58 protein-coding genes and 1 pseudogene (2 of these 59 running past the window's edge) are annotated in these 54744 nt (G+C 72.9%); 28 read left to right on the top strand and 31 right to left on the bottom strand.

What is annotated here, in order from left to right; genetic code table 11:
• Positions 1-586, bottom strand: partial view of an NAD(P)/FAD-dependent oxidoreductase gene (locus tag ACLJOU_RS29905; RefSeq protein ID WP_410571909.1) — the 5' portion only. Its footprint begins 485 nt before the window's first position; 586 of the gene's 1071 nt are visible here — the first part of the coding sequence; the start codon lies at positions 584-586; its stop codon lies beyond the left edge, outside the window.
• An 85-nt stretch (positions 587-671) separates the two neighbouring features.
• Between ACLJOU_RS29905 and ACLJOU_RS29900 the strand changes: the two genes are divergently transcribed.
• A complete protein-coding gene (locus ACLJOU_RS29900; RefSeq protein ID WP_410571907.1) occupies positions 672-1226 on the top strand; it encodes a suppressor of fused domain protein in 555 nt (184 codons plus the stop codon).
• A 173-nt stretch (positions 1227-1399) separates the two neighbouring features.
• Here ACLJOU_RS29900 and ACLJOU_RS29895 read toward each other — a convergent pair whose 3' ends face one another.
• Positions 1400-2254, bottom strand: coding sequence for a LysR family transcriptional regulator (locus ACLJOU_RS29895; protein WP_410571905.1), 855 nt, complete (start codon positions 2252-2254; stop codon positions 1400-1402).
• 82 nt (positions 2255-2336) lie between these two features.
• On the opposite strand from ACLJOU_RS29895, the gene ACLJOU_RS29890 reads away from it, so the two are divergent.
• The gene (locus ACLJOU_RS29890; protein WP_410571904.1) at positions 2337-3221 is read left to right on the top strand and encodes an MBL fold metallo-hydrolase; all 885 of its coding nucleotides are present in this window, start codon (positions 2337-2339) and stop codon (positions 3219-3221) included.
• A gap of 6 nt (positions 3222-3227) precedes the next feature.
• Here the strand turns inward: ACLJOU_RS29890 and ACLJOU_RS29885 are convergent, their stop codons facing one another.
• Positions 3228-4760 (bottom strand): phytoene desaturase family protein, encoded by a 1533-nt coding sequence (locus ACLJOU_RS29885; protein WP_410571902.1) that lies wholly within the window; start codon positions 4758-4760, stop codon positions 3228-3230.
• A 284-nt stretch (positions 4761-5044) separates the two neighbouring features.
• Between ACLJOU_RS29885 and ACLJOU_RS29880 the strand changes: the two genes are divergently transcribed.
• The 3 genes from ACLJOU_RS29880 (at position 5045) to ACLJOU_RS29870 (ending at position 9220) form a co-directional block, all read left to right on the top strand.
• Positions 5045-6001 (top strand): serine protein kinase RIO, encoded by a 957-nt coding sequence (locus tag ACLJOU_RS29880; protein ID WP_410571900.1) that lies wholly within the window; start codon positions 5045-5047, stop codon positions 5999-6001.
• A 342-nt stretch (positions 6002-6343) separates the two neighbouring features.
• A complete protein-coding gene (locus ACLJOU_RS29875) occupies positions 6344-7945 on the top strand; it encodes a DEAD/DEAH box helicase (RefSeq protein WP_410571898.1) in 1602 nt (533 codons plus the stop codon).
• 99 nt (positions 7946-8044) lie between these two features.
• Positions 8045-9220: an 8-amino-7-oxononanoate synthase gene (locus tag ACLJOU_RS29870; RefSeq protein ID WP_410571896.1), complete on the top strand. Its 1176-nt coding sequence runs from the start codon at positions 8045-8047 to the stop codon at positions 9218-9220.
• 269 nt (positions 9221-9489) lie between these two features.
• On the opposite strand, the gene ACLJOU_RS29865 is transcribed toward ACLJOU_RS29870, so the two are convergent.
• From ACLJOU_RS29865 to ACLJOU_RS29855, 3 genes are all read right to left on the bottom strand, one after another.
• On the bottom strand, positions 9490-9921 hold the full coding sequence (locus ACLJOU_RS29865; RefSeq protein ID WP_410571894.1) for a GNAT family N-acetyltransferase: 432 nt from the start codon (positions 9919-9921) through the stop codon (positions 9490-9492).
• Between the two features lie 17 nt (positions 9922-9938).
• The gene (locus tag ACLJOU_RS29860; RefSeq protein WP_410571892.1) at positions 9939-10772 is read right to left on the bottom strand and encodes a S1 family peptidase; all 834 of its coding nucleotides are present in this window, start codon (positions 10770-10772) and stop codon (positions 9939-9941) included.
• A 111-nt stretch (positions 10773-10883) separates the two neighbouring features.
• Positions 10884-11093, bottom strand: coding sequence for a hypothetical protein (locus ACLJOU_RS29855; protein WP_410571890.1), 210 nt, complete (start codon positions 11091-11093; stop codon positions 10884-10886).
• A 157-nt stretch (positions 11094-11250) separates the two neighbouring features.
• On the opposite strand from ACLJOU_RS29855, the gene ACLJOU_RS29850 reads away from it, so the two are divergent.
• Together ACLJOU_RS29850 and ACLJOU_RS29845 are read left to right on the top strand one after the other, a co-directional pair.
• A complete protein-coding gene (locus ACLJOU_RS29850; RefSeq protein ID WP_410571888.1) occupies positions 11251-11790 on the top strand; it encodes a M15 family metallopeptidase in 540 nt (179 codons plus the stop codon).
• 138 nt (positions 11791-11928) lie between these two features.
• A complete protein-coding gene (locus tag ACLJOU_RS29845) occupies positions 11929-13323 on the top strand; it encodes a mycothione reductase (RefSeq protein WP_410571887.1) in 1395 nt (464 codons plus the stop codon).
• Between the two features lie 13 nt (positions 13324-13336).
• On the opposite strand, the gene ACLJOU_RS29840 is transcribed toward ACLJOU_RS29845, so the two are convergent.
• Positions 13337-14554 carry a CynX/NimT family MFS transporter gene (locus ACLJOU_RS29840; RefSeq protein WP_410571885.1) on the bottom strand — a complete coding sequence of 406 codons (1218 nt, stop codon included), beginning with the start codon at positions 14552-14554 and terminating at the stop codon, positions 13337-13339.
• Between the two features lie 48 nt (positions 14555-14602).
• Here ACLJOU_RS29840 and ACLJOU_RS29835 point away from each other — a divergent pair, with 48 nt between their 5' ends.
• The 5 genes from ACLJOU_RS29835 to ACLJOU_RS29815 all read left to right on the top strand — a co-directional run bounded on the left by ACLJOU_RS29835 (position 14603) and on the right by ACLJOU_RS29815 (position 18548).
• On the top strand, positions 14603-15286 hold the full coding sequence (locus ACLJOU_RS29835; RefSeq protein ID WP_410571882.1) for a FadR/GntR family transcriptional regulator: 684 nt from the start codon (positions 14603-14605) through the stop codon (positions 15284-15286).
• 81 nt (positions 15287-15367) lie between these two features.
• Positions 15368-15856: a hypothetical protein gene (locus ACLJOU_RS29830; protein WP_410571881.1), complete on the top strand. Its 489-nt coding sequence runs from the start codon at positions 15368-15370 to the stop codon at positions 15854-15856.
• A 55-nt stretch (positions 15857-15911) separates the two neighbouring features.
• Positions 15912-16754, top strand: coding sequence for a DUF4097 family beta strand repeat-containing protein (locus ACLJOU_RS29825; protein ID WP_410571880.1), 843 nt, complete (start codon positions 15912-15914; stop codon positions 16752-16754).
• A gap of 25 nt (positions 16755-16779) precedes the next feature.
• Entirely contained in the window at positions 16780-17745 is a 966-nt protein-coding gene (locus ACLJOU_RS29820; protein WP_410571879.1) for an ATP-binding cassette domain-containing protein, read from the top strand.
• A complete protein-coding gene (locus tag ACLJOU_RS29815; RefSeq protein ID WP_410571878.1) occupies positions 17745-18548 on the top strand; it encodes an ABC transporter permease in 804 nt (267 codons plus the stop codon). The genes ACLJOU_RS29820 and ACLJOU_RS29815 overlap by 1 nt, the downstream gene beginning before the upstream one ends.
• 1 nt (position 18549) lies before the next feature.
• On the opposite strand, the gene map is transcribed toward ACLJOU_RS29815, so the two are convergent.
• The 3 genes from map to ACLJOU_RS29800 all read right to left on the bottom strand — a co-directional run bounded on the left by map (position 18550) and on the right by ACLJOU_RS29800 (position 22140).
• Positions 18550-19407: a type I methionyl aminopeptidase gene (map, locus tag ACLJOU_RS29810; protein ID WP_410571877.1), complete on the bottom strand. Its 858-nt coding sequence runs from the start codon at positions 19405-19407 to the stop codon at positions 18550-18552.
• Positions 19408-19430: 23 nt separating this feature from the next.
• A complete protein-coding gene (locus tag ACLJOU_RS29805) occupies positions 19431-21224 on the bottom strand; it encodes a penicillin-binding transpeptidase domain-containing protein (protein WP_410571875.1) in 1794 nt (597 codons plus the stop codon).
• Between the two features lie 61 nt (positions 21225-21285).
• Positions 21286-22140, bottom strand: coding sequence for a GNAT family N-acetyltransferase (locus ACLJOU_RS29800; protein ID WP_410571873.1), 855 nt, complete (start codon positions 22138-22140; stop codon positions 21286-21288).
• Between the two features lie 100 nt (positions 22141-22240).
• Between ACLJOU_RS29800 and ACLJOU_RS29795 the strand changes: the two genes are divergently transcribed.
• The gene (locus ACLJOU_RS29795) at positions 22241-22447 is read left to right on the top strand and encodes a DUF4177 domain-containing protein (RefSeq protein ID WP_410571872.1); all 207 of its coding nucleotides are present in this window, start codon (positions 22241-22243) and stop codon (positions 22445-22447) included.
• 272 nt (positions 22448-22719) lie between these two features.
• Here ACLJOU_RS29795 and ACLJOU_RS29790 read toward each other — a convergent pair whose 3' ends face one another.
• The gene (locus ACLJOU_RS29790; RefSeq protein WP_410571870.1) at positions 22720-23112 is read right to left on the bottom strand and encodes a VOC family protein; all 393 of its coding nucleotides are present in this window, start codon (positions 23110-23112) and stop codon (positions 22720-22722) included.
• A gap of 4 nt (positions 23113-23116) precedes the next feature.
• Entirely contained in the window at positions 23117-23914 is a 798-nt protein-coding gene (locus ACLJOU_RS29785) for a helix-turn-helix domain-containing protein (RefSeq protein WP_410571868.1), read from the bottom strand.
• Between the two features lie 132 nt (positions 23915-24046).
• Here ACLJOU_RS29785 and ACLJOU_RS29780 point away from each other — a divergent pair, with 132 nt between their 5' ends.
• On the top strand, positions 24047-24301 hold the full coding sequence (locus tag ACLJOU_RS29780; RefSeq protein WP_410571867.1) for a hypothetical protein: 255 nt from the start codon (positions 24047-24049) through the stop codon (positions 24299-24301).
• Positions 24302-24355: 54 nt separating this feature from the next.
• Here ACLJOU_RS29780 and ispG read toward each other — a convergent pair whose 3' ends face one another.
• The 3 genes from ispG to dxr form a co-directional block, all read right to left on the bottom strand.
• Complete coding sequence (ispG, locus tag ACLJOU_RS29775; RefSeq protein WP_410571866.1) at positions 24356-25507, bottom strand: flavodoxin-dependent (E)-4-hydroxy-3-methylbut-2-enyl-diphosphate synthase; 1152 nt, start codon at positions 25505-25507, stop codon at positions 24356-24358.
• 113 nt (positions 25508-25620) lie between these two features.
• A complete protein-coding gene (locus ACLJOU_RS29770; protein WP_410571865.1) occupies positions 25621-26847 on the bottom strand; it encodes a M50 family metallopeptidase in 1227 nt (408 codons plus the stop codon).
• Positions 26848-26850: 3 nt separating this feature from the next.
• Positions 26851-28053 carry a 1-deoxy-D-xylulose-5-phosphate reductoisomerase gene (gene dxr, locus ACLJOU_RS29765; protein WP_410571863.1) on the bottom strand — a complete coding sequence of 401 codons (1203 nt, stop codon included), beginning with the start codon at positions 28051-28053 and terminating at the stop codon, positions 26851-26853.
• 94 nt (positions 28054-28147) lie between these two features.
• Between dxr and ACLJOU_RS29760 the strand changes: the two genes are divergently transcribed.
• Both ACLJOU_RS29760 and ACLJOU_RS29755 read left to right on the top strand, forming a co-directional pair.
• On the top strand, positions 28148-28405 hold the full coding sequence (locus ACLJOU_RS29760; RefSeq protein WP_410571861.1) for a DUF2631 domain-containing protein: 258 nt from the start codon (positions 28148-28150) through the stop codon (positions 28403-28405).
• Positions 28406-28430: 25 nt separating this feature from the next.
• On the top strand, positions 28431-29090 hold the full coding sequence (locus ACLJOU_RS29755; RefSeq protein WP_410571860.1) for a peptidylprolyl isomerase: 660 nt from the start codon (positions 28431-28433) through the stop codon (positions 29088-29090).
• A 43-nt stretch (positions 29091-29133) separates the two neighbouring features.
• Here ACLJOU_RS29755 and ACLJOU_RS29750 read toward each other — a convergent pair whose 3' ends face one another.
• Together ACLJOU_RS29750 and ACLJOU_RS29745 are read right to left on the bottom strand one after the other, a co-directional pair.
• Complete coding sequence (locus tag ACLJOU_RS29750; protein ID WP_410571858.1) at positions 29134-30903, bottom strand: MFS transporter; 1770 nt, start codon at positions 30901-30903, stop codon at positions 29134-29136.
• A 248-nt stretch (positions 30904-31151) separates the two neighbouring features.
• The gene (locus ACLJOU_RS29745; RefSeq protein ID WP_410571856.1) at positions 31152-32612 is read right to left on the bottom strand and encodes a PLP-dependent aminotransferase family protein; all 1461 of its coding nucleotides are present in this window, start codon (positions 32610-32612) and stop codon (positions 31152-31154) included.
• Between the two features lie 28 nt (positions 32613-32640).
• On the opposite strand from ACLJOU_RS29745, the gene ACLJOU_RS29740 reads away from it, so the two are divergent.
• Entirely contained in the window at positions 32641-33423 is a 783-nt protein-coding gene (locus tag ACLJOU_RS29740; protein ID WP_410571855.1) for an L-histidine N(alpha)-methyltransferase, read from the top strand.
• Positions 33424-33505: 82 nt separating this feature from the next.
• On the opposite strand, the gene ACLJOU_RS29735 is transcribed toward ACLJOU_RS29740, so the two are convergent.
• Both ACLJOU_RS29735 and ACLJOU_RS29730 read right to left on the bottom strand, forming a co-directional pair.
• A complete protein-coding gene (locus ACLJOU_RS29735) occupies positions 33506-36760 on the bottom strand; it encodes a tetratricopeptide repeat protein (protein WP_410571853.1) in 3255 nt (1084 codons plus the stop codon).
• 239 nt (positions 36761-36999) lie between these two features.
• A complete protein-coding gene (locus ACLJOU_RS29730) occupies positions 37000-37728 on the bottom strand; it encodes an alpha/beta fold hydrolase (protein ID WP_410571851.1) in 729 nt (242 codons plus the stop codon).
• Between the two features lie 46 nt (positions 37729-37774).
• Here ACLJOU_RS29730 and ACLJOU_RS29725 point away from each other — a divergent pair, with 46 nt between their 5' ends.
• From ACLJOU_RS29725 to ACLJOU_RS29715, 3 genes are all read left to right on the top strand, one after another.
• Positions 37775-39025 (top strand): cytochrome P450, encoded by a 1251-nt coding sequence (locus ACLJOU_RS29725; protein WP_410571850.1) that lies wholly within the window; start codon positions 37775-37777, stop codon positions 39023-39025.
• Positions 39025-39918: a LysR family transcriptional regulator gene (locus tag ACLJOU_RS29720; protein WP_410571848.1), complete on the top strand. Its 894-nt coding sequence runs from the start codon at positions 39025-39027 to the stop codon at positions 39916-39918. The genes ACLJOU_RS29725 and ACLJOU_RS29720 overlap by 1 nt, the downstream gene beginning before the upstream one ends.
• Positions 39919-40011: 93 nt before the next feature.
• Positions 40012-40758: an SDR family NAD(P)-dependent oxidoreductase gene (locus tag ACLJOU_RS29715; protein WP_410571846.1), complete on the top strand. Its 747-nt coding sequence runs from the start codon at positions 40012-40014 to the stop codon at positions 40756-40758.
• A gap of 16 nt (positions 40759-40774) precedes the next feature.
• On the opposite strand, the gene ACLJOU_RS29710 is transcribed toward ACLJOU_RS29715, so the two are convergent.
• Both ACLJOU_RS29710 and ACLJOU_RS29705 read right to left on the bottom strand, forming a co-directional pair.
• On the bottom strand, positions 40775-40930 hold the full coding sequence (locus ACLJOU_RS29710) for a hypothetical protein (protein ID WP_410571845.1): 156 nt from the start codon (positions 40928-40930) through the stop codon (positions 40775-40777).
• A complete protein-coding gene (locus ACLJOU_RS29705) occupies positions 40900-41694 on the bottom strand; it encodes a DUF1295 domain-containing protein (RefSeq protein WP_410571843.1) in 795 nt (264 codons plus the stop codon). Before ACLJOU_RS29705 ends, ACLJOU_RS29710 begins: the two co-directional genes overlap by 31 nt.
• Positions 41695-41724: 30 nt before the next feature.
• On the opposite strand from ACLJOU_RS29705, the gene ACLJOU_RS29700 reads away from it, so the two are divergent.
• Positions 41725-42936 carry a threonine synthase gene (locus ACLJOU_RS29700; protein ID WP_410571842.1) on the top strand — a complete coding sequence of 404 codons (1212 nt, stop codon included), beginning with the start codon at positions 41725-41727 and terminating at the stop codon, positions 42934-42936.
• Here ACLJOU_RS29700 and ACLJOU_RS29695 read toward each other — a convergent pair.
• Positions 42933-43286, bottom strand: a complete 354-nt coding sequence (locus tag ACLJOU_RS29695) for an arsenate reductase family protein (RefSeq protein WP_410571840.1) — start codon at positions 43284-43286, stop codon at positions 42933-42935. The two genes, ACLJOU_RS29700 and ACLJOU_RS29695, sit on opposite strands and share 4 nt — an antisense overlap.
• A 53-nt stretch (positions 43287-43339) precedes the next feature.
• Between ACLJOU_RS29695 and ACLJOU_RS29690 the strand changes: the two genes are divergently transcribed.
• Together ACLJOU_RS29690 and ACLJOU_RS29685 are read left to right on the top strand one after the other, a co-directional pair.
• Positions 43340-43933, top strand: a complete 594-nt coding sequence (locus ACLJOU_RS29690; protein WP_410571839.1) for a TetR/AcrR family transcriptional regulator — start codon at positions 43340-43342, stop codon at positions 43931-43933.
• Positions 43930-44550 (top strand): enoyl-CoA hydratase/isomerase family protein, encoded by a 621-nt coding sequence (locus ACLJOU_RS29685; protein ID WP_410571837.1) that lies wholly within the window; start codon positions 43930-43932, stop codon positions 44548-44550. Before ACLJOU_RS29690 ends, ACLJOU_RS29685 begins: the two co-directional genes overlap by 4 nt.
• 126 nt (positions 44551-44676) lie before the next feature.
• Here ACLJOU_RS29685 and ACLJOU_RS29680 read toward each other — a convergent pair whose 3' ends face one another.
• The 6 genes and pseudogenes from ACLJOU_RS29680 to ACLJOU_RS29655 all read right to left on the bottom strand — a co-directional run bounded on the left by ACLJOU_RS29680 (position 44677) and on the right by ACLJOU_RS29655 (position 48398).
• Positions 44677-45960, bottom strand: a complete 1284-nt coding sequence (locus tag ACLJOU_RS29680) for an RNA polymerase sigma factor (RefSeq protein ID WP_410571836.1) — start codon at positions 45958-45960, stop codon at positions 44677-44679.
• Positions 45961-45965: 5 nt separating this feature from the next.
• Positions 45966-46316 carry a YciI family protein gene (locus ACLJOU_RS29675; protein ID WP_410571834.1) on the bottom strand — a complete coding sequence of 117 codons (351 nt, stop codon included), beginning with the start codon at positions 46314-46316 and terminating at the stop codon, positions 45966-45968.
• 102 nt (positions 46317-46418) lie between these two features.
• On the bottom strand, positions 46419-47147 hold the full coding sequence (locus tag ACLJOU_RS29670; RefSeq protein WP_410571832.1) for a hypothetical protein: 729 nt from the start codon (positions 47145-47147) through the stop codon (positions 46419-46421).
• A 4-nt stretch (positions 47148-47151) separates the two neighbouring features.
• Positions 47152-47781, bottom strand: a complete 630-nt coding sequence (locus ACLJOU_RS29665; RefSeq protein WP_410571831.1) for an NAD(P)H-binding protein — start codon at positions 47779-47781, stop codon at positions 47152-47154.
• Between the two features lie 28 nt (positions 47782-47809).
• A pseudogene (locus ACLJOU_RS29660) lies at positions 47810-47977 on the bottom strand (NmrA family NAD(P)-binding protein); the annotation flags it as partial.
• Positions 47978-48026: 49 nt separating this feature from the next.
• Positions 48027-48398, bottom strand: a complete 372-nt coding sequence (locus ACLJOU_RS29655; protein ID WP_410571829.1) for a YciI family protein — start codon at positions 48396-48398, stop codon at positions 48027-48029.
• A gap of 163 nt (positions 48399-48561) precedes the next feature.
• Here ACLJOU_RS29655 and ACLJOU_RS29650 point away from each other — a divergent pair, with 163 nt between their 5' ends.
• Positions 48562-49644 (top strand): WD40/YVTN/BNR-like repeat-containing protein, encoded by a 1083-nt coding sequence (locus ACLJOU_RS29650; protein ID WP_410571828.1) that lies wholly within the window; start codon positions 48562-48564, stop codon positions 49642-49644.
• A gap of 4 nt (positions 49645-49648) precedes the next feature.
• Positions 49649-49933: a ubiquitin-like small modifier protein 1 gene (locus ACLJOU_RS29645; protein ID WP_410571826.1), complete on the top strand. Its 285-nt coding sequence runs from the start codon at positions 49649-49651 to the stop codon at positions 49931-49933.
• Here ACLJOU_RS29645 and ACLJOU_RS29640 read toward each other — a convergent pair.
• Positions 49908-51296, bottom strand: coding sequence for an MFS transporter (locus ACLJOU_RS29640; RefSeq protein ID WP_410571824.1), 1389 nt, complete (start codon positions 51294-51296; stop codon positions 49908-49910). The genes ACLJOU_RS29645 and ACLJOU_RS29640 overlap by 26 nt on opposite strands.
• 24 nt (positions 51297-51320) lie before the next feature.
• On the opposite strand from ACLJOU_RS29640, the gene ACLJOU_RS29635 reads away from it, so the two are divergent.
• A complete protein-coding gene (locus ACLJOU_RS29635) occupies positions 51321-51752 on the top strand; it encodes a MerR family transcriptional regulator (RefSeq protein ID WP_410571823.1) in 432 nt (143 codons plus the stop codon).
• A gap of 3 nt (positions 51753-51755) precedes the next feature.
• Here ACLJOU_RS29635 and ACLJOU_RS29630 read toward each other — a convergent pair whose 3' ends face one another.
• Positions 51756-52841, bottom strand: a complete 1086-nt coding sequence (locus ACLJOU_RS29630) for a serine hydrolase domain-containing protein (RefSeq protein WP_410571821.1) — start codon at positions 52839-52841, stop codon at positions 51756-51758.
• A 146-nt stretch (positions 52842-52987) separates the two neighbouring features.
• On the opposite strand from ACLJOU_RS29630, the gene ACLJOU_RS29625 reads away from it, so the two are divergent.
• Together ACLJOU_RS29625 and ACLJOU_RS29620 are read left to right on the top strand one after the other, a co-directional pair.
• The gene (locus ACLJOU_RS29625) at positions 52988-53503 is read left to right on the top strand and encodes a hypothetical protein (RefSeq protein ID WP_410571819.1); all 516 of its coding nucleotides are present in this window, start codon (positions 52988-52990) and stop codon (positions 53501-53503) included.
• Positions 53500-54579: an MAB_1171c family putative transporter gene (locus ACLJOU_RS29620; RefSeq protein WP_410571818.1), complete on the top strand. Its 1080-nt coding sequence runs from the start codon at positions 53500-53502 to the stop codon at positions 54577-54579. Before ACLJOU_RS29625 ends, ACLJOU_RS29620 begins: the two co-directional genes overlap by 4 nt.
• 4 nt (positions 54580-54583) lie before the next feature.
• Here ACLJOU_RS29620 and ACLJOU_RS29615 read toward each other — a convergent pair whose 3' ends face one another.
• Positions 54584-54744, bottom strand: partial view of a hypothetical protein gene (locus ACLJOU_RS29615; RefSeq protein ID WP_410571816.1) — the 3' portion only. 160 nt of this gene lie beyond the right edge of the window; 161 of the gene's 321 nt are visible here — the last part of the coding sequence; its start codon lies beyond the right edge, outside the window — the gene reads right to left on this strand; its stop codon occupies positions 54584-54586.

Genomic DNA, 54744 nt, shown 5'->3' with positions numbered 1-54744 from the left:
ACGCCCCGGCCGCGACCACCACGCTGTCCGCTTCCAGGGGGCCGTCCGGGGTCGCCACCGTGCCGTCCGCGCGCACCGCGACCTCGCCCTCGACGAACTTCGCGCCCCGCCGCTCGGCCGCCGCCAGGAGCGCGCGGCGCAGCCGGTGCCCGTCGACGCGGCCCGCGCCCGCCAGGTGCACCGCGCCCAGCCCGGGCGCCAGCGCCGGGAACAGTTCCCGGGCCTGCGCCGGCTCCAGGCGCCGGACCTCGCCGATCTCGGGGGCGTCCGCCGCCCGGGCCGTCAGCCGCTCGTGGACCTCGGCCAGCTCGCCGTCGTCCGCCGAGACCACCATGCCGCCGACCACCTCGAACGACGACCCGTCGAGCTCCGCCGTGAATTCGCGGTAGTACCGGCCGGCCGCCGCCGCGAGCGGGTAGAGCGCGTCGTCCCGGCGCGATGTCCAGGGGCTGACGATGCCGGCGCCGGCCTCGGTCGCCGTGCCCGGGCGCGCCGCGTCCGCGACGACCACTTCCGCGCCGCGGCCCGCGAGGTGCCAGGCCGTCGCCGCCCCGCCGATTCCGCTGCCGATCACGAGCACTCGCATACCGTCCACCCTGCCCGATCTTGCCGCGCCGGGGCCAGCAGGGGATGACCGCCGCCGGCACCCGGGCGGTCGTATGCTGCGCGCCATGCCGAGCCGTGCCGAGCGGTATTTCGCCCATCTCGACACCCTGACGGGGTCCGCCGCGCCCCGGCTGCAGCCCATCCCGTCGACGCAACCGGGCCTCGACGACGTCATCGCGTTCGTCTACGCCGACGAGCCGGAACCGCGCTACCTGACCGGCGCCACCTACGGCCTGTCCCTGGCCGACCACCCGGACTGGCACGGCGTGCGGCCGGAGCTGTGGATCAGCGTCCGGTCCGACGACCCGGTCTGGGCGCTGGCCATCGGCTACCTCGCCGAGCAGCTGCGCGGCACCTGCCCGTTCGTCTACGGCGACACCATCGACTTCGGCCAGCCGATCGCCCCGGAGTCGTCGATGACGGCGTTCGCGGTGTCGGCGCCGGCGGGCCTCGACGCGCACCAGTACACGCTCATCGACATCGGCGGGCCGCCGGTCAGCATCGCCGGGTGCTACCCGGTGCACGACACCGAGCGGAAGTACATCCGCGAGCACGGCATCGAGGCGTTCTGGCAGCTGGACTGGGACCTGTACGACGTCCGCCGCGCGCCGGTGGTCTAGCTTCCCGCGCGACGCTGCCCGCGGACCGCGTCGACGAACGCCTCGCGCCGGTCGTTTTCTGCACGGACGGGCGGTGGAACTCGTTGCGGGCGAAGCAGGCGGCCGGGGCTTCGAGGAAACCCGTCGAGGGCCGCGGCGAGGCTGTCGCGGCCGAGGTCGACGGGGACGCCAGCTCAGGCGCGGTAGGCGGCCGTCGCGATCCGGGCGAACGAGCCGATCAGCGGGTTCGCGTCGCCGTGCTGCCAGGCGACCACCACCGGGCTCGGGGCCAGGCCGGTCAGCGGCACCACGACCAGCTCGCCCGGCGGCCGGTGGTGCCCGAGCGGCATCAGCCCGACGGTGCCGTTCCACAGCACCGCCTGCAGGCACTCCTGGACTGCCCGCACCACCGGCCCTTCCCGGGGTTCACCGCCGTGCCAGTACGCCTGCCAGCGGGCGTCGGTGCCGTCGGGGAACCGGAACCAGCGCCGTCCGGCCAGGTCGGCGAGCGCGAGGTGCTCGCGGCCGGCCAGCGGGTCGTCGGCGCGCAGGACCGCACCCACCGGGTCGGCCCGCAGGACGTGCACCTCCAGGCCGGTCTCGTCGAACGGCCCGCGGGTCAGCGCGACGTCGACGAGCCCGGCGCGCAGCCCGCAGGTCGGATCGGTGAGGTCGGCGTCGCGGACGCGGACCTCGACCTCCGGGTGCTGCTGCCGGTAGGCGTCGGCGAGCCGGTTCGCGGCCGGGTCGGCGCCGTCGCCGAGGATGCCCACGGTGAGGGCCGGCGTGCCCGCGGCCGTGGCCACCCGCACCCGGGCCCGGTCGGCCTGGTCGAGCAGCGCCCGTGCCTCGGCCAGCAGCGCCGTCCCGGCCGGGGTGAGCGTGACGCCCGCCGCGGACCGCAGCAGCAGGACGGCGCCGACGTCCGTTTCGAGCTGCTTGATGGCCCGGCTGAGCGGCGGCTGGCTCATGTGCAGCCGCGCGGCGGCCCGGCCGAAGTGGAGTTCTTCGGCGACCGCGACGAAGTACCGCAGCGTGCGCAGCTCCATGACCGGCGACGATATTCGCCCGGTATCGGCACCACCGAACCGGTCTTGGACGGCCGCCGGGTGGCGGCGGTGGAATCGGGGCATGACCGAGCTGACCGATCCCGCCGTGCGCGTCTCCGGCGCCCGGGAGATCGCCCCCGACCTCCTGGTGATCCCGAACGACCACGTCGACCTGGTGCCGAACATCGGTGTCGTGGGCGGCACCGAAGCCGTCCTCGTCGTCGACACGGGCATCGGCACCGAAAACGCGGCGCAGGTGCTCGCCTTCGCCCGCGAAGTGGCGAAGGGCCGCCGCCTGTACCTGACCACGACGCACTTCCACCCCGAGCACGCGTTCGGCGCGCAGGTGTTCGCCGGTGAAGCCACCTACCTGGTCAACCGCGGCCAGGCCGAGGACCTCGCCACCCGCGGCCCGGGCTACCTGGAGATGTTCCGCGGCCTCGGCGAGCCGATCGCCCGCCGCCTCGACGGCGTCACCGTGCCCACCCCCGACGAGATCTACGACGAGCACACGCTCGACCTCGGCGGCCGGACCGTCCGGCTGCGGCCGACCGGCCGCGGTCACACCGCCGGCGACCAGGTCGTCGAGGTGCCGGACGCCGGTGTCCTGTTCACCGGCGACCTGGCCGAGACCGGGCAGTTCGCCATCTTCCCGTGGTTCCCGCCGCACGACACGGCCGTCTCGGGCGTCGGCTGGCTCGCGGTCCTCGACCGGCTGGTTTCGAGCCGGCCGCGGGTGGTCGTGCCCGGCCACGGCGAAACCGGCGGGCCGGCGGTGCTCACCGACGTCCGCGACTACCTGCGGGAGCTGCGCGACGAAACCTGGCGGCGCCGGGACTCGGCCATGGGCGTGGACGCAATCACCGCCGAGGTCCGTGCCCTGCTCGTCGGGCGGCACCCGGAATGGGCCGGGCGCGAGTGGATCGAGCCGGGCGTCGCCTGTCTGTGCACCGAACACGACGCCTGACCCGGATCACCCCGCGCCGAGGACGGCCATCGCCGCGTTGTGGCCGGGGATGCCGCTCACCCCGCCTCCTCTCGCGGCACCCGCGCCGCACAGCAGGATGCGTTCGTGGGCCGTCTCGACGCCCCAGCGGCCGGCCTGGGCCGGGTCTTCCGCGTACGGCCACGACAGGTCCCGGTGGAAGATGTGCCCCGCCGGAAGGCCCAGCTCGGCTTCCAGGTCCAGCGGCGTTTTCGCTTCCACACAGGGCCTGCCGTCCGGCGCGGTGAGCAGGCAGTCCTCGATCGGCTCGGCCAGCACGCTGTTCAGCGAAGCGAGCGTCGCGCGCAACGCCGCTTCGCGTGCCTCGTCGTTGCGCCCCTCGAAGAGGCGGGCCGGCATGTGCAGGCCGAACAGGGTGAGGGTGTGCGTGCCGGCCGAGCGTTCGGCCGGGCCGAGGATCGACGGGTCCGTCAACGAGTGGCAGTAGATTTCGCAGGGCGGCAGCGAGGGGATCCTGCCCGCGGCCGCCTCGCGGTACGCCGCCTCCAACTGCGTGAAGGTTTCGTTGACGTGGAAGGTGCCGCCGAACGCGTCGGCCGGGTCGACGCCGGGGTCACGCAGCCTCGGCAGCCGCGTCAGGACCATGTTCACCTTCAGCTGGGCGCCTTCCGGGCGCTCCGCCGGATCGTCGCCCAGCAGCCGGGCGAGCGTCGCCGGCGCGACGTTCGCCAGGACTCGCCCGCCCCGGACGGCGAATCCGGTGTCGGCGCGCCGATACCGCACCTCGCCGTCCGGGTCGACCGAGAGCACTTCCGCACCGGTCACCAGGCGCGCGCCCGCCGCGGCGGCGACCGCCGCGAGCGAACGGGTGACCGCGCCCATGCCGCCGACCGGGACGTCCCAGTCGCCGGTGCCGTTGCCGATCACGTGGTAGAGCAGGCACCGGTTCTGCCGCAGGTCCTCGCCGTCCGCCGGGGCGAACGTGCCGATCAGCGCGTCGGTGAGGACCACGCCGCGCACCGTGTCGTCGCCGAACCAGGACGTGAGCGCCTCGCCGATCGGCCGTTCGAACAGCCACGACCACGCTTCCGCGTCGCCGACGCGGGCGCGGAAGTCCACTTCGGACAGAAGCGGTTCGGTGAGCGTCCCGAACGCGCGCCCGGCGACACGCCCGGTCAATTCGTAGAACCGCCGCCAGGCCGAGAAGTCCGAAGTGGACCCGGTGACCGCCCGGAACGACGCCGCCGTCCGGACGGCGTCACCCGTGTCGACAAGGAGACCGGAGCCGCCCGACGGGGTGTAGGACGACATGCGGCGCCGTCGCAGCTCCACGTCGAGGCCGAGATCGGTGACGATCTTCTTCGGCAGCAGGCTGACCAGGTACGAGTAGCGGGAAAGCCGGACGTCCACGCCCTCGAACGCGCGGAACGAGACGGCGGCGCCACCGGTCTCCTCCCGCCGTTCGAGCACGAGCACCGACCGGCCCGCCCGCGCCAGGTAAGCGGCCGCCACCAGGCCGTTGTGCCCGCCGCCGACGATCACCACGTCGTAGCTGTCCATCCGCCGCCCCTCCCGAGTCCGGCCTGCGCTTCCATCGTGACCACGCCGCCGGGCCGGATTCAAGGGGACGTCACGAATACTCCGTTCGCGACGCCGCCGTGAAACTCGGTTGTGCGGTGCCGGACCGGTCCGGCATCCTGTGCCCACCCGGCAGGGAGCCGGTGCAGGAGAACGGGAGGTGCCTGTCGTGATGACTGTCCGGGCCCTTTCGCGCCCTCACCCACCCGCCCCCCGAGGCTGACCACGCGCCCGGTGGGGCATCCCTGATCGAGGAGAACCCACCAGTGCGTCAGCACGACCACGAAGACTTTCCCGACGACCGGCCCACGCGCCGCCCGATGCGATCGCGCCGCCGCGGGCGGTTCGACGAACCCGAACCCACGCGCAGCGGACGGCTGACCGAAGCCGAACGCGTCCGCCTCGCGAAACTGCGCGACGACGCCTACACCGAAAACCAGCTGCCCGACGGCGCCGACCGCTGGTCCACCTGGGACGACGCCGAGCACGGCCCGCTCCCCCGGCCGGACTGGGTGGTCACCCAGCTCGCCGCGGTCGACACCGACCTCGGCGTCCTCAAGACCGGCAAGGAAGCCGATGTCCACCTCCTGAGGCGTGCACTGCCCGGCACCCCGGGCACGTTGCTCGCCGCGAAGCGCTACCGCAGCGACGAACACAAGCTGTTCCACCGCGACGCCGGCTACCTCGAAGGGCGGCGGCTGCGCCGGTCCCGCGAGATGCGGGCGATGGCGCAGCGCAGCGCGTTCGGCCGCAACCTCATCGCCGAGCAGTGGGCGGTCGCGGAGTTCGCCGCGCTGAGTCGCCTGTGGACGCTCGGCGCGCCGGTGCCCTACCCGGTGCAGCGCGAGGGGACGGAACTGCTGCTCGAGTTCCTCGGCGAGGACGACGGCACGGCCGCACCGCGGCTGGCCCAGGTCCGCCCGGACCCCGGCGAGCTGAAGGACCTGTGGTTCCAGGCCACCGCGGCGCTCGAGCTGCTCGCCTCCGAGGGGCTCGCGCACGGCGACCTCTCGGCGTACAACCTGCTCGTGCACCGGGGCAGGCTGATGGTGATCGACCTGCCCCAGGTCGTCGACGTCGTCGCCAACCCCGGCGGCGTCGAATTCCTGGCGCGGGACGTGCGCAACCTGGCCGGCTGGTTCCACGGACGCGGCCTCGGCGAGCACGTCACGCGGGTCGGAGAACTGCTGGCCGAGCTCGTTTCGGCGGCCGGGCTCGGGTGATTCCGCGGCGGCGTCGCGGCTGTGGTGCGGAACACGGCTGCGACGCCGCCCACAACCGGTGACCTCGATGCGCCGGACCAGCTCCGCCTCGGGTACAGTGAACACAGACCGCAACCGGCGGCGTGGATGAGTTGGTGTCCGTCGCCTCCAGAGTCGTTAAAAGGCCCCGCCACCGAATGGCTCGCGGTGATCCGAAGTAACCCCAGCGGCGCGCAGTGTCGGCAAGCGATGACACGGTGTGCCGGGTCCGTCCCTGTGAACGCCCATCGCACACCATCTTGCCCTGCCTGCGCGCGGGCTGCCCGGGCCTCCCTTGCGACGAACCACGTCCGAGAGGCATTTGTGACCGTCACGTTCAACTCCGGCCCTTCCTCGACGTCCGCGCACGCGGGCCGTCCCGACCGCAAGCCGCGCACCCGCCCGGCCGGCGGCGACATGCTGCGCGACGACGCGGTCGAGCTCGTGGCCACCAAGACCTTCGCCGAACTGGGCCTGCCGGAGCCGCTGCTCCGCGCGCTCAGCGAGGCGGGCATCAACAGCCCCTTCCCCATCCAGTCCGCGACCATCCCGGACGCGCTGGCCGGCCGCGACGTGCTGGGCCGCGCCCAGACCGGCTCCGGCAAGACCCTCGCCTTCGGCCTGGCCATGCTGGCCCGGCTCGACGGCGGCAAGGCCCGCCCGAAGCGCCCCCGCGCGCTGATCCTGGTCCCGACCCGCGAGCTGGCCATGCAGGTCGCCGACTCGCTGACCCCGCTGGCCAAGTCGCTCGGCCTGTGGTGCCGCACGGCCGTCGGCGGCATGGCCTTCGCCCGCCAGGCGGACGCCCTGTCCCGCGGCGTCGACCTGCTGATCGCCACCCCCGGCCGGCTGTCGGACCACGTCCGGCAGGGCACCGCGCACCTGGGCGACTGCAACTTCATCGCCCTCGACGAGGCCGACCAGATGGCGGACATGGGCTTCATGCCGCAGGTCCGCGAGATCATGGACCTCACCCCGCCGGGTGGTCAGCGGCTGCTGTTCTCCGCGACCCTCGACGGCGACGTCAACCGCCTGGTCAAGCAGTACCTGAGCGACCCGGTCACGCACTCGGTCGCGCCGTCGACCGCCAGCGTGACGACCATGGACCACCACGTGCTCCAGGTGTCGCACCAGGACAAGCAGGACGTCATCACGCAGATCGGCGCCCGCGACGGCCGCACGATCATGTTCGTGCGCACCAAGCACCACGTCGACCGCCTCGCCGAGCGCCTGCGCGAGCAGGGCGTGAACGCGGCGGCGCTGCACGGCGGCAAGACGCAGGGGCAGCGCAACCGCGTCCTCGCCGACTTCAAGGAAGGCCACACCCCGGTGCTGGTCGCCACGGACGTCGCCGCGCGCGGCATCCACGTCGACGACATCTCGCTGGTGCTGCACGTCGACCCGGCGGCCGACCACAAGGACTACCTGCACCGCGCCGGCCGCACGGCCCGCGCCGGGGCGTCCGGCGTGGTCGTCACCGTGGCGACGCACGACCAGCGCCGGATGGTCCGCCGCCTGACCGACCGCGCCGGCGTGCGCGCGGAGTCGACCACGGTCCGCCCGGGCGACCCCGAGCTGTCCCGCATCACCGGCGCCAAGGAGCCCAGCGGCGAGCCGGTCGTCGAGCGGCGGCGCGAAAGCCCGCGTCGCGGCGGCGGTGGCTTCCGCGGTGACCGCGGCTTCGGCGGCTCGAACCGTGGCGGCGAGCGCGGCGGCTACAGCCGCGGCGGCGACCGCGGCTACGGCGACCGTGACCGCGGCGGCGACCGTGGTGGCGAGCGCGGCGGTGACCGTGGCGGCTACCGCGGCGGCGACCGCGAAGGCCGTCCCGGCGGCTTCGGCGGCCGCGGCCGTCAGCCCCGCTCGGGCAACGGTGGCGGCTACGGCCGCCCGAGCCGTGGCCCGCGTCGCGGCTACGACAGCTGAGTTGTTCCTTCGGAAGCCCCGGACCACGCGGTCCGGGGCTTCCGGCGTTTCCGGGCCCGCTTGGCGGTGGCGCGAGGCGTGGATGGGAGACTGCGGGACGTGACTACGCCGCCGACGCCCCCGCCCGACGAGGTTTTCGACTGGCTCGACGCCGAGGCGGAGAAGCGGGCGAACGCCGGGCTCGTGCGGCAGCTGCGGCCGCGTCCCGCGCAGGCCGACGAGCTCGATCTGGCCGGCAACGACTACCTCGGGCTGGCCCGTGACAAGCGCGTGGCCGGCGCCGCCGCGGCCGCCGCCCTGCGCTGGGGTGCGGGGTCGACCGGCTCCCGGCTGGTCACCGGCTCGACCGAGCTGCACACCGAGCTGGAGCTGGAGCTCGCCCGGTTCTGCGGCGCGCAGGCCGCGCTCGTGTTCTCCTCCGGTTTCGCCGCGAACCTCGGCGCGGTGACGGCGCTGTCCGGGTCCGAATCGGCCATCGTCACCGACAAGTACATCCACGCCTCGCTGATCGAGGGCTGCCGGCTGTCGCGGGCCGACGTCGCCGCGGTCGCGCACTCGACGCCGTCGGCGATCAAGCACGCGCTGGCGACCCGCCGGAAGCCGCGCGCGCTGGTCGTGACGGACTCGGTGTTCTCGGTCGACGGCGACCTCGCGCCGCTCGAGGAGCTGGCCGGCATCTGCCGTTCGCACGGCGCGGCGCTGCTGGTGGACGACGCCCACGGTTTCGGCGTCCTGGGCGACGGTGGGCGCGGCGCGGTCCACGCGGCCGGGCTGTCGGGCGCACCCGACGTCGTCACGACGTTGACGCTGTCGAAGTCCCTCGGCGCCCAGGGCGGCGCGGTGGTGGGGCCGCGTCGGGTGATCAAGCACCTCGTGGACACGGCACGCAGCTTCATCTTCGACACGGCGCTGGCGCCCGCGAGCGCCGCGGCCGCGCTGGCGGCGTTGCACGCGTTGAAGGAAGAGCCGGGGATGGCCGAGAAGGTAGTCGAGAACGCGGGCAACCTGGCGATGTCGCTGAAGGCGGCGGGGTTGAAGGCGAGCCTGCCGGACGCCGCCGTGATCTCGGTTCAGGCGCCGTCCGCGGAGACGGCGGTGGCGTGGGCGGCGGCGTGCGCGGAGCAGGGTATCCGCGTCGGGTGCTTCCGGCCGCCGTCGGTGCCGGACGGCATCTCACGGCTGCGGCTGACCGCGCGGGCCGACCTCACGGAGTCCGATGTGGACCGTGCGGTCAAGGTCATCACCGCAACGGCCCCCCACGGCGCAATCACCTGAGCCACACCGAAAGGGCCGTTCGGCGTCCCCGACGGGTCGGACCGCGTGATCCCCGGGTCGACACACGTGATCGGAGGGTCGACACACGTGATCGGAGGGTCGACACGCGTGATTGGGGGGTCGACACACGTGATTGGGGGGTCGACACGACGCTGCCGGGGGTGCTGGCCGTGTCGTCGCCTCAATCACGCGAGTTGACCCTCCAATCACGCGAGTTGACCTCCCAATCACGCGAGTTGACCCCTCAATCACGCGAGTTGACCCTTTGGTCACGGGTGGCGGCGCATGCGGATGTGGGGGATTCCGTCGTCGTCGGTGTACTCCTCGCCTTCCGGGATGAAGCCGTAGCGGGCGTAGAAGCCTTGGACGTACGTTTGGGCGTCGAGGACGTACTCGCCGGGGATGGTGAGGGCCGCGTCCATCAGGCGGGCGGCCAGGCCGGCGCCGCGGGCGGGCGCCGCCGTCGCCACGCGGCCGATGCGGCGGATGCCGCCCGGGTCGAGCAGCACCCGCAGGTACGCCACGACCGAACCGGCGTCTTCGAACCACAGGTGCCGGGTGTCGGGCAGCAGGTCACGACCGTCGAGTTCCGGGTACGCCGCTTTCTGCTCCACGACGAACACGTCGACGCGCAGGCGGAGGATGTCGTGCAGCTGGGCGGCGGTCAGGTCGGGACCGGTGGCGTCGTGCAGGGTCGGCATACCCCTGCTTAGCACGCTCAGCCGAGCAGGCGCGGCTTGGCCTGGGCCTCGATGTCGCCTGCGTACGTGGAGACGCGCGTGTAGACGCCCGGCCTGTTCGCCTTCGCGCAGCCGTCGCCGAAGGAGACGATGCCGATCAGCGTGTCCCCCACCACGAGCGGGCCGCCGGAATCGCCCTGGCAGGCGTCGATGCCGCCCTCGGTGTAGCCCGCGCACACCATGGTTCGCTGGTCGTAGACGCTGTAGTCGGCGTGGCATTCGCTGTCCGAGACCACCGGGACCTGGGCGCTGCGCAGGTAGTCGGAGCGGTCCCCGCCGTCGGCGATGCGGCCCCAGCCCAGCACCGTCGCCTGCGTGCCCTTGGCGTACAGCCCCGCGTCACCGCTGTCGGGCAGCTTCGCGGGCCGGTAGCCGAGCTGGCCGCGCACGGTCAGCACCGCGACGTCGGCCCCCTTCGTCGGGTCGGTGTAACTCGGGCTGACCCAGACCTTGGAGACGCCGAGGACCTGACCGTCACTGGTGCGCTTGTCCTCGCGGCCGGCCACCACGCGGATGTCCTGCTTCGCCACCGCCTTGGCGCAGTGGGCCGCCGTCGCGACCGAGGTGGAACTGACGATCACCGCGCCGCAGAACTGGTTGCCGCCCGCGTCGGTCAGGTACACCGCGTACGGGTGGTCGGCCAGGGAAGCCTGGTTGCCGCCGACGATCCGCGCCTGGGTGCCGGACCCGGCGGCACCCGGGTCGGCCGCCGCCGTGCCCGCCGTGCCCGCCACGACCGGCACGGCGACCGCGGCGACCGCGAGGAGCACGCCGCTCGCGAACAGCAGGGATCGGCGGGACTTCACGGACATGGGTCTTCCCCTTTTCGACGCAGCACAACGTTGAGCACTCGGCACGCGGATGACTCCGGTGCGTGAACGACGTGCCCTCAATACCCTAGGCCGAGGGGGCCCAAAACGGTGTCACTGGAACGGGTGGTCTCCGGCCGGGGGCCGCTTCTGCCAAGCTGACCGGATGTGGCGGACGGCGGCGGCGGGGGCGGCACTGGCCCTCACCCTGGGCGCGTGCTCGGCGGAAGTACCGTCGTCGCCGCGGCCTGCACCTTCCGCGCCGGCGACGAGGACGAGCACGCCGAGCACGACGACCGCGGCACCGACGTCGAGTGCGTCCACCGCCCCTTGGCCGGTCGGTGGCCGGCCGCTCCCCCGCCGCTCCGACGGCTTCGGCGAGGTCGAGCCGACGCCACCCGAACTGGTGAACCGGGCACTTCCGACAAAAGACCTCATTCCGCCGCCGATCGGCACCGCGTACGCCTCGACGATCAGCGCCGTGCCCGCGGACGTCCTCGCGCGCAGCACCTGGCAGCCGGCCTGCCCCGTCAAGGCGGCCGACCTCCGCTACCTGACGATGTCCTTCTGGGGCTTCGACGGTCGCGCGCACACCGGCGAAATGCTGGTGAACGCCGCCGGCGCGGCGGGGATCACGAAGGTCTTCGGGCAGCTCTTCGCCGCCCGCTTCCCGCTCGAGGAGATGCGCGTGACCAGCCCGGCGGAGCTCACCGCGCCGCCGACCGGGGACGGCAACTCGACCAGCGCCTTCGTCTGCCGCCCGGCGCGCGGGCAGCCGAACTGGTCGGCGCACGCCTCCGGGCTCGCCGTGGACGTCAACCCGTTCTGCAACCCCTACACCCAGGGCGATCTCGTGCTGCCCGAGCTGGCCTCGGCGTACGTCGACCGCTCGCGCCGGCGGCCCGGGATGGTACTGGCCGGCGACGCGACCGTGCGCGCGTTCGCGGCCATCGGGTGGAGCTGGGGCGGGAACTGGCACAGCCCGACCGACCGGATGCACTTCACCGCCACCGGCCACTGACCACTGACCACCGGCCACTGACCACGTAATACGACGCAATACGCCGCACTACGACGTTGAGCACAACCGGGAACACCCGCCGGCGCGGCGCGGTTGGCTAGGGTGAACCGACCGGACCCGGACCCCGCGGAGGATGCAGTGCCCCACTACGACCTGGTGATCGTCGGGACGGGATCGGGGAACTCCATCCTCGGCCCCGGCTTCGCCGGCCAGAAGACGGCGATCGTGGAGAAGGGCACCTTCGGCGGCACCTGCCTGAACGTCGGCTGCATCCCGACGAAGATGTTCGTGTACGCCGCCGACGTCGCGTACACGCCTTCGCACAGCGCCAAGTACGGCGTCGACGAAGAGCTCAAGGGCGTGCGCTGGCGCGACATCCGCGACCGGATCTTCGGCCGCATCGACCCGATCGCCGAGGGCGGCGCGGAATACCGCCGCAGCCACGAAGACAACGCGAACGTCGACGTCTACGAGGGCACCGGCCGCTTCACCGGCCACAAGGAGCTGCGCGTCAGCTTCGCCGACGGACGCCCGGACGAGGTGCTGACCGCCGACAAGTTCGTGCTCGCCGCGGGCGGGCGCCCGGTCATCCCGGACATCCCGGGCCTGGACGGCGTCGACTACCACACCTCCGACACCGTGATGCGGCTCGACGAGCTGCCCGCGCGGATCGTCATCCTGGGCGGTGGCTACATCGCGGCCGAGTTCGCGCACGTCTTCGCCTCCTTCGGCGTGCAGGTCACCCTGGTCAACCGCTCCGGGCGGCTGCTGCGCTCGGAGGACGAGGACGTCAGCGCCCGCTTCACCGAGCTGGCCGCCCAGCGGTTCGACGTCCGCCTCGACCGCAAGACCGTGCGGGCACGCCGGACCGAGAGCGGCATCGCGCTCGACCTCGAAGGGCCGCAGGGCGCCGAAACCGTCGAGGGTGACGTGCTGCTCATCGCCACCGGCCGGAAGCCGAACTCCGACCTGCTCGACGTGGCCGCCACCGGAGTGACCACAATGGACAGTGGGCACGTCGTGGTGGACGACCACCAGGAGACCGTGGTCGACGGCATCTACGCCCTCGGCGACCTGTCGTCGCCGCACGAGCTGAAGCACGTCGCCAACCACGAAGCCCGGGTGGTGCAGCACAACCTCCTGCACCCGGACGAGCGGATCACCGCCGACCACCGGTTCGTGCCGCACGCGGTCTTCACGCACCCGCAGGTCGCCTCGGTCGGGCTCACCGAGCAGAAGGCCCGCGACCTCGGGGTGTCCTATGTGGTCTCGAAGCAGGACTACGCCGGGATCGCCTACGGCTGGGCGATGGAGGACACGACGGGCTTCGCGAAGCTCCTGGCCGACCCGGCGACCGGGCAGCTGCTCGGCGCGCACATCATCGGCCCGCAGGCGTCCTCGGTGATCCAGCCGCTCGTCCAGGCGATGAGCTTCGGCCTCGACGCGCGGAGCATGGCGCGCGGCCAGTACTGGATCCACCCGGCGATGCCGGAGCTGATCGAGAACGCGCTGCTCAGCCTGCCCCTGGACTGACCCGGACGCAGACTCAGACGAAGCGGTGGCGGCCGGCGAGGGCGCCGAAGGTCAGCTGGACGCCGAGCAGGCCGAGCAGCATGGCCAGCGGCACGGTCCAGCCGCCCGCGAGGTCGTGCAGCAGGCCGAAGAGGAACGGCCCGAGCGCGGCGAACAGGTAGCCGAAGCCCTGCGCCATCCCGGACAGCCGGGCGGTGTCGCCGCCGGTCCGCGCGCGCAGCGCGATCACGGTCAGGGCCAGCGAGAACGTGCTCATCCCGAGCCCGACGAGGAGGCTCCAGAGCAGCGGCGACCACGACGGCGCGAGCATCAGCCCGGCGGTCCCGGCGACGCCGAACACACCCAGCCCGACGATCCACCCGCTCTGCCCGCGCTGCCGGGCCGCCATCGGCGCGACGACGAGGCTGATCGGCACCGCGATCAGCGAGACCAGGCCGAACAGCAGCCCGGCGTCGTCGCGCGGCACCCCCGCGTCCATCAGCACCTGCGGGAACCAGCCCATCGCGGCGTAGGCGTAGAACGCCTGCAGGCCGAAGAAGGCCGTGACGATCCAGGCCAGCCGGTTGCGCAGCAGTGACCGGCCGCCTTCGGCGCCGTCGGCGGGCCGCGGGGCCCGGCCGGTGCCGCGGGCTGCGAGGATCCACGCCAGCAGCGCGACGACGGCCAGCACGGCCCAGCTGCCCAGCGCCGGGCGCCAGCCGCCGAGGGCGTCGCCGAGCCGCGGGGTCACCGCCGACCCGAGGGCGCCGCCGCCCTGCAGCGCGGCGGTGTAGACGCCGGTCAGCACGCCGATGCGGGCCGGGAAGGAGTCCTTGATGACGACCGGGATCAGCACGTTGATCAGGGCGATCCCGGCCGTGGCGACGAGCGTGCCGCCGAGCACCACGGCCGGCCCGTCGAGCACGCGCAGCACGAGCCCGGCGCCGAGGGCGGCCAGCGCGATCGCGATGGCCGCGCCGACCCCGGCCCGGCGCGCGAGCAGCGGCGCGGCCAGCCCGGCGCCGGCGAAGCAGAGCGTCGGCAGCGTCGTCAGCACGCCGGCCCAGACGACGGAAGCGCCCAGGTCGGCCCGCATCTCGGCGAGCATGGGCCCGACGCCGGTGATGGCCGGGCGCAGGTTGAGGGCGGTGAGCACCACCGCGACCGCGAGCAGCGCCCCGGCGGCGACGACGCCCGGTGTCCGGGCCGCCACGGCGCCGTCGAGTTCGGGTTCACGGTGTTCGACGCGCATGCCCGCTACTATCGCATACGTAGGATGATTGGATGAAGGGATAATCCTGTGCCTCTGGCCACCACGCGCCGAGCAGGCCTCGTCGACCAGGTCATCGAGCAGCTGCGGACCGCGGTCACACAGGGCGAATGGCCGATCGGCGAACGCATCCCGACCGAGGCCGAGCTCGTCGAGCAGCTCGGCGTCGGGCGCAACACCGTCCGCGAGGCCGTGCGCGCGCTCGCGCACACCGGACTGCTCGAAGTCCGGCAGGGCGACGGCACCTACGTGCGCGCCACGAGCGAGGTGTCCGGCGCGATCCGCCGGCTCTGCGGCTCGGAACTGCGGGAAGTCCTGCAGGTCCGGCGCACCCTGGAGGTCGAAGGCGCGCGCCTCGCGGCCGCCGGGCGGACCGAGGACGAGGTCGCCGGGCTGTGGTCGCTGCTCGCCCGCCGCGAGGTCGAACTGCGCGAAGGCCGCTGGCAGGACTTCGCGCGCACGGACGCCGAATTCCACTGCGCGGTCGTCGGCGCCGGCCACAACCGGCTGCTGACCGAGCTCTACCGCGGGCTGACGGAGGTCATCGCGGCCAGCATCGCGACGACGTCCAGCATCGCCCCGGGCGCCGACCACTCGCCGGAAATCGGCCACGAAGGTCTCGCCCAGGCCATCGCGGACCGCGACCCGGACCGCGCCGCCGCCGAGGCCTGCGGGTTCCTCGACGAGCTCCTGGAGCGCATCGAACGCGTCTGACCTGGGATTTCACCCATCGATGACCCCTAAGGGTGCCATTTCAGGGTTGTTGTGGCACCACCGTGGTGCCATATTTGTGCCATGGATCTGACGCCCTTCGTGGACAACCTCCGCCGCGAGTTCGCGGCAGCCGCCGAGGCGGTCGGCGAGGACGCGGTCACGCTGGCCGAACGGCTGGCCTCCCCGCTGGAGTCCGCCATCCGGCTCACCCTGCTCGACGCGCTGTCGGCCGCGGCCGACGAACTCACCCGCGACCTCGCTCCCGGCTCCGTCGAAGTACGCCTTCGCCGCCGCGAAGCGGAGTTCGCGGTCTCCCTGCCCACGGCGCCCGAACCGGGTCCGGTGGAGGTTCCGCCGCCACCCGAGGCCGACGACGGCGCCGTCTCGCGGATCAACCTGCGGCTCCCCGACCAGCTGAAGCAGCGGGTCGAGGAGGCCGCGAGCCGCGACCGGCTCTCCATCAACGCCTGGCTGGTCCGTGCCGTGAACAACGCACTCGGCGCCGGCGCGAGCCGTCCCGCACACCGCCGGTCCGTCCACGGCGAGAAGTACACCGGCTGGGTTCGCTGACCCACCCGCTCTGACCAGCGCAAACACTCTCAACACACCCCAGGAGGGCGCAGCCATGCCCAGTTTCGCCACCCCCGAGCCGATCGCGGCCACGCTCGACGTCAGCGTCGCCGACGTCCGGATCGTCGCCGGCGACCGCACCGAAACCACCGTCGAAGTCCACCCGGCCGATCCCGGCGACAACGAGGACGTCAAGGCCGCTGCCAAGACCCGCGTCGAGTTCGCCGACGGCGAGTTGCTGGTCAAGGGCCCGAAGTACACCACCAAGCTGTGGGGCAAGGGCGGCGCCCTGCACGTCACGGTCGAACTGCCGGCCGGCTCCCGCGTCAAGGCGACGTCCGCGATGGGCGACTTCCACGTCACCGGCCGCCTCGGCGACAGCCGGCTCAAGACGTCCGTGGGCAACCTCCACCTCGACGAAACCGCCCGGCTCGAAGCGAACACCGCGACCGGGGACGTCTTCGTCGACCGCGCCACCGGGCACGCCGAGATCGGCACCGGCTCCGGCGAACTGCGGATCCGGGAGATCGACGGCACCGCCGTGCTGAAGAACTCCAACGGCGAGACCCGCGTCGGCGAGGTCACCGGCGACCTGCGCGTCAACACCGCCAGCGGCGACATCCTCGTCGACCTCGCCCACGCCGGCGTGCACGCCAAGACCGCCGCCGGCGACATCCGGCTCGGCGAGGTCGTGCGCGACCGGCTCGTCCTCGAAACGGCCGTCGGCGAGATCGAGGTCGGCATCCGCGAGGGCAGTGCCGCGTGGCTGGAGCTCAACTCGCTCACCGGGTCCGTCCGCAACACGCTCAGCGCCGCCGACGGCCCCGGGTCGAACACCGAGACCGTCGAGGTCAAAGCCCACACCTACACCGGCGACATCGTCATCCGCCGGGCCTGAAACTCCACGAGACAAGGGGAAATCCATGCCGGACGCCATCGTGGCCGAGGGACTGGTCAAGAAGTACGGGAAGGTCACCGCGCTCGACGGGATGACCCTGGCAGTGCCGGAGGGCACGGTGCTCGGCGTGCTCGGGCCGAACGGTGCCGGGAAGACCACCACCGTGCAGATCCTGACGACGCTGCAGAAGCCGGACGCGGGCCACGCGACGGTCGCCGGGTTCGACGTCGTGAAGGACGCGCACGAGCTGCGCTCGCACATCGGCGCCTCGGGGCAGTACGCCGCCGTCGACCAGGAACTGACCGGGGCCGAAAACCTGGAGATGGTGGGGCGGCTGTACCACCTGGGCACCCGGCGGGCCAAGGCCCGCGGCCGCGAGCTGCTGGCGCGGTTCAGCCTGGAGGACGCCGCCGACCGCCCGGTGAAGGGCTACTCCGGCGGCATGCGGCGCCGCCTCGACCTGGCCGGCGCGCTGGTGGCCAACCCGCCGGTGCTGTTCCTCGACGAGCCCACCACCGGGCTCGACCCGCGGGCCCGCACCGAGCTGTGGGACGTCATCACCGAACTGGTCGCGGGCGGCACCACGCTGCTGCTCACCACCCAGTACCTGGAGGAAGCCGACCGGCTGGCCGACAGCATCGCCGTCGTCGACCACGGGCGCGTGATCGCCCGCGGCACCGCCGACGAGCTCAAGGACCTCGTCGGCGGCGAGCGGATCGAGCTGACCGTCGGCACGCACGACGACGTCCTGGTGGCCCGGCGCGCGCTGGCCCGGCTGGCCAGCGGGGAGCCGCAGGCGGAGGCGTTCCGGCTCACCGTGCCCGTGAGCCACGGCGCGAAAGCGCTTACCGAAGCTCTGGCCCTGCTGGCCGCCGAAGGCGTCGACGTCCGCGACGTCGGTGTCCGGCGCCCGACCCTCGACGACGTTTTCCTCACCCTGACCGGCCACGAGGCCGACAACACCGCCGAACCCGCGAAGGAGGCCGTGTGATGAACGCGGTGCAGATGGCCGTCACCGACGGCGTGACCGTCGCCAAGCGCAACTCGATCAAGATCGTCCGGTCGCTGGACCTGCTGGGGTCCATCGTGTTCATGCCGGTGATGTTCGTGCTGCTCTTCGGCTACGTCTTCGGCAGCGTGATCGACATCCCGGGCATGTCGTACCGCGAGTTCATGCTGCCGGGGATCTTCGTCCTCGCGGTGGCGATGGGCAGCATCGTCACCGGCTACGGGCTGACCGACGACCTGCAGAAGGGCCTCATCGACCGGTTCAGATCCCTGCCGATGTCCCCGGCGGCGGTGCTGATCGGGCGCACGACGGCGGACCTGATCCTCAACGTGACGAGCCTGCTGATCATGGGACTCGTGGGGCTGCTGGTCGGCTGGCGCATCCACACCGGCGTCTTCGAGGCCCTCGGCGGGGTGCTCCTGCTGCTCGCCTTCGCCTACGCGCTGTCGTGGGTGATGGGGACGCTCGGCCTGGCGGTCCGCAAGCCCGAGGTGTTCAACAACGTATCGAGTGTGGCGATCTTCCCGCTCACGTTCCTGGCCAACACGTTCGTCGACAGCGGCCGCCTGCCCGCCCCGCTGCGGGCGATCGCGGACTGGAACCCGGTTTCGGCGATCACGCAGGCCTCGCGGGAACTGTTCGGCAACACGAGCCCGGCCATGCCGGTGCACGACGTCTGGCCGATGCAGCACGCCGTGCTCGCCTCGGTGCTGTGGATCGCGGTGCTGCTGGTGGTCTTCGTGCCGCTTTCGGTGCGCTGCTACAAGAAGGCCACCAGCCACTGACTCAGGGCAGCGTGAGGATTTCGCTGCCGTCGGCCGTCACCACGAGGGTGTGCTCGAACTGGGCCGTCCACTTCTTGTCCTTCGTGGTGACGGTCCAGTCGTCGGCCCAGATGTCGTAGTCGATGGTGCCCAGGGTGATCATCGGCTCGATCGTGAAGGTCATGCCCTCCTCGATGATCGTGTCGACGGAGGGCTCTTCGTAGTGCAGGACCGTCGGCGGGGTGTGGAACGCCGGGCCGACGCCGTGGCCGGTGAAGTCGCGGACCACGCCGTAGCCGAAGCGCTTGGCGTAGGACTCGATGACCCGGCCGATCACGTTCAGCTGACGGCCCGGCCGGACCGCCTTGATCGCCCGCATGGTCGCCTCGCGGGTGCGCTCCACCAGCAGGCGGGCCTCCTCGGAGACGTCGCCGGCGAGGAAGGTCGCGTTCGTGTCGCCGTGGACCCCGCCGATGTAGGCGGTGACGTCGATGTTGCAGATGTCGCCGTCCTCGATCACCGTCGAGTCGGGGATGCCGTGGCAGATCACCTCGTTGAGCGAGGTGCAGCACGACTTCGGGAACCGGCGGTAGCCCAGCGTCGAGGGGTAGGCGTGGTGGTCGAGCAGGAACTCGTGCACCACCTTGTCGATGTCGTCCGTGGTGGCGCCCGGCTTGACGGCCTTGCCGCCCTCCTCCAGGGCCTGCGCCGCGATCCGGCTCGCGACCCGCATCGCCTCGATCACCTCGGGCGTGCGCACGCCGTTGCCGGTGTCCCGCTTCGGCGCCGGCTTGTCCACGTACTCGGGACGGGCGATGGAACTGGGGACGTCACGGCGCGGCGTCTGGACGCCGGGAACGAGCGGGGCACGAACGGACATGCCTCCACCTTACGACGGCCCGCTCAGCCGATCCCCGCCAGGAACCGGTGGGCGGCCTGCACCGCCGGTTTGGACGACCCCGCGTCGGTCAGGAGGACGGCGAACGCCAGGTCGCCGCGGTAGCCGACGAACCAGCCGTGGGAGTGCGAGCCGTCGCCGAACTGGGCGGTGCCGGTCTTGCCCGCGACCTCGGGGAGGTCCCGCAGCCCGGTCGCGGTGCCGGTGGTGACGACCTCGCGCATCATCTCGCGCAGGGCGTCGAGCACGTCCGGCGACGGCGGGTCGCCCACGTTCTTCGTCGCCGCCGGCATGCCCTTGACGATCGACGGTGACGGCACCTTGCCGGCCTGCACGGTCGCCGCGACCAGCGCCATCCCGAACGGGCTGGTCAGCACCCGGCCCTGCCCGAAGCCGTTTTCCGCCCGCTGCACGGCGGAGTCGCTGGCCGGGACGTCCCCGGTGACCGTGGTCAGGCCCGGGACGACGAAGTCCGCGCCGAGGCCGAAGGAGCGGGCGGTGTCGGTGAGCGCGGAGCCGCCGAGCCCGGCCGCGAGCCGGGCGAACGTCGTGTTGCAGGACCGCGCGAACGCCGTCTTCAGCGGCACCCGGCCCAGGTCGAACCGGCCTTCGTTCGGGATGACGCGGTTTTCGACCGTCGTCGCGCCGGGGCAGTCGACCGGGCTGCCCGCGTCGACGTCCCCGGTGGCCAGCGCGGCCGCCGCCGTGACGATCTTGAACGTCGACCCCGGCGGGTAGCGCCCGGACAGCGCCAGTGAGCCTTCCTCGTCGGCGGCGTCGTTCTGCGCGACGGCGAGGATGTCCCCGCTCGAGGGCTGGATCGCGACCAGCGCGGCGGAGTGCGGCTCGGTTTCGAGCGCCTTCTCCGCGGCGGCCTGGATCTTCGTGCTGAGCGTGCTCGTGACGGCGGGCGCGAGCCGGGGCGGCTCGGCCTTGAGCTCGGACACCTCGCCGCCCGTGACGTCCCGGGTGACGATCCGCCAGCCCGCCGCCCCGGCCAGCTGCTGCTCGACCAGCGCGCGGATGCCGGGCAGGACCTGCTGCCCGGACCCGCGGGTCACCGGCAGCAGCCGTTCCTGGCTGGCGAAGCGCACCCCGGGCAGGTCGTAGATCGCCGGCTTGACGCGCTGGTAGTCGCCGGCGCGCAGGGTGATCACCGGGTAGGCGTCGCCGGGCTTGGTCTTGCTCATCCCGTCGAGCACGGACCGGCCGGTGACCGACGGCTCGTACCGGTGCAGCGCCTTGGCGAGCGTCCCGGCGACGGCCCTCGTGTCCCCGGCCTTCTGCGGGTCGACGACCACGCCGATCACGGTCTGCGGGCGCATCAGCGGCACGCCGTCGCGGTCGAGGACCGGGGCCGTGTCGGGCAGCTGCGGCAGCAGGCCGAGGGTCTGGCCGACGGCCAGCTGGGGGTGCACGACCGTCGGCTGCCAGTGCACCTGCCAGCCGTTCTCGGCCGCCCGCAGCTGGGCGTCGGCGCGGTAGGACCAGGTGCGGCCGCGCCGCAGGTGCCAGGTGAGCCGGTACCCGGCGGTCACGACGTCGCCGTCGGGCTGCTTGACCTCTTCGTCGTCGACGTCGAGGCCTTCGGGGTCGAGCACGCCGCGGACCTGGCTCAGGACGGTTTTCGCGGCGTCGGGTGAGTCGGTGTTCGCCGCCGCGGCGGCGACGTCCCCGGACGCGACGGCGTCCAGGAAGGCGGAAAGGGCGTCCTCGGGACCGTCGCCCGAGCACCCGGCCGTGGTCGCGGCGACGAGCAGCAGCACTGCGAGCGCACTGCGGTGTCGACGTGCACTCATGGCCGGATAGTGCCTGGTCAGCGTGGTCCAGCGAGGCTGAAACACCGCCACGGAAGGGTGGTTAGAACAGCACCGTCGCGTACTGGCCGACCTGTTTGAAACCGATCTTGCGGTAGGCCGCGAGGGCGGGGGTGTTGAAGGCGTTGACGTACAGGCTGGCCGTGCGGCCGAGGCCGCGGACCAGCCGGTTCACCACCGCGGCGGTGCCGGCGGTGCCGAGCCCGTCGCCCCGGCGGTCGGGGTGCACCCAGACGCCCTGGATCTGCCCGACGGTGGCCGACATGGCGCCGATCTCGGCCTTGAAGACGACCTCGCCGTCCTCGAAGCGGGCGAACGCGCGGCCGGCGCCGATGAGTTCGGTGACCCGGGCGCGGTAGCTGGCGCCGCCGTCACCGCTGCGCGGGTCGACGCCGACCTCCTCGATGAACATCGAGACGGCCGCGGGCAGGTACCGCTCGAGCTCGTCCGGCCGGACCGGGCGGACCAGCGGATCGGCGGGAACGAGCGGGGTGCTGTCCAGCGCCATCAGCGGCTGGTCGTCCCGGACTTCGCGGGCCGGGCCCCATTCGCCTTCGAGTTCGTCCCACAGGCCGAGGACCTGCTCGGCGGGCCCGACGAGCGAGGAGCAGGTGCGCTGCCTGCGCAGGGCGCGGTCGGCGAAGGAGCGCAACGCGGGCGCGTTGCCGCGCAGCGGGATGAGGTTCGGCCCGGAAAAGCACAGCCCTTGGAGCCGTCCGGCCCGGACCGGACGGCTGTCGGCGGCCCAGAGCTCACCACCGAGCCGCCACGGGTCGAGGCCCGCGGCCTCGACCCGGGCGCTGACCATGCAGCTGCCCACCGGGTCCGCGGCCAGCGCGGCACGGACCGCCGGATAGTCCCGATCATCGAGCAGCCGTGCACCTGCAAGCCGCAACACGGACTCCAGGGTGCCAGATCCGGCTGCTGAACGGAACGCGAGCCTCCCGACACGGTGAGATGAACAGCGGTGGCCGGACATTCCGGGCATCATCGGGCGTATGCAGCGGTACACGTACAAGGTCGTCGAAGTCAGGGAAAAGCTGCTCGGCGGGAAGATGTCGGGCGACAAGCTGGAGAAGCTGCTGAACGACCACGCCGGGGACGGCTGGCAGCTGAAGGCCATCACGGCCACCGAAGTGAAGGGCCGGGTCGGCCCCGGCGGGGTCGACGGATTGCTGGTGACGTTCGAGCGGCCGGTGCAGTAGCGGGCGGGGCCGGGCGGCCCGTGCAGTAGCGGGCGGGCCCGGGCGGCCGGTTCGCCACACGGCACGCCGGTGCTTCCACCCGGCCCCGGACCGGCCGTCGCGGCCAGGCGCCGGCCGCCGCCCTCACCCGCGGCCAGGCGCCGGCCACCGCGCGGCCAGACGCCCCCCACCGCCCTCACCCGCGGCCAGGCGCGCCGCCGCCCCGCGGCCAGACTCCCCGCCGCCCTCCCCCGGCCAGGTGCCGGTCGCCGCGCGCCGCCGTCACCTGGTGGTCAGGCTGCTCCGCGGTACGTGCCGATCGTCCACGCGTTGCCCTCCGGGTCACGGAGGCTGAACGTGTGGGAGCCGTACTCGGTGTCCGTCAGCTCCGCCGTGATCTCCGCACCCGCGTCCTTCACCCGCGCGTACACCTCGTCGACGCGGTCCGACACCACGTACACGGCGGCCGTGCCCGGCTTCATCGCGTCGTGGATGCCGTCCGGTGGGCGGACGCTGCCCAGCATCACCGCGCCGCCCTCGGGCCAGCGCAGCTCGGCGTGCGCGATCAGGTCGCCCTCGGGCACCACCAGCGCCTCGGTGAAGCCCAGGACGTCGACGAGGAAGCGGACCGCGGCCGGGGCGTCGTCGTACCGCAGGGCCGGCCAGACGTTCGGTTCAGGAGTCATGCCGTCAGCTTCGCGCCACCTCCGCCCCCTCGTCTTGGAGGAACGGGAGCTCCTCGGCGATCCACGTCCCCGGCGTGCACCCGGCCAGCGCGCGCCACTCGTTCGTCAGGTGCGCCTGGTCGTAGAACCCGCACTCCGCCGCCAGCGCCGCCAGGTCCGTCCGGCCCCGCCGCAGCAGGCGGCCGGCCCGCTCGAACCGCAGCACCCGCGCCGCCTGCTTGGGCGCCAGCCCCAGCTCCGCGCGGAAGCGCTCGCCCAGGTGCCGCCGGCTCCAGCCGACCTCCTGCGCCAGGTCCGCGACGCGCACCCGCCCGTCCGCGCCCCGCAGCCGGCGCCACGCCGCCCCCACCTCGGGCGGCGGCGCCACCGGCGCCACGGCCCGGGCGGCCAGGACGTCGTCCAGCAGCGCGAACCGCTGCTCCCACGACGGCAGCGAGCGCAGCCGCTCCGGCAGGCAGCCGAGGCCGAAGCCGGCGAGGTCGGCCACCTCGCCGCTCAGCTCCGCCGCCGTCACGCCGAACAGCGTCCGCACGCCCAGCGGGTCGAGCTCCAGCTGGATGCCCTCCTGCACGCGGTCCTGCCGGATCAGCACCGCGCTCGTGTGCAGGCCGCCGACCAGGGCCTGCAGGTGGCGTCCGCCCATCCGCACCGGCCCGGCGAGGCTGATGACGAGCGTCACGTGCCGGGACGGCAGGCCGCGGTGGACGGCCAGCGTCACGTCCTCCTGCGCGTACCCGACATAGCGCGTGACCAGGGGCCGCACCACCGGGTGCGGCCGGCGGACAGCCCAGGTCACGCTCATGGTGGCGAGGGTAATCGGCACCACCGACAGTTTTCGGCGGCTCGGGTCGCGGAGGGCGAAGCCTCCGGTGTCACGGCCGGTTCCGCGTCTGCTAACACGGAGGGTGCGTCCCCACCGCGGAAGGAACCCCCGATGACGATCCAGGAACAGGCGCAGCAGCTGGAGCTGCTCGCCGACCAGGTGCCGACCGGCCTCGCGCTCGCCACCAAGAGCGACCTCGAAGACCTCCAGGCCCAGGTGCTCGGCCTGCTCGGGGAGACGTCCACCGCGACCGCGATCCAGGGGGCGATCCAGCTCGCCTCGCAGCAGATCGACGAGGTCGCGGCCGCGCTCGAGAACGTCCGCCTGCAGATCCGCGACGCCGCCCAGCACCACCTACAGGGCTGAAGACGCACCGAAGCCCTCCTCACCGCGGCGGTGAGGAGGGCTTCGGCGGAGAACTCAGCCGGCGGTCACGACCGGAGCGCCCTCACCCATGGACTCGCCCGCCTCTTCGGCGATGCGCATGGCCTCTTCGATGAGCGTTTCGACGATGGCGTGCTCGGGCACGGTCTTGATGACCTCGCCCTTGACGAAGATCTGGCCCTTGCCGTTGCCGGAGGCGACGCCGAGGTCGGCTTCGCGGGCTTCGCCGGGGCCGTTGACGACGCAGCCCATGACGGCCACGCGCAGCGGGATCTCCATGCCTTCGAGGCCGGCGGTGACCTGCTCGGCGAGGGTGTAGACGTCGACCTGCGCCCGCCCGCACGAGGGGCAGGACACGATTTCCAGCTTGCGCGGCCGCAGGTTCAGCGACTGCAGGATCTGGATGCCGACCTTGACCTCTTCGACCGGCGGCGCGGACAGCGAGACCCGGATCGTGTCGCCGATGCCCTGGCGCAGCAGCGCCCCGAACGCCACCGCCGACTTGATCGTGCCCTGGAACGCCGGGCCGGCCTCGGTGACGCCCAGGTGCAGGGGGTAGTCGCACTGCTGGGCCAGCAGTTCGTAGGCGCGGACCATGACCACCGGGTCGTTGTGCTTGACCGAGATCTTGATGTCGTGGAAGTCGTGTTCGGCGAACAGCGAGGCCTCCCACAGCGCCGACTCCGCCAGCGCCTCCGGCGTCGCCTTGCCGTACTTGTCCATGATCCGCTTGTCCAGCGAGCCGGCGTTGACGCCGATCCGGATCGGCGTGCCGTGGTCCTTCGCCGCCTGGGCGATCTCCTTGACCTGGTCGTCGAACTTGCGGATGTTGCCCGGGTTGACGCGCACCGCCGCGCAACCGGCCTCGATCGCGGCGAAGACGTACTTCGGCTGGAAGTGGATGTCGGCGATCACCGGGATCTGCGACTTCTTCGCGATCGCGGGCAGCGCCTCGGCGTCGTCGGCCGACGGGCAGGCCACGCGGACGATGTCGCAGCCCGCGGCGGTCAGCTCGGCGATCTGCTGCAGGGTCGCGTTGACGTCGGAGGTGAGCGTCGTCGTCATCGACTGGACGGAAATCGGGAAGTCGCTTCCGACGCCGACCGACCCCACCTGGAGCTGGCGGGTCTTGCGGCGCTCGGAGAGGACGGGCGGGGGCAGGGCGGGCATACCGAGTGCGACGGTCACGGCTTCCAGCGTACCTACCCCTACCGGGGCACCTTCACCAAGTCAACCGTCACGGTGAGCAGTATTACGGCGGGGGTGAGCGGCCGTGGCCCGGCCGCCACCCCGCCGTGGGACTACTGGCCGAGCCGGATGGGGTTGACGATGTCGGCGGTGACGGTCAGTAGCGTCACCGCGCCGCCGATCAGCACGAGCACCATCGTGATCCCGGACAGCCGCGTGTAGTCGACGGGACCGCCGGCCGCCTTGCCGCGGCGGGCCCGGATCCAGTCGCGGACGCGCTCGTACCAGACCACCGCGATGTGCCCGCCGTCCAGCGGCAGCAGCGGCAGCAGGTTGAACACGCCGATGAAGAAGTTGAGGCTGGCCAGCAGGAAGAAGAACAGGACCCAGATGCCCCGCTCGACGGCCTCGCCGCCGATCCGGCTCGCGCCGACGACGCTGACCGGGGTATTCGGGTCGCGCTCGCCGCCGAAGATGGCGGTGACCACGGCGGGGATGCGCTCCGGGAACTGGACGAGCCGCTGCGCCGTCTCGGCGAACATCGTGCCGGTGAAGTCGAAGGTGGCGCCGATCGCGGCGACCGGGCCGTACTGGATGGTCGGCGAGTCCACCTTCGGGGAGGCGCCGATCATGCCGACCTCCTTCACGCCGGAGGGGCTCCAGCGCTGCACCTTCGGCACGTCGACGACGAGCCACAGCTGCTGGGTGCCGCGCTGCACCTCGAACACCGTCCGGCCGCTGGTGGCCTGCACCGCGGTGAGCATCTCCTCCCAGGTCGCGACCGGCTTGCCGCCGACGGAGAGCACCTTGTCACCGGGCCGCAACCCCGCCGAAGCGGCCGGGGTCAGTGCGTCCTGCGGGCAGGGGGCGTTGGCCTGGGCCTCGGCCTGTTCCTTCGTCGTGGTCGGGCGGGCGCAGGAGGTCGAGTCCAGCACGGGAACGGTCGGGGTGGGGTTCAGGTTCGGCAGGCCCATGGTCACGGCCATCAGGTAGAGGACCACGAAGCCCAGGATGAAGTGGGTGATCGACCCGGCCGACATCACGACGGTGCGCTTCCAGGTCTTGAACCGCCACATCGCGCGCGGCGCCTCGTCCGGGGTGACCTCGTCGAGCGCGGTCATGCCGGCGATGTCGCAGAACCCGCCGAGCGGGATCCACTTCAGGCCGTATTCGGTTTCGCCGCGGCGCCAGGAGAACACCGTGGGCCCGAAGCCCACGAAGTACCGGCGGACTTTCATGCCGAAGGCCTTCGCGGTGACCATGTGCCCGGCTTCGTGCAGCGCGACCGAGACACAGATCCCCAGCGCGAACAGCACGACGCCGATGATGTAGGCGAGCACCCGCTACTTCCCCTCGATGATCGAACCGGCCCGGGCGCGAGCCCAGCGCTCGGCCGCGAGAACGTCCTCGACGTCGCGTGGCTCGCGACGCCATTCGTCGGCGGCTCCCACCACCTCGGAAACAGTGTCCACTATCGACGTGAAGCTGGTGTTCTGCGCGAGGAACGCCGCCACCAGCTCCTCGTTCGCGGCGTTGTAGACCGCGGGCAGGCAGCCACCCGCGGCCCCGCAGTGCCGGGCCAGCTCGACGGCCGGGAACGCCTCGTCGTCCAGCGGCTCGAACGTCCAGGTCGCGGCGGTGTCCCAGGTGCACGCGGCGGCGGTGCCGGGGACGCGGTCCGGCCAGTGCAGCGCGAGCGCGATCGGCAGCCGCATGTCCGGCGGGCTGGCCTGGGCGATCGTGGAACCGTCGGTGAAGGTCACCATCGAATGCACGATCGACTGCGGGTGGACGGTGACGTCGATCCGGTCCGTCGGGATGCCGAACAGCAGCGCCGCCTCGATCAGCTCCAGGCCCTTGTTGACCAGGGTGGCGGAGTTGATCGTGATGAGCGGCCCCATGGACCAGGTCGGGTGCGCCATCGCCTGCTCGACGGTGACGCCGGCCAGTTCCGCGCGCCGGCGGCCGCGGAAGGGGCCACCGGACGCGGTGAGCACCAGCCGGGCGACCTCGCTGCGGTGGCCGGCGCGCAGGGCCTGGGCGATGGCGGAGTGCTCGGAGTCGACGGGCACGAGCTGCCCGGGCTTGGCGGCGGCGAGCACCAGCGGCCCGCCGGCGATGAGGGACTCCTTGTTGGCCAGGGCGAGCGTGGCGCCGGTGGCGAGCGCCTTGAGCGTCGGCTCGAGGCCGCGGGAGCCCGGGAGCGCGTTGAGCACGGTGTCGACGGGCACGGCGTCGATCAGCTCGGTGACGGCGTCGGAGCCGGCGAGCAGCCGCGGGAGCTTGAACTCGCCGCGGGCGTACCCCCGCTTCTGCGCCTCGGCGTACAGCGCGAGCTGGACGTCTTCGGCGGCCGTGGCCTTGGTCACGGCGACGGCTTCGACACCGTGGGCGATCGCCTGCGCGGCGAGCGCGGCCGGGTCGGCACCACCGGCGGCGATCCCGGCCACCCGGAACAGGTGCGGGTTGCGCGCGGCGACGTCGAGGGCCTGCACGCCGATGGACCCGGTGGAGCCGAGCACGAGAACGCTTCGCGAGGTAGTCATCGCCGGTCATTGTCGCGCGGGGCGTCTCCGCGGCGCACCCGGAGGTGTGGGATCATCGGCGGGTCCGAGGTTCACGGGGTTTGAGGAGTTCATCGTGGCAGGCAAGGCGGTCGAGAAGAGGCGGCCCGAGGTCGACCCGCGCGACGAGCCGTCCGCGGCCTGGGGCTGGCACGGCTCGTTCCCGAAGGCCACCCGCATCGCCGGCTGGCTCAGCGCGATCATCCTGCTGGTGATGATCAAGGGCAACCACGAGAACAACACCGAGAACGTGTGGCTCGTCGGGCTGTCGCTGTTCCTGATCCTGCTGCTCGTGCTGGACATCCGCAAGCAGCGCACGGCCTGGCGCAGGTAGCCGGTTTTTCGCTAACGTCCCCGGCATGAAGCTGCGCTGGGGACTTGCTCTTGCCGGTGTACTGGGCGCCTTGCTGGTGGCCCCCACCCCGGCTTCGGCGTCGGTGCCGCTGGTTCGGTGCACGTTCACGCCGACACCTTCGAACCCGGCGGCGCGGCCGGTGGTGCGTCCGCTGCCGTTCGCTCCGACGCGCGGGACCATCGATGTGACGTTCCGGTTCAACTACGGGCCGGTGACGGTCCGGCTGGATCGTGGCGGGGCGGCGCCTTGCGCGGTGCACAACATGGTGTCGCTGGTTCTGCAGCGGTTCTACGACCATTCGCAGTGCTGGCGGTTGTCCGACTCCGCTCGCCTCGGTGTCCTGCAGTGCGGGGACATCTACGAGGTGGAAAAGGGCGGACCGGGATACGAGTTCCCGGACGAGGTTTCGGGCGCCGAGACGTACCCGCGCGGGACGATCGCGATGGGGAACCAGGGCCCGGGGACCAACGGTTCGGAATTCTTCATCGTGCATTCGTTCGCGCACATCCCGGCGAACTATTCGGTGATGGGGCGGGTGATCCGCGGAATGCCGGCCATCGACCGGATGGTGGCGGACGGCATCATCCCGACCGATCCGAACGGGCCCCTGGACGGAGCCCCGGCGCACCCGGTGAAGATCCAGCGGGCCACGGTCGGCTGGTGACGGAAAGCCGGGTGCCTTCCGGCACCCGGCTGCCGAGACACCCTCAGCGTTCGCTGGACGGCGACACCAGTTCGGTCGGTCCGCTGCCCGACTCCCCGGCCACCGCGGCCAGCTCCTCGCCCACCGACTCGCGGTCGGCCGGCCGCGCGTCCTTCGTCAGCAACGACGCCACCGCCCCGATCAGGCACACCACGATGGCGAAGCCGAACGCCACCGCCAGCCCCGACTGGAACGGGCCCGAGATCAGGTTCGGGAAGAAGCTGCGGCCCGTCAGGAACGACGCCTGGTCCGGCGGCAGGGACGACAGCTGGCCGCCCAGGAGCTGCTGGATCGGGTTGTAGCCCAGGAACGCCGCGAACAGCACCGCCACCGCCGGGAGGTTCGCCACCTGGGCCGCCGCCGCCTCGGGGACGCCGTGCGCGACCAGGCCGTCGTGCATCGTCGACGGGAGGCTGCTCGACAGACCCGAGATGATCAGGCTGAAGAAGAAGCCGATCGACAGCACCATCGCCGCGTTCTGGAACGTCGTCATCATGCCCGCGCCCGAACCGCGCGCGTCCGCCGGCAAGCTGTTCATCACCTCGGCGCGGTTGGGCGAGGAGAACATGCCCATGCCGATGCCGTTGATCAGCAGGATCGCGGCGAACGCCCAGTAGTCGAAGTTCACCGGCAGGACGATCAGCAGCAGGAACGTCACGGCCGTGATGAACAGGCCGCCCGAGGCGAGCAGGCGGCTGCCGATCCGGTCGGCGAGGATGCCCGACGTCGGCGCGGCCAGCAGGAAGCCGACCGTCATCGGCAGCATGTAGATGCCGGCCCACAGCGGGGTCTGCTCGAACGTGTAGCCGTGCTGCGGCAGCCAGATGCCCTGCAGCCAGATGATCAGGATGAACTGCAGCCCGCCGCGGCCGAGGGACGCCGTCAGGTTGGCGACGTTGCCCCAGGTGAACGAGCGGATCTTGAACAGGGAAAGCCGGAACAGCGGGTTGTCGACCTTCGACTCGATGATCACGAAGGCGACCAGCACCGCGAGCCCGCCGATCAGGCAGCTCAGCACGAACGGGCTGCCCCAGCCGGTCGGCGAGGAGCCGTAGGGCTGGATGCCGTAGGTGATGCCGATGAGCACCGCGATCAGGCCGACGGCGAAGGTGATGTTGCCCCACCAGTCCATCCGCGCGTGCTTGCGGACGCCGGTGTCGTGCAGCTTGAGGTACGCCCAGATGGTGCCGATCACGCCGAACGGCACCGACACCAGGAAGATCAGGTTCCAGTCGACCGGCGCGAGCACGCCGCCCACGACCAGGCCGAGGAACGAACCCGCGATGGCCGCGACGCCGTTCATGCCGAGCGCCAGGCCGCGCTGGTTGGCCGGGAAGGCGTCGGTGAGGATCGCCGAGGAGTTCGCCATCAGGAAGGCGCCGCCGACGCCCTGCACGATGCGCCAGCCGATCAGCCACAACGCGGCCGCGTCGCCGTCGAACCACGTGACGGCCAGCATGATCGACGACACCGTGAACACCGCGAAGCCGAGGTTGTACATCCTCGCGCGGCCGTACATGTCGCCGAGCCTGCCGAAGCTCACCACCAGCACCGCGGTGACCACGAGGAAGCCCATGATCATCCACAGCAGGTAGCTCGTGTTGGCCGGTTCCAGGGGGTTGATGCCGATGCCCTTGAAGATGTCGGGCAGCGCGATCAGCACGATCGAGGAGTTGATCGTGGCGATCAGCATGCCCAGCGTCGTGTTGGACAGCGCGATCCACTTGTACCGCGGCCCCAGTTCCGCGATCGAATACGTCCGGCGTTCCGCCACTGTGCAACCTCTCTGCTCGCAAAGTCCCTTAGCTAGGCTAAGCAAGTTGCTTGCGTATGGCAACCAACAGGCGGAAACACGTGGGAGAGCATGATCACAGCCGCTTGACTGTCCTTTGAGGACCCTTTACCGGACGGGTGTGGACAACTCGACCGCGTGGGGCCGGTTGTGGACAACTGCGGTGCGGGGCCCGTGGACCAGCGAAATCTGTCAGTGCCCTCGGGTAACGTCGAAACCGGGGGTCCCCCTCACGGCGAGGCCCCGATCAGGCGCCCGAGCACCGCCACTCCCTCCGCGATCTCCGTCGCCGTCCGGGCCGCATACCCCAGCACCAGCCCCGGCCGGCCGGGTCGTTGCCGGTGCCACGACAGCGGCTGGACCTTCACCCCCTCCGCCAGCGCGGCCGCCGCCAGCGCCACGTCGTCCACCGGAGACCCGAACGTCACCGTCAGGTGCAGACCCGCCGCCGCGCCGTGGACCACCGCCGACGGCATGGAGGCCGACAGCGCCCGGATCATCGCGTCGCGACGACGGCGATGCCGACCCCGCACCACCCGCAGCTGCCGCTCCAGCTCGCCCGTCTCCATCAGCCGGGCCAGCACCAGCTGCGCCAGCACCGCGTTCCCCAGGTCCGCGAACCGCTTCGCGGCCACCAGATCGGCGAAGAACCGCGGTGGCGCCAGCAGCCAGCCCACGCGCAACGCCGGCGCCAGCAGCTTCGACACGCTGCCCATGTAGCACACCTCCGGCAGCATCGACCGGACCGCGGGCACCGGCGCCCGGTCGTAGCGGTGCTCGGCGTCGTAGTCGTCCTCGAGCACGATCCCGCCGGCCGCCGCCCAGCTCATCAGCTCGCGGCGGCGCTCGCCCCCGAGGACCACCCCCGTCGGGAACTGGTGGGCCGGGGTCAGCAGCACCGCCGGTGCGTCCAGCGACGCCACCCGCACGCCGTCGTCGTCGACCGGGACCGGCGGGGTTTCCAGGCCGCTGTGGTGCAGGTGCTGGCGCGCGCCCAGCGACCCCGGGTCCTCGACGGCCACCGCGGAAACGCCGTGCTGCCGCAGGACCTGTCCCAGCAACGTCAGCGCCTGCGCCACCCCGGCCACCACGATGATCTCGCCCGGGTCGGCGCGGATCCCGCGGTTGCGCGCCAGCCAGCGCGACACCGCCAGCCGCATCGACGGCGCGCCGCGCGGGTCGCCGTAGCCGAAGTGGGACGGCTCCAGCTCGTCCAGCACCGCCCGCTCGGCGCGCAGCCATGCCGCCCGCGGGAACGCCGTGAGGTCCGGGACGCCGGGGGTGAGGTCGATCCGCGCCGGCGCCGCGCGGACCGCGTCGAAGACTTCCGCACCCGGCAGAGGCGTGATCACCTTCGAGACGAGCCGGCCCGGGGAAGGCGAAGGGGACGGCGGCAGCACGGGCGCGGCGACGATGACCGTCCCCGCCCGGCCGCGGCCGGCGGCGTGGCCGTCGTCGATCAGCCGCTGGTAGGCCTCGGTGACCACGCCCCGCGACACGCGCAGCTCGGCGGCCAGCACCCGGGACGCGGGCAGCCGGCCGCCGACCGGGAGCCTGCCGTCGGCGACCGCCGCGCGCACCTGCCCGGCGAGCCAGTCCGCGAGGCCGCCCGGCGGTGCCTCGCGGACGTCCAGCTGGAGGAAGTCCGACCCTATGGACCCCTCCGGCAGCGGGGGTTTGGCCCTGTCCATCGGACCATTGTCGCAGGACGCTGGGCTCATGGACACCGCTTACGTGCACGGGTACACCGAACCCGAAGCCCGCCGCCTCGGCGACCAGGCCGACACCCTCGCCGACCTCCTGCACGCCGGGACGGCCTATCCCGCCGGCAGCCGCGTGCTCGAGGCCGGCTGCGGCGTCGGCGCCCAGACCGTCCACCTCGCGGCCCGCAGCCCGGCCGCGCACATCACCGCGGTCGACGTCTCCGAGGCGTCGCTGCGCCAGGCCCGGACCCGGGTCGAGGGCGCCGAGTTCCGGCGGGCCGACCTGTTCGACCTCGACGGCGAGTACGACCACGTCTTCGTCTGCTTCGTGCTGGAACACCTGCCGGAGCCGGAAAAGGCGCTGACCCACCTGAAGACGCTGCTGCGTCCGGGCGGCACGATCACGGTGATCGAGGGCGACCACGGCTCGGCGTTCTTCCACCCGCGCAGCGAGCACGCCCAGGCCGCGATCGACTGCCTCGTCCGCCTCCAGGCCGACGCCGGCGGCGACGCGCTCATCGGACGGCGCCTGTACCCGCTGCTGACCGGCGCCGGGTTCGCCGACGTCACCGTCGAACCGCGGACCGTCTACGCCGACGCGTCGCGCCCCGGCCTGGTCGCCGGGTTCACCCGGGACACCTTCACCGCGATGGTCGAAGGCGTCGGCGAAACCGCCGTCGCCCGCGGGTTGGCCACGCCGGACCGCTGGCAGCACGGCGTCGCCGACCTGCACCGGACCACGCGCGAAGACGGCACCTTCCACTACACGTTCTTCAAGGCCACCGGGAGCAGGCGGTGAGGCCGCGGCTCGCGGGCAGCTCCGACGTCGTCGACCGGGACCTCGAACGGCTCGAAGCCGACCTCGCCGCCCGCGAGCCCGATCAGCCCGCGACGCGCTCCAAGGCCGTCAGGTGGTTCTTGACCCGGATCGCGCCCGGCACGCATTCCCCGGCGTAACAGGCCAGTGCCCGCTCCCAATGCGAGCGCGCCGCCCCCGGATCGCCGAGTCCACTGTGTACTTCGCCGAGCCCGCAGTGCGCCCGGCCCTGCTCGGGACGGCAGCCCGTTTCCTTGGCCACGGCCAGGGCTTCGCGGTGGTACCGCAACGCGTCCGAAGCGGCACTCTGTCCGCCGTGCGCGGCGGACAGAGTGCCGAGGCTGTTGAGCACGCGGGATTCCACGCCGCGGTCACCGCATTCGCGGGCGAGGCTCAGCGCCTCTTCGAGGTGCTGGGCCGCTTCCGCGTGCCGTCCCTGCGCCAGCCGCACGTCGCCGAGGTGCTTCAGCGCGACACTGCGGTTGGGCGGGCTGCCCGTGTCCTGCGCGATCTCCAGCGCCCGCTCCAGGTGCGCCGCGGCTTCGGCGTACCGGCCGCGCGCGTGCTCGACGTCGCCGAGGATGCCCAGGGCGTACCCCTCGCTCACCCGGACACCCATCGCGCGCAGGTGCGCCAGCCCCTCCGCCAGGAACTCGGCCGCTTCGTCGTGCCGGCCCAGCGCCGACAGCACATCGCCCAGGTTGACCAGCGCGTAGCCCTCGGTCGTGCGGTCGGCGATGTCCCGGGCCAGTGCGAGGGCCTCTTCGAGGTAGCCGATCGCTTCGCCGTACCGGCCGATGCCGCGGCAGGAGCAGCCCAGCACCACCAGGACCAGGCCCTCGCTGGTGCGGTCGCCGGACTTCCTGGCCAGCGCGAGCGCCTCCGTCGAGTACCCGATCCCCTCGGCGAACCGGCCGAGCGCCCGGCAGACCAGCCCCAGCGTGTTGACGGCGTGGATTTCGGTGCGCCGGTCGCCGGTCTCCCGGGCGAGGGCGAGGGCCTCCTCCAGATACCGCAGCGCCTCCGGCGACCGGCCGACCCGCCAGTGGCCCAGCGCGATCAGGATCAGCGGTTCGGCCTCGGCCGCCCGGTCGCCCGTGTGGTGGGCGAGCGCCGAGGCGTGCGTGTGCAGCACCAGGGCTTCCTCGTGGTAGCCGCCGACGTCGAGGTAGTGCCACAGGATCCCGGACAGCAACCGCAGGTGGTCCGGCCAGCCGTGCCGCGTCGCGTGCGCGGCGACCGCCAGGAGGTTGCGGCGTTCGGCCTCCAGCCACGCCTGCGCGTCGAGAACCTTGACGTCGGGGTCCGGCACGCGCGGCCGCAGGTGCCGTTCCTGGGGCAGCACGACGTCCATGGCCTGCCCGGCCGAGGAGACGTAGAAGTCGAACAGCCGCCGCTGCGCTTCACGGCTCTCGCCGGGATCTTCGGCGGCGAGCTCGGCGGCGTAGACGCGCAGGAGGTCGTGCAGCTGGACGCGGTCGTCGCCGGTCCGCTGCGCGAGGTGGGCGCGCACGAGGGTGCCGGCCAGCCGTTCGGCCTCGGCCGGCGGGACGTCGGCGAGGGCGGCCAGCGCGGGCGGCGTCAGGTCACGGCCGGGGTGCAGGCCGCAGAGCCGGAAGAGGCGGGCGGCGTCGGACGCGAGGTTGCGGTAGGACCAGGAGAAGACCGCGCGGACGGCGGTGAGCGGGTCACCGCCGCCGTCGAGCAGGTCGAGCCGCCGCCGTTCGTCGGCCAGCTCCGCGGCCAGGGCGGCGAGGCGCTCGCCCTCCCGGCTCAGCGCCAGCTCGGCGACCAGGCGCAGCGCCAGCGGCAGCCGGGCCGCGTACCCGATCAGGGCCGCGGTGGCCTCGGGTTCGGCGTCGACGCGCGGGCCGAGCAGCGCTCGGAGCAGGTCGCGGGCTTCGGCCTCGGTCAGCAGGTCGACGAGCACCCGGCGGGCGCCGTGGCGGGCGACCAGCCCGGGCAGCGCGTCCCGGCTGGTCACCAGCACCAGGCACGTCGGCGAGCCCGGCAGCAGCGGGCGGACCTGGCCCACCGCGTTCGCGTTGTCCAGCACCAAGAGCATCCGCCGCCCGGTGAGCGCGGTGCGGAACTTCGCGGCGCGCTCGTCCGGCTCGGCGGGGATGTCGGCGCCGGGGACGCCGAGGGCGCGCAGGAACCCCGACAGGGCGTCGCCCGGGTCCACCGGCCGGACGGTGCCGTAGCCGTGCAGGTCGAGGTACAGCTGGCCGTCGGGGAACTCCCCGGGCGAGCGCTGCGCCCAGTGGACCGCGAGCGCGGTCTTGCCGACCCCGCCCGTGCCGGACAGGACGGCGATGCGCGCGCCGGTGTCGCCTTCGTCGCGGTGCAGCAGCGCGTCCAGCTCGGCCAGCTGGGCGGCGCGGCCGCGGAAGCCGGGGACGTCGGCGGGCAGCTGCGCCGGCACCCGGGACGGCGGCTCCGGAGCGGCGAAGTCCTGCCGCAGCACCTGCCGCTGGGCGGCCCGCAGTTCGGGGCCGGGCTCCAGGCCCAGCTCGCCGGCGAGCCGCCGGCGCACTTCGCCGAACACGTCCAGCGCGGCGGCCTGGCGCCCGGACGCGGCGAGCACCAGCATCAGCTTGGCGTGCGCGGACTCGTTCAGCGGTTCCTCGGCGGTCAGCACCCGCAGCTGCACCGCCGCGTCTTCGGGGTCGGCGACCTCGGCGTAGGCCAGCACGGCCTTGGCGCGCCGCATCGCCAGTGCGAGCCGGGCCGGGTGCTGGCGCAGCCGTTCGACGTCGGCGAGCGCCGGGCCGCGCCAGAGCCCGAGCGCCTCCTTCGGGGCGTCCCGCGCGAGCAGGGCCTCGAAGCGCAGCAGGTCGAGCTCGTCCTCCCCGGCGACGAGCCGGTAGCCGCCCTTGTCCGTGGCGATGAGGCCGGCCGGGCGCAGCGCCCGCCGCAGCCGCGCGACGTAGGTGTGGAGCAGGTCGAGGCAGGACGGCGGCGGCTCGTCCCAGATGACGTCGACGAGGTCTTCGCGCCGGACCGTGCGGTTCGGCTGCAGGGCCAGCATCGCGAGCAGCAGGCGTTGTTTCTCCGCGCCGATCTCCACCGGTTCGGCGCCCCGCGTGACCGTCAGGGGACCCAGCACCCGGATCCGCACGGGTTCCGGCGGGGCTTCGGCGAGCGCGTCCCGCAGCTTGCGGGCCGTCTCCGGCCGGGGCCGCCGCACGCTGCCGAGCTCGGCGTTGCGCACCGCGCGCAGGCTCAGCCCCGCCCGCTCGGCGAGCTGCGCCTGCGTGAGGCCGGTGCGCACACGCCGCTCCCGCAGCCATCCGGCGAACGACGGGCCTTCGTCCACAGGCGTCCTCTCCTGCGTCCCCCGAGCGGAACGTACCTCTTCAGCATCACGATCGTGCCGCCCGAGATGTACCACCGATCGGCGAAGATAACCGTTTGCGCAGGTACCGAGGGTGACAGCGGCGGACAACGACAGTACAGGCGCTCGTCCACCGCGGTTTCCTAGGCTTTCGGGCGTCCGGTGGTGGCGAGGGGTCCGCGGCGCAGCCGTCGCATGGGGTACGACGGCTGCACCCGGGCCTACACGCCGAAGCGCTTGAGCAGGGCGCGCACGGCGGCCGGGTCCTCGACGTGGGCGTTGTGCCCGAGGCCGGGCAGCGTGACGGCGTCGGGATCGAGCGCCCGCAGCTGCTCCGGGCGGCTCATCGGGTCGTCCTCGCCCGCGGCGAGCACGACCGGGCAGCGCGCCCCGGCCAGCAGGGCCGGCATGTCCGGCGCGCCGAGGCCGAACGCGGCCGGGTCCATCGCGAGGCGCCAACCTCCCTCGGTCTCGCGAAGCCCGGCCGGGTCGGTGGGCGCGATCCCGAGCAGCCCGGACACCTTCAGGTACGCCTGCTCGGCGTCTTCCCGCGTCGCGAACACCCGCGGCGGCCGCGCCGCGAACGAGGCCGCGCGGTTGAGGTCGTCCTGGCTCCACTCGACCTTCACCCCGAGGGCCAGCACGCCGTCGACCTCGACGTCGTAGCGGCCGGACGCCAGTTCCAGCGCGAGCACGCCGCCGAGCGAATGGCCGGCCACGACCAGCGGTCCGCCGTCCGGCAGCGCCCGCGCGACCGCCTCGGCGAGGGTGGCGAAGCTGTAGTGCGGCAGGGGCGCGGACGGGCCGTGGCCGGGCAGGTCCGGCACCAGAACGCGCCGCTCGAGCTGGACGGCGAAATGGTTCCAGACGGCCCCGGTCGCGCCGAGGCCGTGCAGGAGGAGAACGGCCGGTTCGCCCTTGCCACCGATGCGCATGTTGAGCGTGTCCATCCGCGCAGCCTCCCAAACTGTCGGTGGCCGCGGCTAGGGTCGGTTCGTGATCACCGATCCGGACACCTACGTGCGAGGGGTCCCGTACGACGAGCTGGCGCGGCTGCGGCGCGCCGGCCCGGTGGTGCGCGTCGACGACTTCTGGGCGGTGCTCGGCCACGCCGAGGTCCGGCGGGTGCTGCGCGATCCCGGGGTGTTCTCGTCCCAGCTGGGCGGAACCCAGATCCGCGACGCGGCCGACCTCGCCTACGTGCGCCGGATGATGCTCAACATGGATCCGCCGGAGCACGGGCGGCTGCGCGGGCTGCTCACCAAGGCGTTCACCCCGCGCGCGATCGCGAAGCTGACTTCGCAGATCGAGAGCTGGGCGCGGGCGCTCGTGCTTGCCGTCGCCGACGACGGCGAGTGCGACTTCGCGCAGGTGGCCGCCGACCTGCCGCTGCTGACCCTGGCCGAAGTCTTCGGTGTGCCGGAACAGGACCGGCGGCTGATGTACGACTGGAGCAACCGGGTGATCGGCTACCAGGACGCCGAATACGCGGTGAGCTCGACGGTTTCCGTGTCCGAGGTGAGCGAGCTGGCCCGGGCCGCGCTCGCCGTCCGCCCGTCGCCGGGGCCGGACGGGTCGATGCCGGATCCGCGGACGCGCGCGGGCATGCCGGACCTCTACGCGTACGCGAACGCGCTCGGCGAATACAAGCGCGAGCACCCGGGCGAAGACGTGATGAGCAATCTGATGCGGCACGTCGGCGACGACGGCGGCCGCGTCTCGCTCGCGGAGTTCGAGAACCTGTTCTGGCTGTTTTCCGTGGCGGGCAACGAAACCCTGCGCAACGGCCTGCCCGGCGGACTGCTCGCGCTGCTCTCGCACCCCGCGGAGTACCGGCGGTTGCTGGCCGACCGGTCGCTGCTGCCGTCGGCGGTCGAGGAGATGCTCCGCTGGTGGACACCGGTCATGCACTTCCGGCGCACGGCGGTTTCGGACGTCCGCCTGTCCGATGTGGACATCCGTGCCGGGGACAAGGTGGTCGTCTGGTTCTCTTCGGCCAACCGGGATCCGTCGGTGTTCCCCGCACCGGACACCTTCGACATCGGGCGGACGCCGAACGACCACCTGACCTTCGGCCACGGCCCGCACTTCTGCCTCGGCGCGCACCTGGCCCGGGTGCAGCTGCGGGCGATGTTCGACGCGGTGCTGGACCGGCTCGGCTTCGTCGAACTCGCCGGGGAACCCGTGCGGCTGCGGTCGAACTTCCAGAACGGCCTCAAGTCGCTGCCGATCCGGTGGGCCCGCTGATGGAAATCCGCGAGCTGCGCGCGTTCGTCGCGGTCGTCGAGGCGGGCGCGATGTCCAAGGCGGCCCGGCAGCTGCACGTGAGCCAGCCCGCGCTGTCGCAGACGATCACCGCGCTCGAACGGCGGCTCGGCGTCCGGCTTCTGGTGCGCACCAGCACCGGCGTGCAGGTCACCGAGGCCGGGACGACGCTGCTCGGCGAGGCCCGCGCGGTGCTGGCGCGCCACGACCAGGCGCTGGCCGCCATGGCCCGGCACACCGCGGACGGTGGCGGCGTCCTGCGCGTCGGTGTCCCCCTGGAACTGCCGCCGGACCTGCTGCCGGCGGCGCTCGCGCGGCTGCCGGACACGCGGGTGCAGGCCCGCCACCTGTCGTCGGTGGCGCAGGTGGCCGCGCTGCGGGCCGGCGAGCTGGACGTCGGGCTGGTCCGCGAGCGCCCGCCCGGGCCGGACCTGGACGCGGCCCTCGTGGTGACCGAAGACGTCGGTGTCCTGCTGGCCACGGAGCTGGCGGAGAAGCTGGGCTCGCCGGTCCGGCTCGAGGACCTGGCCGGGCTGGAGTGGTTCGCCTTCCCGCGGGCGGGCAGCCCGGCCTGGTACGACGAGCTGGCGGCCATCCTGCGCAGCCACGGCCTCGACGTCGGCCCGGAGGTCCCGGAGGAACAGCGGCTGATCGTCGAGCTCAAGATCCCGGCGGTCAGCGCGGGCGGGGCGTACGCCTTCGCCCCGCCCGAATGGCCGTACCCGCTGCCGGAGACGGTCCGGTGGGTGCCGCTGGCGGGGAACCCGATCGTCCGGCGGACCTGGGCGGTGTGGCCGGCGGCGTCGCGCCGGCGGGACGTCGCCGAGTTCGTCGCGGCACTGGAAGACCATCGGCAGACCGGATCGGAGGTATAAGGAGGGCCGAACGCCCGGCCGGAAGTCTCCGGCTGCGGTCTCGCTTGAACCCTGCGACCGGGAAAACCCCGGGGATCTCGAAGGAGTTGAGCGATGACTGCAGAACTGTCCGGGTCGACGGCCCTGGTGACCGGCGGGACGAGCGGCATCGGCCGCGCGACGGCGGTCGCGCTGGCCGGGCTGGGCGCGCACGTGGTGCTGTCCGGCCGGGACGCCGGGCGCGGGGCCGAGGCCGTCGCGAAGATCCGCGCGGCGGGGGGCAAGGCCGACTTCGTCGCGGCGGACCTGACGGACGCCGCTTCGGCGCGCGCCCTCGCGGACCGGGCGCGGGAGCTGGGCGGGCCGATCGACGTGCTGGTCAACAACGCCGGGATCTTCCCGACCGGGCCGACCGCGGAGTTCGCCGAAGCGGACTTCGACGCCGTCTTCACGACCAACGTGAAGGTGCCGTTCTTCCTCGTCGCCGCGTTGGCGCCGGAGATGGCGGCCCGCGGCCGCGGCGCGATCGTCAACGTGTCGACGATGGTCGCGACCCGCGGCATGGCGGGCATGGCGCTCTACGGTTCCTCGAAGGCGGCGGTCGAGCTGCTGACGAAGGCGTGGGCGGCGGAGTACGGGCCGTCGGGCGTGCGGGTCAACGCGGTGAGCCCGGGCCCGACCCGCACGGAAGGCACCTCGGTGTTCGGCGAGGGCCTGGACGAACTGGCGGCGGCGGGCCCGGCGGGCCGGGTCGCCGGGCCGGAGGAGATCGCGGCGGCGATCGCGTTCCTGGTGGCGGGGGACGCGAGCTTCGTCCAGGGCGCGATTCTCCCGGTGGACGGCGGCCGGCTGGCGGTGTGAGCGCGGGCGGACGGCGTCACCGGAGGTAGGTGACGCCGTCCCGGAGCCGCTCGCCGACGGTGAGCGAGAAGACGTCCGGCCGCGCGCCATGCCCCGAGACGTCGAGACTCTCGCGGGCCGGCCAGGACGCACCGGAAGCCGTCAGCCGCGGACCGCTTCGCGCCGCGGCCACCACGGGACCACGGCCGACGTCCGCCGCTGGTAGTCCGCGTACTCCGGGTACCGGGACTTCGTGATGCTCTCGGTGAACCGCGTCGAGCCCACGAACAGCAGCGTGAGCAGCACCGCGCCGACGACCGTCCACTGCAGACCGCCGGCGACCACGCCGAACGCGGCGACCGCCCACCACTGCGCCTGCTCGAAGAAGAAGTTCGGGTGCCGCGAGTAGCGGAACAGCCCGCTCCGGAGGAACCGCGTCGAAGCCCGGCCGGCGTGCTTCTCGCGGTGGAAGTCCCACTGCTGCTGGTCGGCGACCGTCTCCCCCACGAGGAAGGCGGCGAACACCACGGCGACGACGACGTCCGCCACGCCGAACGAGCCCCGGTTCTCCAGCGCCGGCAACGCCGGCAGCGTGATCAGCAACAGGATCACGTTCTGGTACAGCGAAATGAAGAAGAAGTTGAACAGCTGGAACTGCCAGGGTGCCATCCGCTCGCGCAGCACCGCCCACCGGTAGTCCTCGCCGCCGGGCGCGTAACCACCCTTCCGGGCGAAGTTGAACGTCAGCCGGGCGCCCCACAGCGCGACCAGCGCGAACAGCACGTCGAGCCGCGGGTCGGCGAACCCGGCGGCGCCGGCGAAGATCCCGGCGTAGACCACCGGCACGATCGACCAGATCCGGTCGACCCAGGAGTACTCCCTGGTCACCACGGAGACCAGCCAGGTGCCGAGCGTCACCCCGGCGAAGACGTACAGGCACACCCGCAGCGCGTCCATGGCCCCACTTTAGGACCTAGGATCGGCGCCGTGCCGTACTCCTTCCTCAGTCACCTCGAGTGCTCCCGGACCGGCGAACGCCTGGAGGCCGACGCGGTCCAGGGACTCTCCCCCGCGGGCGCGCCGCTGCTCGCGCGGTACGACCTCGACGGCGTCCGCGAAGCCGTGACACCGAAGGAGATCGCCGGGCGGGAACCGACGCTGTGGCGCTACCACGAGGTGCTGCCGGTGCGTTCGGCCGAGCACGTCGTCAGCCTCGGCGAGGGCATGACGCCGGTGCTGCGGCTGCCGCGCTACGGCCGCGAGCTGGGGCTTTCGCGCCTGTGGATGAAGGACGAAGGGCTGGTTCCCACCGGCACGTTCAAGGCGCGCGGCGCCGCGGTCGGCGTCTCGCGGGCCGCGGAACTGGGCGTGCGCGGGATCGCGATGCCGACGAACGGCAACGCGGGCGCGGCGTGGGCGTTGTACGCGGCGCGCGCGGGGCTGTCGAGCCTGGTCGCCATGCCCGGCGACGCCCCGGCGATCACCATGCGCGAGTGCGTCGCGGCCGGCGCCGAGCTGTACCGGGTGGACGGTCTCATCGGGGACGCGGGCAAGCTGATCGCCGCGGCGGCCGGGCGGCGCCCCGGCGTGCAGGACGTCTCCACGCTGAAGGAGCCGTACCGCATCGAGGGCAAGAAGACGATGGGGTACGAGCTCGCCGAGCAGTTCGGCTGGCGGCTGCCGGACGTCATCCTCTACCCGACCGGCGGCGGCGTCGGCATCATCGGAATCCACAAGGCGCTGCTGGAGATGCGGGAGCTGGGCTGGATCTCCGGGCCGCTGCCCCGGCTCGTCACCGTCCAGGCCACCGGGTGCGCGCCGATCGTCACGGCGTTTTCGCGCGGCGAGCGGGAAAGCACGCCGTTCCCGGACGCCCGGACCGTCGCCTTCGGCATCACCGTGCCCAAGGCGCTGGGCGACTTCCTCGTGCTCGACGCCGTGTACGCGACCGGGGGCACCGCCGTCGCCGTCACCGACGAGGAGCTCCTTGCCGCGCAACGGGAACTGACCTCTTACGAGGGCACGTTCGTCTGCCCGGAAGGCGGAGCGTGCTTCGCCGCGTTGCGGCACCTTCGCGAGTCGGGATGGCTCGAGGGCGGCGAAGACGTCGTCGTGCTCAACACCGGCGCCGGGATCAAGTACCCGGAGACGGTGCCCCTCGATGTCCCGCTGCTGTCGACGACCGACGCGATCCCCTAAAGGACCGAGCGCACCGTTTCCGGGTCGCGGGCGACGACCGCCGTGCCGTCGTCGGCGGTGATGATCGGCCGCTGGATCAGCTTGGGGTGCTCGGCGAGCGCCTCGATCCACTTCGGCCGGTCCTCGGGCGTGCGGCCCCACGCCTTGACGCCGAGCTCCTTCGCGACCGGCTCGGCGGTGCGCGCGATGTCCCACGGCTCGAGGCCGAGGCGCTCCAGGACCGCTTCGAGCTCCGCCGCCGTCGGCGGGTCCTCGAGGTAGCGGCGCACGGTGTACTCCGCGCCCGCTTCGTCCAGCATCGACACCGCGGTCCGGCACTTCGAGCACGCCGGGTTGATCCAGATCTCCACGGCGGCAGCTTACCGCCCTGGTTTTGGAGCACGTGCTCTGTTACCGTCGCGGCATGCCCCGCCCCCGCGTCCACGACCTCGACGCGCTCCTCGACGTCGCCGAACGGCTCGTCGCCTCCTCGACGGAGGTGACGGTCCGTGGCCTCGCCGCGGCCGCGGGCGTGCCGAACGGGACGATCTACCACGCGTTCGGGTCCCTCAGCGCACTGCTGGCCCGCGTCTGGCTGCGCGCGGCGACGGCGTTCCTCGACCTGCAGACCGCACTGGTGGATAAGGCCCCTTCGCCGGTGGAGGCCGTCGTCGCGGCGGCGGACACGCCCGCGGTGTTCGCCGCCGCGCGTCCCGACGGGGCGCGGATGCTGCTCGCGGTCCGCGGCGACCGGCTGTTCGGGCCGGAACTGCCGGACGAGCTGGCGGAAGCGCTGCACGCGGTGGACAAGCGCCTGGTCGCGCTGCTCGTCCGGCTCGCCCGGCAGCTGTGGGACCGCGGCGACGGCCTGGCGGTCGAGGTGATCACCACGTGCGTCGTCGACCTGCCGACCGCGTTCTTCCGCCGTGACATCACCGATCCCCTGGTACGGGCCAGGCTGGCCGCCGCGGTGCGGGCCGTGCTGACCGTGCCCCCTCGAGAAAAGGACCGACCGTGACCGTATCCGTGCTGGATCTGGGCGACGACGAAAACCGGTTTTCCCCGGACTGGCTGCAGCGTGTGCACTCCTATTTGGACGGTGTCGGGGGTGCGCTGGTGACCACCGGCAGCGGCAAGTTCTATTCCAACGGCCTCGACCTCGAATGGCTGACGGCGCACGGTGACCAGGCCTCGGCGTACGTGGCCGACGTGCAGGAACTCTTCGCGCGGCTGCTGACGCTGCCGGTTCCGACGATCGCGGCGGTCAACGGGCACGCGTTCGGCGCGGGCGCCATGCTCGCGATGGCGCACGACTTCCGCGTCATGCGCGCCGACCGGGGGTACTTCTGCTTCCCGGAGGCGGACATCAACATCCCGTTCACCCCGGGGATGGCGGCGTTGATCCAGGCGAAGCTGACCCCGTCGGCGGCCGTGGCGTCGATGACGACGGGACGCCGCTTCGGAGGCGCCGAGGCGGCGGAGATCGGGCTGGTGGACGACATCGCGGCCGAGGGCGAAGTGGTGAAGGTGGCGAGCGAACGGGTGCACGCGCTGGCGGGGAAGGACCGCGGAACGCTGGGGGCGATCAAGGGGACGATGTTCGCGGCGGCGGTGGCGGCGTTGCGGGCGGCTTAGGCCTCCGGCCCCCGGGTTCCAGCCTACCGGGGGCCACCGACAGTTCCGGGTGGCCGGCGGAGCGGGATGGCTGCGGCCGGACGGCGGAAAGCCTTGCGCGGGAACGATTCCCGCGCAAGGCCGCCGTCAGCGCTGTTCACCCGACCGCGTCACCTCCGCCAACCGCCCGCGCAGGTACCCCCGCTCCGGCTCGGTCCCGGCCAGCTCCAGCGCCTCCCGGTAGGCCGCAGCCGCCTCCGCAGCACGGCCCGACCGGCTGAGCAGCTCCCCGCGCGCCGCCGCGAACGGGCCGTACCCGCGCAACCTCGGCTCGTCCGCCAGGGCGTCCAGCAGCACCAGCCCCGCCGCCGGGCCGTCGCGCATGGCCACCGCGACCGCTCGGTTCAGCTCCACCACCGGCGAGGGGGCCAGCCCGCGCAACACGTCGTACAACGCCACGATCTGCGGCCAGTCCGTGCCCGCCACGTCCGGTGCCTCGTCGTGCAGCGCCGCGATCGCCGCCTGGACGCCGTACAGGCCCGGTGGCCCGCCGGTCAGCGCGACCTCCACCAGTGCCGCCCCCTCCGCGATCATCGCGCGGTCCCAGCGGGTGCGGTCCTGGTCGTCGAGGAGCACCAGCGCGCCGTCCGGGCCCGTGCGGGCGTCGCGGCGCGCGTGGATCAGCAGCAGCAACGCCAGCAGGCCCGCCACCTCCCGCTCCCCCGGCAGCAGCCGGCGGAGGATGCGGGCCAGCCGGATCGCCTCCTCCGCCAGGTCGAGCCGCTGCAGGTCCGGGCCCGCGCTCGCCGCGTACCCCTCGGTGAAGATCGAATACACGACCTGGAGCACGCCCGGCAGCCGCCCGGGCAGCTCGACGGCGTCCGGCACCCGGAACGGGATCCGGAGCGTGCGGATCCGGTGCTTCGCGCGCACGATCCGCTTGCCCATCGTCGCGCTCGGCACCAGGAACGCCCGCGCCACCTCCGGGGTCGTCAGGCCGGCCAGGCAGCGCAGCGTCAGCGCCGCGCGGTCCTCGGCGGGCAGGGCGGGGTGGGCGCACGTGAAGAACAGCTGCAGCCGCTCGTCCGGCAGGCCGCCGCCGGACTCCGGCGCGGGCGCCGCGCGTTCGGCCTCGACCTGCAGCACCGCGAGCCGGGCCGCGTAGGCCTGGTCGCGGCGCAGCCGGTCGACCGCCTTGCGCCGGGCCGTGGTCATCAGCCAGGCGCCCGGCTTCGGCGGCACGCCCTCGGCCGGCCAGCGCACCAGCGCCGCCTCGATCGCCTCCGACGTCACCTCCTCGGCCAGGTCGAGGTCGCCGAACCGCCGGACGAGCGCGGCGAGCAGCAGCCCGCGCTCCTCCCGGAACACCGCCTCGAGGCTCAGCCGGGGATCCCCGGCAGCCCCGGCCGGCGCGCCCGCCCGCCCCGCCACCGGCGTCAGCCTTCGTGGTCGGCCAGCGGCCGCACCACGATCGACCCGCCGTCGCGGGACCCCGGGCAGCGCGCCGCCCAGTCGAGCGCGACGTCGAGGTCCGGCACGTCGACGACGAAGTAGCCGCCGAGCACCTCCCGGGATTCGGCGAACGGACCGTCGGTGACGAGCCGCTCGCCCCGGTCGTCGACCCGGACCGTCGCGGCCGTGGTGAAGTCGGCGAGCGAGCTTCCGGACAGGTAGACGCCCGCCTCCTGGATCTCCTTGTGGAACAGCTGCCAGTCCGCCGGCGTGCAGCCGCCGGCGACCTCGCCCCCGGCGTCCAGCGCGGCGTTGATCAGCATCAGGTACTTCACGGGATTCCTCCTGTGGCTCGGTTGCCGTACGCCACCACTACGAACGGCGGCCCGCCGCTTGGACACACCATCGCAGAAGAATCCGCCCGCGCGGAACGGCGCTCAGCCGTAGCGGCGTGCGTCGAGAAGCCGGCCGAGCTGCTCACGCCGGGAAGTGCCCTGCGGGAGCCGGGTGAGCAGCTCCTGCAGGACGTCGAAGACCTCTTCGGGCACGGCGTCCGGATCCGCGCGTTCGAGCAGCGCGGCCACCGTCCGGATCGCCCAGTACTGGATGAAGGCGGTGGGTTCCCGGCCGAGCGCCCGCACGGTGTCCTCGAGCAACGCGGGATCCGGCCGTCCGTACAGCGCGGCGTACCCGGCGAGGCGCATCCCGCCGTCGTCGTCGCCGAAAGCCCGCACCGGGTCGAAGCCCGGCACGCGCGGCAGCACGGTCACCATCGCGCCGAACAGCTGGTCCAGCTCCGCGGTGCGGGCCGGCTGCCGGGGTGTCTTGCGCAGCCGCTGGTACTCCTCGGCGAACAGGCGGACCGTCTCCATCGTCGGTGGCAGGTCCTCGCCCCGCGCGGCCCCCAGCGCCGCCTGGGCGGTGCTGCTCGCTTCCGCGGTCGTGCGCTCGAGCGCGTCCTGGCGCTGCTGCAGGTCGCGGTACTTGACCTTCCAGCCGCCCGGCAGCTCGATGCTCTCCAGCAGCTCACCGAGCCAGGGCACCAGGGCCACGACCAAGAGCAGCACCGTGCTGGCGTCGATCTTCAACCCGGGCCAGACGAGGTGGGCCGCGGCGGCCAGGAGCGCGACGACGCTGACCGCGGCGCCCAGCCACCGCCGCTTCACGACGTCACCGGAAGGCGTCCGCGTGTGCCTCGGCCCACTCCTCGAACGTCCGCGCCGGCCGGCCGGTCACTTCGGACACCGTCGGGTACACCGTCGCTTCGTCCAACGTCCCGTCGACGTAGAAGCTCCAGAACGCCTCGACGTACTCACGCGGCATCGCGGCCTCGAGTTCCGACCGCGTCTCGGCGTCCGACAGCCCCACGGACCGGAGGTCGCGCCCGAGCACCGAGGCCAGCGCCGCGACCTGCTCGACGGGCCGCATCGCGACCGGTCCGGTCAGGTCGTGGACGAGCCCTTCGTGCCCGCCGGCCAGCGCGAGGACCGCCACCGCCGCGATGTCGGCCGGATCGATGCACGCCGCCGCGACGTCCGGGAACCGGACGCGGACCGTGTCGCCCGAGCGCAGCTGCGGCAGCCAGCGCAGGGCGTTCGACATGAACGCGCGCGGCCGCAGGAACGTCCAGTCCAGACCCGACTCCCGCACCGCGCGCTCGGACAGCGTCATGTACCGGGAAACCGCGTTGTCCAGGTCGGCCAGCGCCGCCGATCCCCCCGACAGCAACACGATCCGCCGCACACCGGCGTCGCGCGCCTTCGCCAGCATGCCCGGCATGTCCTCGTAGCCGGACAACACCGAACACGCCTTCGACGCCCTTCAGCGCGTCGGTCAGGCTGCCGGGATCGTCGAGATCGCCGACGACCGCTTCGGCGCCCTCCGGCAACTCGACATCCGGCCGGCGCACCAGCGCCCGGACCGGTGCGCCCGCCGCGGCGAGCGCCGCCGTCACTTCCGCGCCGACATTGCCGGTGGCGCCGGTGACCAGGAACATCGTCCACCCCCCGGAGTCGTTCCGGTCACCCTAGCGCCACCGGCCGCCCTCAGTCCTGCGTCGGCAGGTCCTCGAACTCGACGACCTGGCGGACCTCCACCTCGATGTCCTGGTCGAAGAGCTCGACGTACCGCTCGGCGAACGCGACGGCCTCCGCCCGGTCCGCCGCGTTGATCAGCGCGAAGCCGCCGATGACCTCCTTGGCCTCGGCGAACGGCCCGTCGGTCACGCGGACGGCGGCGCCGCGGGCCTTGCGGACCAGCGCCCCCTTCTCCGTCGGGTGGACGCCCTCCGCCGTGATCAGGATGCCCTTCTCCGCCGCCTCCTGGATGAAGCCGCCCATCTTCCCGATGAACTCCTGGCTGGGGTTCCACGACTTCGGGTCGTGCTCGTCGACGCGGTGCATCATGAGGAAACGCATGGTCTGCTCCCTGGTGTCTTCGGCCGGGGTCCGGTGCGTTCCCGGACGCGGTGACCGGCCTTCACCCCCGCGTCGATCGGCCGCCTCCGGCGTTCGACATTTCTCCGGGGAGAGTTTTGCGGCAGAGTACCTGTGACCTGCATCACCGGGAGAAGGGTGTCCGATGTCCGTCCTGCTCGCGATCGGAACGCGCAAGGGCCTGTGGCTCGCAACCAGCACCGACGACCGCGTCACCTGGGAGCTCACCGGCCCGCACCACCCGATGACGGAGGTGTACGCGGTCGGCATCGACACGCGCCGCGCCACCCCGCGGCTGCTGGCCGGGGTGACCAGCGAGCACTACGGGCCGAGCGTGGCCACCAGCGACGACCTCGGGGCGACCTGGGCCGAACCCGGCCACGCGCCGATCGCGTTCCCGGCGGACACCGGCGAAGCGCTGGCCAGGGCGTGGCAGCTCGTGCCGGGCCCGGCGAGCGAGCCGGACGTCGTCTACGCCGGCACCGAGCCGTCCGCCCTGTTCCGGTCCACCGACGGCGGCCGCACCTACGAGCTGGTCCGCGGCCTGTGGGACCACCCGCACCGCGCGCACTGGACGCCCGGGGGCGGCGGCAAGGCCATCCACACCGTGCTCCCGCACCCGGCCGACCCGGCCCGCGTCACCGTGGCGATGTCCACCGGCGGTGTCTACCGCACCGAGGACGGCGGCGCGTCCTGGACGCCCGCCAACACGGGCATCAAGGCGGTCCACGTGCCCGACCCGTACCCCGAATACGGCCAGTGCGTGCACAAGGTCGCGCGGCACCCGGCCGCGCCGAACCGCCTCTTCGCCCAGGTGCACCACGGCGTCTACCGCAGCGACGACGCCGGGGGCAGCTGGCAGTCGATCGCCGAGGGGCTGCCCAGCGACTTCGGCTTCCCGATCGTCGTCCACCCGAACCGGCCGGAGGTGGTCTACACGTTCCCCTTGGTCGCGGACGCGATGCGGTTCCCGCCGGAGGGCCGGTGCCGGGTGTACCGCAGCGAGGACGCCGGGAAGTCGTGGGAAGCGCTGGGGCCGGGACTGCCCGACGGGTACTGGGCCGGCGTCCTGCGGGACGCGATGTGCACCGACGACGCCGACCCGGCCGGGGTGTACTTCGGCTCGCGCACCGGCGACGTCTACGCCAGCCGCGACGACGGCGACAGCTGGCAGCTCGTCGCGGCGCACCTGCCCGACGTGCTCAGCGTCCGCGCCGCGAGGGTGTGAGACCGTGCGGATCACCGTGTTGCTGCCCGGGACGCTGCGGGACAAGGCCGGCGGCGAGGCCCGGCTGGCCGTCGAAGTCGCCGAGCCGGCCACGCTGGGCACCCTGCTCGACGTGCTCGCCGAGCGGTACCCGGCGCTGGAACGGCGGCTGCGCGACGAACAGGCCGGGCTGCGCCGGTACGTCAACTTCTACGTCGACGGCGAGGAGTGCCGCCACCGCGACGGCTCCGCGACGGTGCTGCGCGAAGAGACCGAGGTGCAGATCATCCCGTCGGTCGCGGGAGGCTGAGCTCGTCGAACAGCGCCGCCGCCCGGCGGGCCGTCGCGGCCGCCCGGCGTCCGGTGCTGAGCAGCGCCAGCGCGACGAGGGCGGCGCCGAGCCCGGCGACCAGCCACCACACCCCGTGCCCGGCGCTCGAGAGCGCGACCCCCAGCGTCGTGCCGGTCTGCCGTCCGGCCGACGCCAGTGACGCGGCCACCCCGGCCATCGATCCCGGCATCCCGGCGACGGCGGTGTTCGTGATCGGCGGGTTCACCGCGCCGAGGAACACGCCGAACAGCAGGAAGGTGGCGAGCACGACGGGCAGCGGCGTCGCCGGGCCGAGGAACGCCGAGGCGAGGCCGCCGGCGGCGAGCGCGGCACCGGCGACGACCAGCGGCCACCGCGGCCCGCGCGTGCCGACGAACCGCCCGGTCCGCGGCGACAGGACCAGGACGAGCACGCCGACCGGCAGCAGGCACAGGCCCGCCGTCAGCGGGGTCATGCCGCGGACGTCCTGCAGGTACTGCGTCGTCACGAACAGGAAGGCGCCGAACCCGCAGAGCGCGAACAGCGCCATGACGATCGCCCCGCTGAAGGACACGCTGCGGAACAGGCGCAGTTCGAGCAGCGGATCGGGGCGCCGCGGTTCGCAGGCGAGGATGCCGAGCACGCCGAGCCCGGCGACGGCGAGCAGCCCGAGGATCCACGGGGACGTCCAGCCCAGCCGGTGCGATTCGATGAGGGCGGAGACGACGCTGCCGAGCACCAGCAGCACGAGCACCTGCCCCACCGGGTCGAAGCGGCGGGCCCGCGGCGCCCGCGACTCCGGCACGAACAGCGTCGTGGCCACGAGCGCGGCGGCGATGATCGGGACGTTGACCCAGAACACGGCCCGCCAGCCGAAGGCGTCGACGAGCGCGCCGCCGAGGATCGGCCCGAGCGCCAGGGCCAGGCCGGACATCGAGCCGAACACGCCGATCGCGCGGGCGCGCTCGGCCGGCCCGGGAAAGGTGGTGGCGACGATCGCCATCGCGACCGGGTTGAGCATCGTGCCGCCGGCGGCCTGCAGCACGCGGGCCGCGATCAGCCAGCCGATGCCCGGGGCCAGGCTGCACAGCAGCGACCCGAGCCCGAAGACGGCGAGCCCCCACCGGAACACGCGCCGCCGGCCGAACCGGTCGGCGGTCGATCCGGCGAGCACGAGGAACGCGGCCAGCACGAGCGTGTAGGCGTCGACGGTCCACTGCAGACCGGAGACGGAAGCGCCGAGGTCGCGGCGGATCGAAGGCAGGGCGACGGTGACGATGGAGATGTCCATCACCACGACGACGATGCTGGCGCAGCAGATCGCGAGCACGAGACCCGGACGGCCGGCGGTGGGAACGGTCATGCGTCCGAAGCTAGGATTTAGAGCGTGCTCGAAGTCAAGCCGATCCCCGCGGAGGGGCTGACCATCGCCGACGCGGCCCGCCGCAGCGGGGTCAGCGCCCACACGCTGCGCTACTACGAACGGGCCGGCCTGGTCGTGACCGACGTCGACCGCACCGCCGGCGGCCGCCGCCGCTACCGGCAGCTGGACCTGGACTGGATCAAGATCTGCACCAAGCTCCGCGCGACGGGCATGCCGATCAAGACGATCCGCCGCTACGCCGAGCTGATCACCGCCGGGCGCGGCAACGAACCGGAACGCCTGGCGCTGCTGGAAGAACACCGCGCCGACGTGCTGGCGAAGCTGGCGGAACTGCAGGAGAACCTGAAGCTGATCGAACGCAAGATCGGGGTGTACCGGGGGCGGCTGGAAGCCGGCGACGCCGACGGCCTGTGGGCACCGGCCCGGCCGGGCTGAGCGTTATCCCAGGCCGCCGTAGGCCGCGGTCACTATGGTCATGCCCCGCCCGTCGCCGACGACGGCGTCGACCATCCGGTTCATCACGTAGGCGACGGTGAGGCCGGCGTCGAGGTCGTTGAACACCAGCGAACCGCCCATGCCGCCCCAGAAGCAGGTGCGGCCGCTGATGCCGTAACCCATGCCGTAGCGCATCCGCACGCCCAGCGCGTGGTCGAGGCCGTGGTACTGCTCCGTCAGGGCCCGCTCGCACCCGGCCCGGGACAGCAGCCGCACGCCGCGGGCGGTGCCGCCGGCCGACAGGACCGACTGGACGGCCGCGACCGACCGGGCGTTGCCGTACCCGGCGCCCGAAGGGATCTCCGCGCGGCGCCACGCCGGGGTGTTCGTGTCCTCGGGCACCAGGTCCGGATTCGGGGCGACGTCGAAGAGTTCGGTGGGCGGCGGCGGGGTCAGCCCGCCGGGCGGGGCGAGGGACGGCGCGACGCGGTGGTGCTCGTCGTCGGGCAGCCCGATGCGGAAGTCGGCACCCAGCGGGCCGGCGACTTCGGCGGCGAAGAACGCGCCGATCGTCCGGCCGGTGATCCGCCGGACCACTTCGCCGAGCAGGAATCCCTGCGTCACCGCGTGGTAGCAGCCGACGTCGCCGGGCGGCCACCGCGGCGTCTGCGCGGCCAGCAGCGCGGTGACCTTCGGTGCGTCACAGAGGTCGTCGAGGGTGATGGGCGTGTCCCAGACGGGCAGGCCCGCGGTGTGCGAGAGCACGTGCCGCACCCGCACGTCCGCGGCGCGGAACTCCGGCCAGTACGCCACGAGCGGTGCGTCGAGGTCGAGTTCTCCCCGATCCGCGAGGACCAGGGCACACAGGGCCAGCATCGTCTTGGTGGTGGACCAGACGTTGGTGATCGTGTCCTCTTCCCACGGCACGGTCCGGCCGGCGTCGGCGTACCCGCCCCACAGGTCGGCCACGGGCTCGCCGTGGACGAACACCGCGACCGAAGCCCCGACGTCGTCCTTGGCCAGTGACTCCGCGAGTGCGTCGCGGACGTCCCGGAATCGCTCGTCGCACGTTCCGCGCACCTGCCCCATGGGAGCCGAGTCAACCGCTTGCACGCCGTCGCCGCCACCGATTTCCGTCCCCGGGGCGGGCGATCATCGGCTGGGGCGCCGTCGTCTACCGTAAGGGCGTAGCGGGCTACCGTCCGTGTGCTCCGACGGCGATGGCAAGGCGGCTGGTGAAGGAACGCGAGTTGCGGCGCCGCTGCAGGCGGCTGCTGAAGGAACTGGGCATCCGCCCGCCGCTCGACGTCCTCGAGCTGTGCCGCAGCGTCGGCGACCAGCGCGGCCGCCCGATCCGGCTGATCCCGCACCGGATCCCGGTCCCGGGACCGTTCGGCGCCTGGATCGCCACCGCCCAGGCCGACTACGTCGTCTACCAGCAGGACACGAGCAAGGCCCACCAGCGCCACATCATCCTGCACGAACTGGGCCACATGCTGGCCGGCCACGGCGCCACCGCGGAGAACCACGACCTGGCCGGGCGGCTCGTGCCGGGGCTGGAGCCGGAGGCGGTCCGGCGGGCCCTGCTGCGCACCTCCTACGACACCGACCACGAGCGGGAGGCCGAGACGGTGGCGACGATCATCCTGGAGTGGGCGTCGGTCCTCGACCGGGTCGCCCCGCCGTCGTCGGACGAAGGTGCCGCCCGGCGGATGGACGCCGCGCTGGACGAACGGCTGGGCTGGCTGTGAGCAGCAAGATCACGCTCCTCGTGGTCCAGGCCGTCATCCTGTTCCCGGCGCTGCTGTGGAAGAGCTACCAGCTGACGCGCGCCCCGGGCGACGTGGCCCGCTGGATGGTCACCGCCTGCCTGGCCTGCTTCGCGGCCGCCTACCCGCTGGGCCTGCTGGCCGGCGACGTCAACCAGCCGGACCCCGGGCGGATCGTGCCGCTGCTGTTCCAGCACGTCTTCCTGTGCGGGCTGGTGTTTTCCCTGGCGTGCTTCTTCCTGTTTTCGGCCCTGCCGCCCGCCCGGGCCCGGCGGCGCGCCCTGCTGGAGGCGGTGCCGCTGGGCACCGCGCTCCTGGTGATGGCGGCCGTCACGGTGCTCATGCCGGACGTCCCGCCGGCGCAGTACCCGCGCAGCGCGGTCTCGGTCTTCTACCTCGCGGCCGACCTGTACCTGACCTACGGCATCGCGAGTGCGTGCTTCTTCGCGCGGCGCTACGCCCGCGGAGCGGCACCACGGCTGGCCCGGGGACTGACCGTGGCGTCGGTGGGGTTCGCGATCGGCGCGCTGGGCGGAGCGACCCTGATCGCGGTGGTGCTGGTGCACTGGGCGGGCGCGGCGATCCCCCGGCTGCTGGTCCAGGCGACGGTCTGGCTGGTGTTCCCGAGCGCGATCCTGCTCGTGGTGGGCTTGTCCTACCCGGGCGTCGCCACCCGCCTGGCAGCGGCCCGGGTGTGGTGGCAGCACCTGCGGACGTACCACCGGCTCCGTCCCTTGTGGACAAAGCTGCACGAGGCGTTCCCGGAGGACGCGCTGAGCCGGACACCGCTGGGCCGGTGGGACGCGCTGAGCGTGCTCGGCGTGCACCGCCGCTATTACCGGCGGGTCATCGAATGCCGCGACGGGCTGGTCCGGATCAGCCCGTACGTGGCGGTCTCGGAGGGCCCGCTGCCGGACCGGCTGACGGCGGCACTGCGCGCGCACGCCCGGCGCGAGCAGGTCCCCGAGGAGCCGATGCCGCTGGCCGTCCCGGACGGCGGCAGCCTGGACGACGACGCCCGCGAGCTGGTCAGGTTGGCCGAGTCCCTCGCGGGCTGACCGGTCAGCCGCAGGGCACGCTGAGCGTGCTGTTGTTGGCCGTGTAGGTGGTTAGCGCGGTCCCGTTGCACTGGTACTGCACGACACCCTTGCCACTGGCCACGACCTGCGCGGAGCCGTCGGTGACCCGCGAGATCGACACGGGCAGCGGGATGATGGGCCCGA

The sequence above is a fragment of the Amycolatopsis sp. cmx-4-61 genome (assembly GCF_046548775.1).
Classification (GTDB): domain Bacteria; phylum Actinomycetota; class Actinomycetes; order Mycobacteriales; family Pseudonocardiaceae; genus Amycolatopsis.
Note: the sequence above shows the minus strand (reverse complement) of the source record. Positions and strands in the feature narration are given on the sequence as shown.

What these genes read in the sequence shown, in the direction of transcription:
- ACLJOU_RS29720 (WP_410571848.1), top strand. Translation starts at nt 39,025, where the DNA reads ATGGAAATCCGCGAGCTGCGCGCGTTCGTCGCGGTCGTCGAGGCGGGC.
- ACLJOU_RS29890 (WP_410571904.1), top strand. Translation starts at nt 2,337, where the DNA reads ATGACCGAGCTGACCGATCCCGCCGTGCGCGTCTCCGGCGCCCGGGAG.
- ACLJOU_RS29790 (WP_410571870.1), bottom strand. Translation starts at nt 23,112, where the DNA reads ATGACTCCTGAACCGAACGTCTGGCCGGCCCTGCGGTACGACGACGCC.
- ACLJOU_RS29815 (WP_410571878.1), top strand. Translation starts at nt 17,745, where the DNA reads ATGAACGCGGTGCAGATGGCCGTCACCGACGGCGTGACCGTCGCCAAG.
- ACLJOU_RS29745 (WP_410571856.1), bottom strand. Translation starts at nt 32,612, where the DNA reads ATGGACAGGGCCAAACCCCCGCTGCCGGAGGGGTCCATAGGGTCGGAC.
- ACLJOU_RS29780 (WP_410571867.1), top strand. Translation starts at nt 24,047, where the DNA reads ATGACGATCCAGGAACAGGCGCAGCAGCTGGAGCTGCTCGCCGACCAG.
- ACLJOU_RS29885 (WP_410571902.1), bottom strand. Translation starts at nt 4,760, where the DNA reads ATGGACAGCTACGACGTGGTGATCGTCGGCGGCGGGCACAACGGCCTG.
- ACLJOU_RS29705 (WP_410571843.1), bottom strand. Translation starts at nt 41,694, where the DNA reads ATGGACGCGCTGCGGGTGTGCCTGTACGTCTTCGCCGGGGTGACGCTC.
- ACLJOU_RS29795 (WP_410571872.1), top strand. Translation starts at nt 22,241, where the DNA reads ATGCAGCGGTACACGTACAAGGTCGTCGAAGTCAGGGAAAAGCTGCTC.
- ACLJOU_RS29865 (WP_410571894.1), bottom strand. Translation starts at nt 9,921, where the DNA reads ATGCCGACCCTGCACGACGCCACCGGTCCCGACCTGACCGCCGCCCAG.
- ACLJOU_RS29860 (WP_410571892.1), bottom strand. Translation starts at nt 10,772, where the DNA reads ATGTCCGTGAAGTCCCGCCGATCCCTGCTGTTCGCGAGCGGCGTGCTC.
- ACLJOU_RS29715 (WP_410571846.1), top strand. Translation starts at nt 40,012, where the DNA reads ATGACTGCAGAACTGTCCGGGTCGACGGCCCTGGTGACCGGCGGGACG.
- ACLJOU_RS29730 (WP_410571851.1), bottom strand. Translation starts at nt 37,728, where the DNA reads ATGGACACGCTCAACATGCGCATCGGTGGCAAGGGCGAACCGGCCGTT.
- ACLJOU_RS29630 (WP_410571821.1), bottom strand. Translation starts at nt 52,841, where the DNA reads ATGGGGCAGGTGCGCGGAACGTGCGACGAGCGATTCCGGGACGTCCGC.
- ACLJOU_RS29825 (WP_410571880.1), top strand. Translation starts at nt 15,912, where the DNA reads ATGCCCAGTTTCGCCACCCCCGAGCCGATCGCGGCCACGCTCGACGTC.
- ACLJOU_RS29820 (WP_410571879.1), top strand. Translation starts at nt 16,780, where the DNA reads ATGCCGGACGCCATCGTGGCCGAGGGACTGGTCAAGAAGTACGGGAAG.
- ACLJOU_RS29690 (WP_410571839.1), top strand. Translation starts at nt 43,340, where the DNA reads ATGCCCCGCCCCCGCGTCCACGACCTCGACGCGCTCCTCGACGTCGCC.
- ACLJOU_RS29840 (WP_410571885.1), bottom strand. Translation starts at nt 14,554, where the DNA reads ATGCGCGTCGAACACCGTGAACCCGAACTCGACGGCGCCGTGGCGGCC.
- ACLJOU_RS29755 (WP_410571860.1), top strand. Translation starts at nt 28,431, where the DNA reads ATGAAGCTGCGCTGGGGACTTGCTCTTGCCGGTGTACTGGGCGCCTTG.
- ACLJOU_RS29805 (WP_410571875.1), bottom strand. Translation starts at nt 21,224, where the DNA reads ATGAGTGCACGTCGACACCGCAGTGCGCTCGCAGTGCTGCTGCTCGTC.
- ACLJOU_RS29650 (WP_410571828.1), top strand. Translation starts at nt 48,562, where the DNA reads ATGTCCGTCCTGCTCGCGATCGGAACGCGCAAGGGCCTGTGGCTCGCA.
- ACLJOU_RS29895 (WP_410571905.1), bottom strand. Translation starts at nt 2,254, where the DNA reads ATGGAGCTGCGCACGCTGCGGTACTTCGTCGCGGTCGCCGAAGAACTC.
- dxr (WP_410571863.1), bottom strand. Translation starts at nt 28,053, where the DNA reads ATGACTACCTCGCGAAGCGTTCTCGTGCTCGGCTCCACCGGGTCCATC.
- map (WP_410571877.1), bottom strand. Translation starts at nt 19,407, where the DNA reads ATGTCCGTTCGTGCCCCGCTCGTTCCCGGCGTCCAGACGCCGCGCCGT.
- ACLJOU_RS29830 (WP_410571881.1), top strand. Translation starts at nt 15,368, where the DNA reads ATGGATCTGACGCCCTTCGTGGACAACCTCCGCCGCGAGTTCGCGGCA.
- ACLJOU_RS29900 (WP_410571907.1), top strand. Translation starts at nt 672, where the DNA reads ATGCCGAGCCGTGCCGAGCGGTATTTCGCCCATCTCGACACCCTGACG.
- ACLJOU_RS29740 (WP_410571855.1), top strand. Translation starts at nt 32,641, where the DNA reads ATGGACACCGCTTACGTGCACGGGTACACCGAACCCGAAGCCCGCCGC.
- ACLJOU_RS29655 (WP_410571829.1), bottom strand. Translation starts at nt 48,398, where the DNA reads ATGCGTTTCCTCATGATGCACCGCGTCGACGAGCACGACCCGAAGTCG.
- ACLJOU_RS29640 (WP_410571824.1), bottom strand. Translation starts at nt 51,296, where the DNA reads ATGACCGTTCCCACCGCCGGCCGTCCGGGTCTCGTGCTCGCGATCTGC.
- ACLJOU_RS29785 (WP_410571868.1), bottom strand. Translation starts at nt 23,914, where the DNA reads ATGAGCGTGACCTGGGCTGTCCGCCGGCCGCACCCGGTGGTGCGGCCC.